We start from the raw sequence: 51,080 nt of genomic DNA on the forward strand, positions 1-51,080 counted from the left end.
GTACCGGGAGGGGAGGCTGAAGGCGTTCGACGAGGGAGGGCGCAAGGTGTACGATACGATAGCCGGCCGCAGGAGGCGGCTGGGGCTGGCCGCCTAGGCCGTCCGGAAAAACGTCCGCACCCCCCGATGACAAAAATATTCGAAAAAAATTACCATGCTCGGCATCGCGGCCGATGCGTGCCTCGCGGGGGCGCTCTAATTCTCTGCGCGCGCCTCTTCGATCTCCTGCGTGCCCTTGTTCAGCAGCGCAATGCCGCCCACCACGAGCGCGATGCCGCAGGCGGTGGCCCAGCCGAAGGGGTCGCCCCAGGCTACGATGCCGATGGCCGCCGTGCCCACCGTGCCCACGCCGCCCCAGATGCCGTAGGCCAGCCCCAGCGGGACCTTTTTCAGCACGATGGTGAACAGGCTGAACGCCAGCGCGTACGCACAGATGGTGAGGGCGGTGAACAAGGGATCGGAAAACCCGTGCGACACCTTCATCGACGTGGTGCCGCACAACTCGGCGGCGATCGAGATGCTCAGCAGCAAGAACGGGTTCGCGCGCTCCAGCAGGTCTTTCAGGTTTCCCATGCCTCACACCCCCAGTTTCAGAAGCACGACGCCCGCGATGATGGCGACGATGCCGAGCGCTTTCTTCGCGTTGAACCCTTCATGCCAAAACGCCGCGCCGATGAGGGCGGTGAGCGCCACGCCCGCGCCTGTCCACACGGCGTACACGAATCCGAGCGGCAGGTCGTTCAAGGTCTGCGCCATCAGGTAGAACGCCACCAAGTACCCGGCGATGATGCCGATGATGGGCTTTTTGTTCTCGAAGCCGTTCGACAGCTTCATCATGGCCTCGGCGAACACCTCCGACGCGATGGCGATGCCGAGCAGCACGTAGGGCGTCATGGGCCTCCTTCCGGCAAACGATGCGGGACGTCTCCGCGCCGTCCGGCCCGGAGGCGTCCCTGGAATGTCGCGAGCAGGTATCCTAAACTATGCCCCAAGGGTAGAGTCAATGGCAAGCTTCTGATGATCTGCGTTTCCCAATATGTCAAAAGTAGTACAAATACGCTATACTTTTGACATGGCAAAGATCGATGACATATACGATGCGGTGGATGATTTCGGGCTGATCACCTCCACCGAAGCAAGGGAGATCGGCGTATCGAATGCGGAATTGGTCCAGCTTGCTCGAAGGGGGAAGCTCCGGCGCGTCGCACGGGGCGTCTACCGGATGCCCGTTTGGCCCTATCAGGAAGCTGCCCCTTACGCGATCGCCGTGAAGTCCGTCGGCGCGGACGCGTATCTTTATGGGGAATCGGTCGTGGCCCTTCTAAGGCTTGCCCCTATCGACCCCGCGCGCATGTGGATTGCGTCCTCCGGCAGGGTGAGGAGGCGCCTCGGCGAGGGCACGCTTGTGATGGAGCGCCAACCGAAGACGCAGATCGCGCATTACGAAGGGGTGCCGTCCCAGCCTGTGGCGGATGCCATCAGAGCTGCTGCCGAGACGATGGGGGCGTCTCGGGCTCGACAGGCGGTCGAGGAGGCTTCGCGCTTAGGGTACTTGACGCCAAGCGAGCGGGATAGACTTGTGGAGGAGCTTGGGGCATGACGAAAAGGCCGAGCAGCATGCGGCATCTGGACAATGCCATCCGGAGGGCGAGCGACGGATCGCCCGAGGGGTATGTGAGGACGCGCACCCTCGTGGCGAACGCCGTCGTGGCGCAGATGCTTCCTGATGGCGTGGTGAAAGGGGGTAGCGCCCTCAAGATGCGCTTCGGCAACGCGGCGACCAGGTTCACCACCGATCTGGACACCGCTACGGCAACCGATCCGGAAATCTACGCCCAAAAGCTCGCGGAAGCGCTCGCGCAAGGCTGGGAAGGGTTCACCGGGCGCATCGTTGCGCGTGAGCCGGCGCAACCCCAAGGGGTTCCGCAGGAATACGTGATGCGGCCCTTTGACGTGAAGCTGTCGTACAACGGCAAGCCTTGGTGCACGGTGCCCTTGGAGGTCGGACACAACGAGATAGGCGATGCCGAGGCTATCGACTGGGTCGAGCTGGAGGATGCCGCCGAAACGCTTGCGGAGATGGGTTTTCCCGCACCCGGCAAGGTGCCGCTCATGCCCCTTTCCCATCAAATCGCCCAGAAGATCCATGCCGTCACAGGAGGCGGTGATCGCGCCCGCGACCTGGTGGATTTGCAGCTTATCGCGGCTAATGCGCACGTGGACTTGGCCGAAGTCCGAAGAACGTGCGTAAGGCTGTTCGCCTACCGCAAGGCGCAGACGTGGCCTCCAGCTGTTGCGAAGGGCGAAGGTTGGGAGGCGTTGTACGCGGCGCAGGCGGCGGGTCTTCCCGTCGAGCCGAGCGTAGACGACGCAGTGGTTTGGGCAAACGGCTTTGTTGGAAGAATAGAGAACGCAGGGCGCTAGACCTTTCGCTTCCGTTTTCGTGTCGGCATCTTCCAGCAAACGATGCGGGACGCCTCCGCGCCGTCCGGCCCGGAGGCGTCCCTGGAATGTCGCGAGCAGGTATCCTAAACTATGCCCCAAGGGTAGAGTCAACGGTGGATCGGGGGAGGGCCATGCGAAACGACCTGCTGTCCATCGGCGAAGTGGCGAATCTCAAAGGCGTGAGCGTGAAGGCGCTGCGTTATTACGAGCGCGTGGGCGTGCTGCGCCCCGCCTACGTGAACCCCGAGACGGGGTACCGCTATTACACGATGCGCCAGATGGGCGAGCTGGATGTTATCGTGTCGTGCGTGCAGCTGGGCGTTCCCTTGCGCGAACTGTCCGGTTACGTGTCGGATCAGGGCGTCATGGACGTGTCGGCGCTGCTCGATCGGGCGCGCGACTTGGCTGCGAAGAAGCTGCGCGAAACCGAGGCCATCCTCATGACGTTGGACGAGTACCGAGAAGGATCCGCAGCCCAAAACGCATGCAGGTTGCTCCCTGCGCCGTATGAGAGGATCCTTGGCGCGCGGACGTTCCTTTCGTCCCCGTGGTCGGAGGACGGCTTCGACGCGAGACGCTATGCGAAAGCTGCGACCGGGCTGTACGTTCGGGCGAGGGAAGTCGGGCTCGTGCCGTTGTTCCTGCAGGGGATGATGTGGCGCGCGGACGGCCAGACGGGGGAGCGCTCGTGGCAGGTGGTGCTCGAGGCGCGCCCGCTTCCCGGCGAGGCGAGCCGCGTTCCGCTTGTCGAACTGCCCGATGGCCGCGTGTATGCGGGGCATCGCATCGAAGGGGAGACGCTTGAGCAATGCTTCCGCGCCGCGTTCGACGAGGCGCGGAAGCCTGTTGGGGACGAAGTGCTGCTGGCGTTCGAGGTGTGGGATGCGGAACTGCGCTTCGGGCGCACGACCCTCGAAGTGCTGCGCGGATAGCCTCGCGGACGTCAGCGCAGGTCGAGGACCGTCGCGCCGACGCTTCCGGCCTCGTCGTCCTTGATGCCCGCAAGCGGCACGCGCGAGCGCAGAAGCGCGATCCAGCCGAGGATGCCGACGCCCATCGACGCCACGATGATGATGCCGATGCCCGTCACGAAGTTCGGCCACGGCAGCACCGCGACGAGCATGCCCACGCAGCCGATGGCCGTGTGGGCGAAGTTGATGAGTGACGAGGCCGCTCCCGTGTCGCCCTCTTGCTGGGACAGCAAGATGTTCGTGCTGTAGGGGCGCACGGCCGCTTCGGCGAGGGCGAACGCGAGAAACGTCAGGCAGAAGAGCACGGGCGACAGCTCGCCTACGGCCAGCATGGCCAGGCCGGACGCAAGCCCGACGCCGAGAAGGATGCCCGTGAAGCGCCGCGCCGACACGAATCGCGAGGCCGCAAGCCACGCGAACGGCCCGAGCACCGTCAGCAGCGCTGCGACGGCGAAGTACAGACTGTACTCCAGCTCGGAAAGCCCGAAAAACGTGATGTAGACATACGATCCCACGGCGATGTAGGCCATGAACGGCAGGTTGTACAACCCCACGATGCCGAGGAACGCCGAGAACCCCTTGTTGCGCGCGACCACGCCGAGCTGCTTCAGACTGCCCGTCACCGAACCTTCGTAGCGCTCGTCGGCGGGCAGCGTTTCGTCGAACAGCAGGGCCAGCGCGCTGCAGACCGCGCCGATGCCGGCGAGCACCCAAAACGTCATGCGCCAGTCGGCCACCTGCAAAACGAGCGCGCCCACCACCGGCGCCAGCACCGGCCCCACCACGAACATCACTTGCACGAGCGACAGCAGCGTCTCGCGCCGCTCGGGCACGACGGCGTCCTTCACCACCGCGGTGGACACCGCGCTCACCGCGCCCGCGCCCAGCGCTTGAAGCACGCGCATCGCGATGAGCATGCCGATGGAGGTCGAGAGCGCGCATGCGGCGCTGGCCAGCGCGTAGGCGAGGATGCCCGCCACGAGCACCGGTTTGCGCCCGTAGCGGTCGCTCACAGGACCGAAAATCAGCAGCCCCACGGCGAAGAACAGGAAGTATCCCACGAGCGTGAGGTTCACCATGGCCTCGGACGTGCCGAAGAACTCGGTCATGTGCGGGACGGCCGGCGTGTACATGTCGAGCGAGAGGGGCGTGACAAGCGCTCCTACGACGAGCAGCACGACAAGCCCGAACGGCCCCAGGCGTCGTTGCGGGCGCGCAAGCCAAGAATGCAGAGCCATATTCCAATCTCCTTGGGAACCAAGATGCCGCGTCATGCGCGGATGGCTGCATAGTGTAGTGGAGCCATTCTCAAAGTGGTGAAGATGCTGTGGTTTATCGCCGAGCGGGCGACGAGGTGTCGGAAGCCTTTCGCCTCTTTGCGCTCGCTTGCGAAGGGCTGATCGCAGCCTCGTTCTCGGCGCTTTTCGCCAGGTCGCGTTGCGAAGGGACGCTTCTTGGGGAAGCGCTCTCTTGGCGAGGCGTTTTCCGCACGAGGCCGAGACGGAGCGGGCGTACGCCCTCGGTTTTCGAGTGCGGAAAGGGCCTTTCGCCTCGCCGTCGCAAGGCTTGGGGCCTTGGCTCGGCGGTGATGATCGCGAAGGGAGCGCTGAGTGCAAGAGAGGCGGTGCGCTCCGGAGGTCGAAGAGCTTCGCTTGCGACGCGACTGCGATGGTGCGCCCCGCTGTATTTTGCGCTCAGCCGAGACGCGACGCAAAGCGAACGTCGAACGGCTGGGTTGTGCGTCGCGACCCCCTTTCCGCGCTCGCGCTCTGTCGTTTCGCGGATGCGGAAGGCGCTTCGGCCTCTCCTTTCTGTCGCTTTCGTCGAAAAAGCGACACTTCGCCGGAAACGCTCGTGCGCTTTAGCCTATTGGAGTACAATGAGCGAACGCGTCACATAGGAAACCGCACGTCAGGGGCCAGCGAGAAGGGACGGATCAATGGCAGACATCACGGAAGTCGACTACATCTGGAAAAACGGCGAACTCATCCCGTGGGCAGAGGCCACCACGCATGTGTTGTCCCACTCGCTGCATTACGGTTCCGGCGTCTTCGAGGGCATTCGCTGCTATCAGAACCCAACGACGAAGAAAAGCTACGTCTTCCGCTTGCGCGATCACATGGAGCGCCTTCATCGCAGCTGCAAGATCGCCTGCATCGATCTGCCTTACACGGTGGACGAGCTGTGCGACGCCACGGTGGAGGTCATCCGCGCGAACAAGCTGCCGTCGTGCTACATTCGTCCCATCGTGTACCGCGGTTACGGCGTGATGGGCGTCGACCCCACGGGCGCGCCGACGGACGTGGCCATCGCCGTGTGGCCGTGGGACTCGTATCTGGGGGCCGATGCGCTTGAGAGGGGCGTGTCCGTGGGCGTGTCATCGTGGCGCCAGCGCACGAACAACTCCATTCCTCCCGCGGTGAAGGCCACGGCGTCGTATATGAACTCCATCTTGGCGAAGCTCGAGGCCAAGGAGCACGGCTATGCCGAGGCCATCATGCTCAACGAGCAGGGCCTTGTGTGCGAGGGCACCGGGGAGAACCTGTTCGTCGTGCGCGACGGCGTGCTGTCCACGCCGCCTTTGTCCGACGGCCTTTTGGAGGGCATCACGCGCGACACGGTGCTGTGCCTGGCCGACGATCTGGAGATTCCCGCGATCGAGGAGAGCTTGACGCGCGCCGACCTCTACATCGCCGACGAGGTGTTCATGACCGGCTCGGCTGCCGAGCTCACGCCCATCGGCAGCGTGGACGGCCGCGAGATCGGCAAACCCGGCGAGGTCACCCGCGCGCTGCAAGAGCGCTTCTTCGACGTGGCGTACGGCAACATCGAAGAGTACGCGGAATGGCTGACTGAAGTTCCGACGGCGTAACAGCCGTCGGAACCCGCCGACGCTCGGAGATTCCGTCGTTCTGTCGAACGACGGAGCCCGCCGACGCTGCGGGGCGCCGAGGCACGCCGCCTTCGCGCGATCCCGCAGGCTCGCGTACCGAAGTACGCGTCGCCTGCGCGATCCCACGAATTCGACGCACCTCGGCGCCCCTCGCTGACACACTGCGCCAACCTGCGCGGTTGTTTTCGCGCTCCGCGCGAATCGGCGTCGGCCTGGGAGTTTGCGTTCGCGCCTTCGGCGCGAATCGTCTGCCCGGAGCGTTTCCGCTCGCGTCACGCCTCTTCCACCGAAGCAAAGGAGCATTCGTGGATCGCATCCTCACCTACGACAGCACGTTGCGCGACGGAGAGCAGTGCGAGGGCATCACGCTGTCGCTTGAGGACAAGCTGCGCATCGTCGAGCGACTCGATGCGTTCGGCATCGACTTCATCGAGGGCGGCTTTCCCGCGTCGAACCCGAAGGACATCGCGTTTTTCCAGCGCGTGCAGGCCATGCCGCTTCGGCATGCGCGCATCGCGGCGTTCGGCTCCACGTGCAAGAAGGGCGTGGCGGCCGAGGAGGACCAGGGCCTTGCGGATCTCGTCGCCAGCGGGGCGCCGGTGGCCACCATCGTGGGAAAGACGTGGGACGCGCAGGTCACGCGCGCGCTTCTCACCACGCTCGACGAGAACCTGCGCATGATCCGCGACTCGGTGTCCTTTCTCAAACGCCAAGGGCTGACGGTGGTGTTCGACGCCGAGCACTTCTTCGACGGCTACAAGGCCAACCCCGACTACGCGCTTTCCTGCGTGCGCGCGGCCAGCGAAGCCGGTGCCGACTCCATCGACTTGTGCGAGACGAACGGCGGCGCGCTGCCGTTCGAGGTGGGCGAGATCGCAGCCGCCGTGGCCGCCGCGCTGCCGGGTCAGCAGCTGGGCATCCACTGCCACAACGATTCGGGGTGCGCCGTGGCGAACACGCTGGCGGCCGTGCGCGCCGGGGTGACCCAGGTGCAGGGCACGGTGAACGGTTTCGGCGAGCGCGTGGGCAACACCGACCTGCTCACCGTCATCGCCGACCTCGAATTGAAGATGGGGCGCGTCACCGTCGGGCCTGAGAACCTGCGCGAGCTGACGAGCGTGTCCCAGTTCGTAGCAGAGGCGTGCAACGTGTCGGTGCCGGCGCACCATCCGTACACGGGCGCGTCGGCGTTCGCCCACAAGGGCGGCTTGCACGCTAGCGCCATCGCGCGCTTCCCCGAGGCGTACGAGCACACGCCCCCGGAAAGCGTGGGCAACACGCAGCGCATGCTGGTGAGCGAACTGGCCGGCAAGGCGTCGCTTGTGGCGAAGGCGCGCGGCCTCGGCGTCGATTTGAGCGCGCACGCCGAGAAGGTTCAGGCCATCCTCGATAACATCAAGGAGCGCGAAGCGGCCGGATACTCCTACGAGACGGCAGACGGCTCGCTCGCGCTGCTGCTCAAGCGCCACCTGGGCGCGTATCGGCCGCACTTCACGCTGGAGAGCTTCCGCGTCATCGTGGACGACCGCGAGGACACCGGCGCGCTTGCGAAGGACGCCATGAGCGAGGCCACCATCAAGATCCACGTGGGCGGCGAGCGCTTCGTGGCGACAGGGGAGGGCGCGGGCCCCGTCGGCGCGCTCGACACCGCGCTGCGCATGGCCATCGGCGCGTTCTATCCCCAGGTGGCCGACATGGAGTTGGTGGACTACAAGGTGCGCATCCTCGACGAGAACGTGGGCACCGACGCCATCACGCGCGTCGTCATCACCACGCGCGACGGCCGCGACAGCTGGGGCACCGTGGGCGTGTCCGAGAACATCATCGAGGCGTCGTGGAACGCGCTGGTGGATTCCATCGAGTACGGGCTTATGAGGATCGAGGAGGGGTGCCGATGAGCGAGTTGCGCACGTCCGAAGTGGAGGACCTTCTGCGGGTGCTGGCCGCGCTCGACGACGAGGATGTGATCTTCTCGCTGCTGGAGGACTTGTTCACCATCCGCGAGATCAAAGAGACGTCGCAGCGGTTGGCCGTGGCGCGCCAGCTGGATGCCGGCAAGTCCTACGCGGCCATCGAGGAGGCCACGGGCGCGTCGGCCACCACCATCGCCCGCGTGTCGAAGTGCCTCTCCTATGGCGCCGGCGGCTACAACGCCGCCCTCAACGTGCTCGACGATGCGGGCGCGCCGCGCTGCTGAACTGGTTGTTCCTCCAGAAAGGTCGCCGAGTTGGCCGTCCCTGCCGGGCCGGCCATTCGCCCCGGCCCCTCTACCGAGCCAACTGCTGCGATTCCGCTTCTTGCTCCCTCCTCGTTGTCGCTCGGATCGGTCGATTTTCACGGCTAAACCGCTCGCTCCGAGCGACAACGCCCTCCGTCGCTTCGCCCCGACGACGCAAAGGGAAGGGGCGTGTTTTGCAGGGCCGTTTTCATTCGTACTGATCCTGCAAAACACGGCGCGATCGGGCGAACTTGATCCAGAAACAAGCTATTCACCTGGTAATACGAACGAAGCATGAAGATGTGCCAGGGTTTTGGCGGGCTGTTGCGTGTTCGTGATATAGTCGTGGTGCGATTGCAACCGAACGGTCGCAAGAACGCAAGGAGGTATCGCACATGACACAATCTGCGCGCGGCGTGGATCGCCGCACGTTTCTTCTGGGGGCAGCCGCACTTGGCGCAGCAGCGGTGCTGCGGCCAGGGCTTGCCTTCGCCGATCCCACGTCTGCCGACAAGATGGCCGAGGCCGAGGCCGTTCGCGCACGCATCTTGGCGATGCAGGACGAGTTGGAAGTGGTGTCGGACTCCTATTACAAGGCGCTCGACGAGCACGAGGCCGCCGTCCAGGCGGTCGCCGACGCGCAGCTTCGCATCGACGAGGCCAATGCGAAGATCGCCGATCTGCAGGAGCGGTTGGGCGAGCGGGCGCGCGGCATGTACCGCACGGGCCAGTCCACGCTGCTCGATTTCGTGCTGGGCGCCACGTCGTTCGAGGAGTTCGTCACGAACTGGGACCTGCTCAAGAACATCAACGACAACGATGCCGCCATGGTGCAGGAAACCAAGGACCTGCGCGCCGAAGTGGAGGCTGCGAAAGTCGAGCTTGAGGAGCAGGAGCGCATCGCCGCCGAGAAGGCTGACGAGGCGGCGCGCGTCAAGCAGGAGGCCGAAGCCACCATTGCGTCGCTCGAAGAGCTGGTGGCGCAGCTTGACGCCGAGGCGCAGCAACTGCTCGAGCAGGAGCAGGAGGCTGAGCGCGCAGCCGCGGCGGCTGCAGCCGAAGCCGAGGCCCGCCGCACGTACGCGTACAGTTCGGGATCGGCGGTGTCGAGCATTCCGTCGCAAGGCTCCGTGGTGGATTACGCGCTCTCGCGCATTGGCTGCCCGTACGTGTGGGGTGCGGAGGGCCCCGACGCCTTCGACTGCTCGGGTTTGGTGACGTGGGCGTATCGGCAGGTGGGAATCTCGGTGCCGCACCAGACCGAGGCGCAGTACTATGCCGCCGCCGCACGGGTGCCCGTCTCGGAGGCGCGCCCGGGCGACGTGCTGTGGATCAGCTACGGCGACGGCTACAACGGGCACGTGGGCATCGCTTGCAACGAGGGCGGCACGCATTATGTCCACGCGCCGACGTTCGGCGCCTTCGTGCGCGACACCGACCCCCTCAGCTGGGCCGGCTTCACCCACGCGCTTCGCTTCGCCTAGCCGTGCGCCGCGTTCGCCGTATTCGCCGCGTCGGACGATCGTCCGACGCGGTATCATGCTGCGTGCATGTTTGAATCGAGTCTCGGGCGAAGGAGACGCTATGACCATCTTGTTCGTGAACGCCTGTCTGCGTGGCGAGGACTCGCGCACGCTCGTCCTGTGTCGGGAATACCTGGCCTCGCGCGGCGACGACGTTGCGGAGGTGAACCTGGCGAGCCTCGATCTGCGTCCCTTCGATGCCGAGATGGTGGCGCGCCGCATGGCTCAGCAGACCGCTGGCGCATGGGACGACCCCTTGTTCGCGTTGTCGCGCCAATTCGCGGAGGCCGAGGACATCGTCATCGGCGCGCCGTACTGGGATCTGTCGTTTCCGGCGGCGCTCAAGGTGTACTTCGAGCATGTGAGCGTGTGCGACCTCACGTTCCACTACACCGAGGACGCTCGGTGCGAGGGCATCTGCCGCGCGCGCCGCATCACGTACATCACGACGTGCGGCGGCTTCGTGGAAGGGGCGAACTTCGGCTACGAGTACGTGTGCGGCATCGCGAAGATGTTCGGTATCCCCGAGACGAGGTTCGTGGCGGCCGAGGGCCTCGACATCGTGGGGGTCGACGTCGAAGCACAGCTGGACAAGGCGCGCGCTCAGTTGGCGCGGCTCGACTAAGACGACAGGGGATGGCATGAAACGGCTGCTCGTGGTGGTGGACTTCCAGAACGATTTCGTGGACGGGGCGCTGGGCTTCTCGGGAGCGGAGCGCCTCGAAGGGCCCATCGCGGAGAAGATCCGCGCATATTACGATGCGTACGACGAGGTGGTGTTCACCTTCGACACTCACAGGCGCGATTACCTGAATACGCAGGAGGGGCGCAACCTGCCCGTTGAGCATTGCATCGACGGCACGCCCGGTCATGACCTGCACGGATCGGTTGCGGGGTTGCTCGACCGCGCGACGGCGGTGTTCGACAAGCCCACGTTCGGTTCGGAAGGGCTGTTCGACTGGCTGCGTACGGCCCAGAAGGCCGCCGAAGAGCTGGGCCGCGCGCCGTTTGAGAGCATCGAGCTCGTGGGGCTCGTGTCGAACATCTGCGTGATCGCGAACGCCGTCCTGGCGAAGACGGCGTGTCCCGAGGTGCCCGTCATCGTGGACGCCGCGTGCACGGCTTCGTTCGACCCCTCCCTCAACGAGAAGGCCCTCGATGTGATGGAGGGCCTGCAGATCCAGGTGATCAATCGACGTTAGGCGCATGCTCGACGGTCCTGTTGCGTCGCGAGATGCGACAGGACCGTCGTCGGGCGCATGCGATCCGGACGAAACGATGCAGGCCGCATGCGCCCGAAAAGGACCAACGCAGAGAGGTGCGTTTAGGAAATCGCTTCCACGTCGGCTTCAGTGACGGGGTGGGCAGACTCGAGGTTGCCGCCTGTTGCGGCTTGGATTCCGCAGATACGGCCCGTCATGATGCAATGACCGGCTGACATGCCTCCTTGATACATGGACCAGTCGGGGCTGCCGCACAACTGTCCGGCGCTGAACCCCGTCACCCAGAGGTTGGGGATGACCGTGCCGTCGGTGCGCAGCGCCTGATAATTCTCGTTGACGGTGACGCCGGCGCACAGAGCCGACACGCGCACATGCTTGTGGATGCCCCAAAACGGCGCCTTTTCGATCTTTTTCAGGTACTTGGCCTGCTTGCCGAAGTCCGCATCGAACCCGGCTTCACACAACTCGTTGTATCGTTCGACCGATTTTTTGAGTGCGTCGGCGGGGATGCCCAACTTGTCTGCCAGCTCGTCCAAAGTGTCGCAGCAGTGCGTGTCGATGAAGCCTTCGAGGACGTTCGCGCCGCTTTCAGCCGAGCGGTCCATTTCCACATCGGGCATGTACACGCGGATGGCCTCCTGGTCGGTGGGCTTGCCGCCCCACTCGGTGACCTGGGCGACGTAGTCGTCGTCGAAGATCTGCGAGTACCAACCGGGTTTTGGCTGGTTGCGCAGCACGCAGTTCACCTCTTCGAATACGCAGTCCTCGTTCATGAAGCGCTCGCCGTTCTCGTTGACTGCCAAAAACGGCTCGTTGTACATGGGGCCGGAGTCAAAGTCGTGCATCATGTGGGCGTGTCCGACGGGAACGAGGCCTGCGCCAATGGCCATGGACATGAGGATGCCGTCTCCGGTCTTGTTGCTCTGCTTGCGGTCGAACTCCTTCACGTCGGGGCAGTAGCGCTCCACGAGGCTTTGGTTGTTCTGGTAGTCGCCGGTGGAGAGGACGACGCCCTTCGTGGCGTTGAACTTGATGTACGAGGAGCCGTTCTTGCCGACGACCCCCGTCGCCGCTCCGTTTTCGTCGGTGATTAGCTGTACGCCCGGGGTGGAGTAAAAGAATTCGACGCCCTTGCTTGCGGCCAACTCGGCCAAATGCTCCACCATCGTGCCGTTGTTGTACGGCTTCGGCCCGAACATGATGCTGCGGCGGGCGCACTTCGAGCCGTCGTCGTATTCGGTCACGGCCGTGGGGCGCACCGTGTAGGGAGGGAAGCCCGCTTCGGCGGTGCGCACCTGCGTCCAGCGGATGGCCTCGCCTGAGTACTTGCAGTACGTTTCGGCGAGTTTGCGGTCGGCGCGCCAGCGGCAATCTTCCAGATAGCCTTGCAGATAGTTCATCACGCCTTGCTCGTCGCTTTGGTCGAGCAGCACGCCTGTGCACGTGCCTCCTTGCGCGATGGGCTTCGATTCCTTTTGGAGTACGGCGACGCTCGCTCCCTCCTCGAGCGCTGACAGTGCGGCCGGCACGCCGCCTGTGCCTGCGCCGACCACCACCACGTCGTAAGTCTTTTCTTCGGCGAACTCGGTGATGGGAGCCAGTTCGACAGGCGATTCTTCGAAATCGCTGGCCTGAAGTCCTGCGGGGTAGGCGGCTTCGTCGGTTTGCGCGGGGCTGTCGGGCGCAGATGGCGCGCACCCGGCCAATCCCGCTCCTGTGGCCACGATGCCGGTGGCAAACGCTCCCTTGAGGAAGTCTCGGCGGTTCAGTTCCATATCCCTCTCCTTTTCTGTCGGTGTGCCGTCTTGAGCAAAGGGCATCCGTTTTGCGCGGTTCTGCCCTGCCCGCCCTTCGAAAACCTATCAGGATCGGCTCGTCCGCTCTTCCTACAAACGGTATGAACTTGCTGATGGACGTGCGATTCATCCCGGTTTTCTGATATAAACGTGTCTTGGGGAAGGAGCGGAGATGCTGCGTTCTGTTCATCGGTTTTTTCGGGAAACTCCCGGTGTCGTTCTCGCCATCGTGGGGCTTGCGTGCGCGTTCATGGTGCTGGAGATCCAGCGCATGCCGGTGGCGCGTTACGTGAGCTTCTCCATGTTCGCCCCGCTGCCGTACATCGTGGAAGCGACGGTGATGCTGGCGATTGTCGCTTGGCAATGGGCGCGGCCCGCGTTGCGCCTGGGGGACAGCCGTGCGGTGCGGACGATCGTGGCGCTTTTGGTGCTGGCTTCCACGGGATTGCTTCTTTATGCGCCGCTGGAGGACGATGGCGTGACGCTCGGCGTGCTCATGACGTATCGAGCGAGCACCGGCATGCTCGTGGTGCTCTGGGGCGAACGGCTCGTTTCGCTGGGCGCCCGTCGCGCTGGGTTTGCGGTCGCGCTTTCCTGCATGCTGTCGGGCGCAGCGACTTCGGGTTTGGCGTTTTTCTCAAGTGGGGTGGCTCGTGCGTTGCTGGGCATGTTGCCCTTGCTTGCCGGAGGGCTTTTTGTTGCGTATCGGCCTCGGGTTGTCGAAGAGGGGGCGAAAAGCGGTGCGGACGCGGATGGGTTGCGGCGATCGCTTCCGCGGTTTGCATGTTCGTCAACGAAAGACCGCGCAGTCGCTGTCGGCCTGGTGACTCTGCCTTTGGTGTGCCGCGGGCCCATGGTGATGTCCCAGTCGTCGTGGATGGGGTTGCAAGGGGATGCCGCCATGTCCTCTCTCATCCAGGCTTCCATAGGGTGCGGGATCGTTTTGGCGGGGTTGATCGCGTTGTTGGTGGTCAGACACGTGTGGAGCCAGAGCTTTGTTTTGGTGTACGAGCTGTTCGTGCTTCCGGTGACGTTCGTGTCGTTCTACACAGCGCAAACTTCGGACGACCTGTGGTTTCTGCACATGCTCATCGTGGATTCCACGTACAAGGTCACCCTGTTCTACATCATGATGACTCCGTTTCTGTTTCCCGAAAGGCCTCGCGGGAGCAGCGCCTCGGTGTATCTCCTCGCCTCCTTTGCGTTCATGATTGCGATGCGGGCTTTGTTCGTTGGCCTTGAGGGGGCTCTTCAGAAATCTGCGTATGCGGCCCTGACTGCTGTTGTGGTACTTGCGTCGTTTGTTGGCGGGGGTCTTTTGTCCTTCATGATTCTGCAGCGGCAGTCGGGACGACGCGAGGCCGTGCGCGCTGCGGCGGCCGAGGCGATGCGGGCCAGCCTCGAAAAGCGCTGCAAAACAGTGGCCGACCGATTCGACTGCACGCCTCGCGAGCGGGAGATTCTCGTTCTGCTCGCGCAAAACTATCGTGCGCCCTACATAGCCGAAAAGCTGGTCGTGAGCCAATCGACGGTGAAGACGCACATGCGCAACCTCTACGGCAAGCTCGGCGTGCACTCGCAAGCCGAGCTGCTTTTGCGGTTGGAAGAAGAGGCCGAGAACATCACGGCAGATTAAGGATTCACATGCGCTTGACGGCTCCTCCTTGCGCTGCGCGAGCGTCGTGCGTCGGAGCGGCTAGCGGCGGCGGGCGAAGGTTTCGAGCACGAGCTGGGCGCGGGTGCCGATGGGGGTTCGGTTCTCGGCGAGGAAGCGGGGGACGTCCTCGATGGCCAGAAGGAACGGCTCGATGAACTCGTTGGGTTCGGGCTGCGCGGTGGACACCCGTTCCACCTGGGCGAATACGACATGCACCGTTTCGTCGGTGAGGCCGGTGGACGAGTAGCCCGCCTGCGGCAGCGGTTCAAGCGCTGGTGCGTTCGCGCAGTCGGCTTCCGCGCGCAGGGCGTAGCCCGTCTCCTCGCGCAGCTCGCGATCGACGCAAGCGGCCAAGCTTTCGCCCGGTTCTTTGAGCCCGGCGGGAAACGCGATGCACCAGCTGTTGAGAGGGTACCGAAACTCGCGAATGAGCAGCAGGTTTCCGTCAGGCGTCTGCGGCACGATGCAGACGGCGTCCGCGATGGGCCGCTCTCCGCGCGCGTTTCCTTCGAGTTCGGCACGGTAGGCGTCGATGCTCTTGCGCGAGGCGCTTTCGTACTCGTATGTCGAACCGTCGGGCATGGCGTAGGCGAGGACGTACTTCTTGATCCATCCGTCGGACACCTGGCGAATGCCGACGAGCCGGGGAATGGCGGTTTCTGACGTGTTGGATGTGCGAGGCATGTTGGCTCCTGTTCTCAAGCGGGGGGCGGTGCGGCGTTGAGGGCGGGCGGGGACGGATGCCGTCCTATCGGAAATCGAGCACGTCGCCGACGTTCGCGGCGATGCAGAGATCGGCGTGGCGGTCGCGCGGCGTGGGCGTGCGGTTGACGATGACGAGGCGGCTTCCTTGGAAGACATCGATGAGCCCGGCGGCCGGGTAGACCGAAAGCGACGTCCCCGCGATCACGAGCAGATCGGCCTGCGCGATTGCGGTTATCGCCTCGTGAAGCGTGCGCTCGTCGAGGGGTTCTTCGTACAGCACGACTGCGGGCTTCACGATGCGCCCGCATGCGGGGCAACGCGGCACGCCGTCGGGGTTCGCGGCGCGCAGGTCGAGCAGCCGTTCGACCGAGTAGGGAGCGCCGCAGCCCATGCAGGCGTTGCGCAGCACGCTGCCGTGCAGTTCAAGCACGTTTCGACTGCCGGCTTTTTGGTGGAGCCCGTCGATGTTCTGGGTGATCACGGCGCGCAGCGTGCCGTCGTGTTCGAGTTCGGCGAGTGCGCGGTGCGCGCGGTTCGGCTCGGCATCGAGCGCGAGCATGCGTTCGCAGTAGAAGTCGAAGAACTCGCTAGGGTGCGCGTCGAAGAAGCTGCGGCTGACCATCTGTTCGGGCGGGTACCGATGCTTTTGCGCGTAGAGGCCGTCCGGGCTGCGGAAGTCGGGGATGCCGCTTTCGGTGGACACGCCCGCGCCGCCGAAGAACACCATGCCGCCGGGAGGGGTGTCGGCTATCCATGCGCGAAGCGTTTCCGCTGCGCGTCTCGTCGCATCGTCCATGCTCCTCCTTTCGCGTTCGGCTCGTCTGCGCCATCATACAGCAGGAACAGATGTTTCACGTGAAACATCCGACGAGGGGCGTGCGCGCACATGCGAGCGATTGGTGGGACGGGCATTCGCGCCGCAGGGCGCATGCGCGAAGGCGCGCGATGGCGGTGGGCGTGGCAACGACGGTGAGTGCGGCACGCTCAGGCGGGGATGGCAAGCGGCACGCTGGGCGCGCCGCGCGCGGGCGGGTGACGAAAGGCGCGGGTGCGACGTGCCCGCACGGGCGACGGGCGTGCGAACCCTCTTGAGTGGGCTGCTTGAGGTGTGACGTGCTTGGACGGCAGAGTGGAAGGGGCCCCATGGCGCACCGGGATGTTTGCACCGGACGAAGAGGAAAGGAATGCGGCGCGCAGCCTTGCAGGTGTGCGATGGCAGGCGGCCACGCGGTTCGTCTTGCGCGGCGCTTGGCAGCCGCATTTCGGAAGCGCGGCCGGTGCGCGATAGGCGTGCGATCGACGTGCGACCAGCGTGCGACGACGTGTTGCCAGCGCGACGGCGGCGTGCGGATGGACACGGGTGCGAGGAGGACCCGAAAGGCCACGCCGCAGCGCGGGGGAGGGGATGCGCTGCGGCGTGCAGAGGAGGGGTGGTTAACAGGGAAGGCGCATCGCGCCTCTGAGGGCTAGCCCTCGATGGCGATGGTCTTCTTCTCTTCGAGCTTGGGCTGCTCCTGCTTCTTCGGAACGGCGATCTTCAGCACGCCGTCCTCGAACTTCGCGCGGATGTCGTCCTCTTCGATGTCGTCGCCCACGTAGAACGTGCGGCTGCACTTGCCGCTGAAACGCTCCTTGCGGACGTACGTGCCCTTCTCGTCCTTGTCCTCGCTTTCGCTTTGCGTCTGCGCGGCGATGGTGAGGTAGCCGTCCTTGAGTTCGGCTTGGACGTCGTCTTTCTTGAAGCCCGGCAGGTCGATAGTCAGCTCGAATCCGGCATCGGTTTCCTTGATGTCGGTGCGCATGAGCGAGGGCGACATCTTCTGCATCGCCTGCACGGGCGCGGTGGCGGCATCGAAGAACGCGTCGAACGGGTCGGACATAAGCTCGCTCAGCAGGTTGCGGTTCCTCCGCATGGGCATCAACATGGCCATACCAATCATCTCCTCAACGTGTGCGGGACATATAAAATCTAAGTCCCAATCTGTGCGGTTTTCTGTACGCTTTCATTATAAATCGTTTGATTAGCACTGTCAAGCTGAGAGTGCCAACGTTACGGTTTCGTCAACTTCGGCGTACGTTTTGCGTGCGGCCGATGATACGCTGGCGACGCGGCGATCCGCCTCCAGCTCGTCGTCGGCTGCGAAAGCGAAACATTCCCGGCACGCGCGCGTCATGCGGGCTGCGCGCGTCGAGGAGGGCTCGGAGGGGTCGGGTTGCGTTTCGGAATCGATTTCCACGACGGGCCGCGCATTCGTTTTCGCGCGAGCGTCGATGTTGCGAAGACGGTCTTTGCCCAAGGCGTGTCACAGTGCGTGGCGTGGGTATTCGATGCAAGGCTGGCTTTTGCGCAGGTGGAACACGGGAGAGACGGGGGCGGCAAGCGACGCTTGGCGGTGCCGACGCCAGAGGCAGGACGGCAGCGCGGCGAACGGCAAGGCGGCACGGAAGCGGGTGGCGAACTACGGGCTTTCAGGGTGCGGGACGGCTTGCGATGGGCGCCTGGATGGTGGCGCGGCTTGCGGAAGTCGGCATTCGGCAAGGTGGTCGCGGCTTTGCGTCTTGCGACGGCGTGGCAGGTAGGATGCGACAGGCGCGTCATGCGCTCTGCGCGGCCCCTTCGCATCGTGGGGCGTCTCAACTGCGGCCTCTTTCCTTGCGTGATGCCCTATACTGAACGCGAGGAAAAGCGAACGCGGGCGAAAGGGCGCACCATGACCACCATCGGCCTTATCTCGGACACGCATGGACGGCTGCCGGACGAGGCGCTTGCGGCTATGGCCGACGTCGATCACATTATTCACGCGGGCGACATCGGTGGCCCCGAGATCCTTCACGAGCTTGAGGCGTTGGCACCGACGACGGCGGTGCTGGGCAACAACGACTTCGACGAGTACGGCGCGCGGGTGGGGCGGTTCGCGCATCCCGTCATCGACGGCGTGCGCTTCCTCGTGGCGCACTATCCGCGCGACGTGCGGATCGGTTTCAACGGTTGCGCGGGGCTTGCGGCGGGCGATCCCATTCCGCAGGTGTGCGTCCACGGGCACACGCACGTTCCCGAGTTGCTGACCGGCGCGGAGGCGCGTCCGGCATCGTTCTTCCTCTGCCCCGGCGCGCCATTTCGCCCGCGCGGTGGGTTTCCGAAGTGCACGGGCCGCATGGAGGTGGAGGGCGGGCGCGTGCTGGGCGTGCGCATCGCGTCGTTCGACGGCCAAACGGTGTTCGCGGTGGGCTGCTTCGACGAATCTGCGCCCGCACGCTAGGCACAGAGAGAGGGAGGGCGCTCGCGAAGGCCGCAAAAGCAAATAGCAGTCAAATGAAAATCAAGTGAGACGGCGTGGGCGACTGCCATTGTTTTCCCAGTTCATCTGGGTGTCGGATGCGCAGCCTTCCCAAGGAGCCCCCGAAAAGGCGCCCGCAAAGGCCCCGAAAAGCAAATAGCGGTCAAATGAAACACGCGAGCCCTCTGCCATCCCGCTGCGTCGACAACGGGGTGGCGACGAGGGCGCTCGCTTTCCCTTCGGCTAAGCCCAATCGGGCAAGTACTCCCTGTATCGGGGGGAGGTGTCGGGATTGACCGGTTTGATGAGGTGCGCTTCGATTGCTTCTTTGATGAGGCGGGATATCTGGGCTGCGTTGGAGCTTTTCACATCGAAGCGCTCGCGAAGGCTTTGGTTCGTGACGTGCGACCCTTGCGCATAGCAGATGCAAGCGTGCCAATAGCATGCGTCGAGTCGTTCTTGGGGGGTGAGGTGCTTGAACGGCGTGGTCTGGCGCAGTGTCACCCGCATGCTTCGCTCCTGCTGGATCTCTATGGCGGGCGCGGGCATGTGAAAATGCTCGCATGCGGCTATGATCTTGTCCCAGCCGCTGCCGGCCTCTTCGCAAAAACCAAGGCGTCGAAGGAGGGAGGCCGTCCTTTCGTTTCGCGAGCGCGGTGGATCGTTGACGATGCGGTCCACGTCGACAAGCGGGCTGCCGGGGTTGGTGATCTCGATGCGGTTGTCGAACAGCTCGACGATCGGCCCGGTTCCGGTCATGTTGAAGTCCTGGTGCGTGAGCGCGTTTGCCACGAGCTCGCGGATGGCGATGCTTGGATACGCCCCTCTGGTCACCCTCGTTGCGCCTTGGATCACATCGCGCGACGGGATGATCGCGTCGATGTAATCGATTGCCGAGTCCAGGGTGAGGGCGTATCCTTGCGAGAACTCTCGCTCGCGCAGGGCTCCGATGCGTCCGTTTCCATCGTATTGGAGCACGCGCAGTTTCTTGCGACGGACGGTGGGAATCTTCGAGAGGTCGCGGGCGAACAGGAGGGCTCCAAGGTTCGTGATGGAGATCAGCCCGTTGTCTTGGGCTGCGGCCATGCCCTCTTCAAGGAAGAAATGGGCTACGGTCTCAGGCGATTGGGGCCGGGGCGCGTCGAGCAGGTCGAAGTAGGCATTGCAGTCGAGGATGTCTGCAAGCTCGGTGGGCGCCACATCTTCAAGGGCCACTTGGTCTTCGAAAACTTCCTTTTGGATTTTCTTCCAGAGCTCCGTTTCCCGGCTTGAGCCAGTCTCGAGTTTTTGGGTGCTGCTTCCTGTGCGGATGTAAACGATATTGTCGTACTTGACGGGCTGGTTGAAAGCTGGCCATATCTTGAGGACGACAAGAGGTAAGCCGTTGCGAACGATTTCGTGAAATTCGAAATAGCAGTTGCTGCTTACATGCTGTCGAAGCCACAATTCGAGTTCTTGATTGCCTTTCTTTTTCGTTTTGGGATTGAAGTTCGTGCCGACTATCTTGTGAGAGGAGTCTTCGATTCCCCATATCTTGTAAGCGGCAGGCGCATCGTGAAACGCTGCGGAGTTGGCGAGTGCGCAGATGTCCTTCGCCTCTTCTTCTGCTTGGGAGAAGTTGTGCTTGAATTCGACGTATTCGGTTTCGGCGGGAAGGGAAACAAGGTTGTCTATCAGCAGATCGAGGTTTTGCACGACCTTCTCCTTCGCTTTGTCCTGCATCAGAGCGGCATTGTAGCGAAAAAGCAAGTGAAAAGCAAATAACAGTCAAATGAAAATCAAGTGAAAGGGCGTGGGCGGTTGCCGTTGTTTTCCCAGTTCATCTGGGTGTCGGATGCGCAGCCTTCCCAAGGAGCCCCCGAAAAGGCGCCCGCAGAGGCCCCGAAAAGCAAATAGCGGTCAAATGAAACGCGCGAGCCCTCTGCCATCCCGCTGCGTTGACAATGGGATGGCGGCGAGGGCTTGATTGGCGGATGGCGCATCGGCGACGTGATCGGAGCGCTCAATGTGGGCTGCGGTCGCTACTGCATTCGCGCCGTTCGAATCGTCGGTTGTGCTGCGGGCATAGCGTCGATATCGCGGCGCGCCTTGTTTTTGCCAGGGCGAACACCGTGCTTGTTGAGGCGCTCGCCGTGGTTCCTGCCGCATTTCCATTCTTGTCGCCAAAGGGGGGTCCAGGAGGGTTTTATCTGGGGTGATGCGCAACATACTCCAAGATGGGTGACGGTTTTCCTGCCGAAAACGGGGGTTTCCGCACTATTGGGGGATGGATGAAAAGCCTGCGGGGCTTAGCATCGGGGGCGTTGCCGCCCTTGCCGGAGCGAGCGTCGTCTTCTGCTCCCTCCCTCCTTGAAGGCTTTTCCTCTCCAGGAGTTCGCTTCGGCAGGGGCGGCAATGGGAAGACGGCTGGCCGTGAGGCCTCGAAAGGAAGGGGACGAATATGGGATCCTTTGAGATGAATCGACGCGCGTTTCTTGGGCTTGGGGCCACGGCGGCGGTGGCCGCGGGCATGGGGCTGGCAGGCTGCTCGCCCAGAGCCGCGAGCGAAGAGGCGGCGTCGGGCGCTGCGGTCGAAGCGGTCGAGCTTCCCGTGGGCGCGCCGAAGGGGACGCCTACAACAGCCGCCTGGTGCGCTGTGCCTGAAGCCATAGCCGATATCTCCGAGGAGAAGTCGTTCGATGTGGTGGTGGTCGGTGCCGGCATCGCGGGTTTGTCCGCTGCGGCGACGGCTGCTGAGCTGGGCGCATCGGTGGCCGTGATCGAAACGCTCAGCACGTACCAGACGCGCGGCCAGGATATCGGCACGGTCAACTCGTCGTTCCAGAAAGCGAACGGCTTGGAGGCCAGCGAAGAGGATATCAACCAGATGTGCCTTGCATTGCAGCGCTACGCAGGCAACCGCACCGATCAGCGAATCTACCGCGTGTGGGGTCAGCGCTCCGGTGCCGATTTCGACTGGTGGTACAACACCATGCTCGAGCCGAAGGGCTACGGCATCGAAATCCCGCGCTGGCCGATGGAAGTGGAGTACGATCCGGTGGACGGCGAGTGGTTCCCGCAGTTCTGCAACCAACAGGAGTTCACCGCGCCCGAAGGCGAAGAGGCGGGGATGAACGGCGGCTTCCCCGGCGCTATCGGCGAGCTTGAAGCGTATGCGAAAGATCATGGAGCGGAGTTCTTCTACGAGCATCGCGGTCGGCAGCTTGTGCGCGGTGGGCAACCGAACGGAACCGAAGGGCGCGTGACGGGCGTGATCGCAGAGACGTCGGATGGGTCGCATATCCAATTCAACGCGACGAAGGGCGTGATTTTGGCCACGGGCGATTACGGCCACAACGTTGATATGATGCAGGCATGGTGCCCGTCGCAGTTGGAGCTGTCGCAAGAGAACAACGTCTATCCGAGCACGGGCAACGTGGGCGATGGCCATCTCATGGGCTTGTGGGTGGGCGGTATGATGCAGGCCATTCCGCACGCCTACATGGCGCACGGCACTCCTGGCATGCTTGGCTCCGATCCGTTCCTCATCGTCGACATGAACGGTCGGCGCTTCACGAACGAGGACATTCCCGGCCAGTCGTTTTCCGATTTGGCCGAGGAGCAGCCTGGCGTTGTGTTTTGGCAGATAGCCGATGCGAAGTACCCTGAGCAGATGAAATGGTCCTCGCCGACGCATGGCGCGCAAATGAGCTTCACCGGCGACATCGATGCTTGGAATGCCGCTATGGAGACGGGCGATAAGGACGCTATCGAATCCATGCTGACCGAGCAAGGGGTGAACCTCCAGCACGCTTGGACGGTCGAGGAGTTGGCCGAGGGCATCCACGTGGACGCGGCCACGCTGCAGGAGACGCTTGACCGCTACAACGGATTCTGCCACGACGGCTACGATGCCGATTTCGGCAAGCAGGCCAAACGTCTGTGGCCGGTGGAGAACCCGCCGTACTTCTACAGCACGAGCGGTCAATGGGCGTTCATGCTCACGATGGGCGGCCTCAAGGGCACCGAGAAGGCCGAGGCCATCGACCAATGGGGAAACCCCATTCCCGGTTTGTGGATGGCGGGCAACGTGCAGGGCATGCGTTTCGCCATCGACTACCCCACCATCGTGTGCGGCCTTTCGCATTCGCTGTGCCTGACGTTTGGACGCGTGGCGGCCGAGCAAGCGGTTGCGGCCGATCCGGACGTTACGGAGCACGAATCGGTGTACCGGGAGTGGAAGGAAGCGAACCCGGATGCCGACGCCGCTGGTGGTGCGGCGGGTGCAGGTGGAGCGCCGGCGGGTGGCGGCGCTCCTGCAGGAGGGGAAGCTGCAGGTGGCACCCCGGCAGATGGTGAGGCTCCCGTTGCGGGCGGCTCGACGGAATAGAAACTTCGGCGTTATTTGCCTGATGGGACGCAGGGCCTGGCCGCATGGCTGGGCCCTGCGCTGCGATGGGGGAGGGATGGGCATGTGGGTTGTCACGCGCATGATGCTCTTCTGCTATACTCTCGGCCAAGAAGGCCGAAAGAGGTTCGGGCGGGTTTACGCCCGATCGGGCTTTATGCGGAGGGGCTTGATGGACGCGGTGAAGATGATAGGGGATCAGCGGTTTCTGCGTGCGGCGGCGGGGTTGGCTGCGTGCCTTGTGTTGTTCGGCGAGGGGTCAAGCATCAGCAGTCGGGCGGGCATTGAGACATTCGCAGTGATGACCGGAACGAATCCGCTTTCCGGCGGCATCACCATCATGGCGGCTTTCTTTGCGGTGGCTGTGTTCTCCCAAGCGGCGGGGAGGCTGCTGGCCACGAAGTCGTTCCTCGTAGGGGACGGTGTTGCGAATGCAGCGGGGGCGGTTCTGGTGCTTTCGGGGGCGATCGGGATTCCCGGTTCGGAGGTGCTTGCTCCTGCGGGCGGTCTGGCAATCGGGTTCAGCTCGACGCTTTTGCTCGTGCGTTGGGCCGATGTGCTCGTGCCGCGAGGCGCACGGGAGTCCTCTTTGTGCTTGGCATGCGCCATGCTCATGGTGGTGGCGTACGACGTGCTGGCAAAGGCGCTTGTTGACATCGCGTTCGCGGTGTCGGTGGTGGTGCTGTGCGCGTTTTCTCCCTGGCTGCTGGCACTGGCGGCGAGCGAGGGGCGCGGCGAGGAGGAGGCGCGCGCGATCGCGGAGTATCGCGGCGTCGTGCCCGTGTGGTTGTCGTTCGCGACGGTGGCGCTGTACGCCGTGGCTATGGGCGGCGTTCAAGTGGGCGGCGCGGGGCAGAACACGCTGTTCGAGGGCATCGCCGAGCTGTTGGCGTCTGCGGGCATCGCCATCGATGCGGGTATCGTGATAGCGGCGGTCGCTATCCTGCTTGGCGCGCGGTTCTTGCACGGGAATAATATGAGTTTCTTTCGCTTGACCATCCTTGCCTTGCTCTCCGTCGCGCTGTATCTGTCGGCGGCGCTTGCGGCGAATTGGGGTGTGGTCAACCTTGTCATCATGACCGTTGCCCGCATGCTTATTTTCGCTTACGTCTGGGCTTTGTTCTCGACGCCGGCGCGAACGATGTCGCCGATGCGGCTGTTCTCGGTCGGCTGGCTGCTGTTTTTGGTGCCTAATATGCTCATCACGCGCTTGGGGCTTGTCGTATCCGGTGGACAAGGCTCTTCGGCGGCTTTCGAGCTGGCGCTTGCGGTGGCGTTGCTGCTGTTGTTCGTGTTTGAGTTCACGCCGTTGCTCACTAGCCGTTACGCCAATGAGGATGGCGCGGAGAGTCCGGGTGCGGCCGCCGAGCCGAAAGACGCGTTCGCTGCGCGTATTGCGGCGCTCGTCGATCATGGAAGGCTTACGCCGCGCGAGCAGGATGTTCTTGTGGCTTTGGCGCGCGGTCGATCAGCCCAGTACATAGCCGACACGTTCGTGGTGAGCAAAGAGACGGCGCGCGCCCATATCCGTCATATTTATCAAAAGCTCGCCGTCCATTCCCGTGAGGAGCTCATGGATTTGGTCGAAGAGGGGATGCCGCGCCCCGATCAGCGCACGGCGGTCAACTCTCCGGTGTCGGAATCCATCACGTAGCCGCCGACGCGCACGTGCGGGGGCATGACGGGATGGTTGCGCACCATGTCGACGCTTCTGCGCACGGCCTCTTCGGTGTCGCCGAACCCGGCGAGCCAGCGGTCGAAGTCGATGCCGCAGTGGCGCGCGAACTCGATGCGCTCCTGCGACACGCCAAGACGCTCCATGTCGGTCACCATCGCCGCTCCGCTCATGTGCTGTGCGCCGCAGTTCGTGTGGGCAACGATCATGATGTCCTCCACGCCCAGCTCGCATATGGCGATCAAAAGCGAGCGCATCACGCTGCCGAACGGGTGTGCCACTTCGGCACCGGCCACTTTGATGATCTTCGCATCGCCGTTCTTCAGCCCGAGCGCCGCGGAGAGGAGTTCGGTGAGCCGGGTGTCCATGCACGACACGATGGCCAGTTTCTTGTCGGGATACTTGTCGGTTGCATAGCGCTCGTAGGCACGGCGCTCCACGAACGCGCGGTTGTGCGCGAGGATGCCGTCGATGGTGGGCGAGGCGCTTGCTTCGTCGATGGCGCCGCTGTTCGGATTCTGATCCATGGGGTACCTTCTTTCGCGTGAGGCATCATGATAGCGCACTTTGTTCGCGCCCGTTCATATGGTGCGCGGGGTACTTGCGTTTGCGCGATGATCGGAGAGGGGCGAGAGCTCTTCTGCGAGGCGGGAGTATGCTTTGCGCGCAGTTGATCAAGGTTGGGATGCATGAGAGGTCGGGGGCTCCAAGAGAGAGACGAGGAATTCCGGGGCGAATGATCGGAACAGGCTCGCCATTTGCTGCGGAGGCTCCACCATGCCTCCTTGCACCCATGTGCGCGTCATGTACTGCGCGCCGGCTACGAAGAAGTCGATTTCCAAAAGCTCTTGCTCGGTGAAAGATCGACCGGCATTCGCTGTTGCGTTCTCAAGAATGTGCTCCTTCACTGCGCGGCCGCCATGCTCGCATACGGAGTTGTATCCGACGCACCTGAAAGCGTGCACGAAGAAATCCTTGTTCTCCACCAGCAGATTGAACTTTTTGAGGTGCGCTTCGAACAGCCCCTGATCGATGCCCATCCGGTAGAGCGACTTGTTCATGAGGTGATCCCAATACCAGGTGGGAACGTCGAAGATGTCTTGGAAATACAGGTAGAACGTAGCACGTGAAACACCCAACCGCTCGCAAAGATGCGACACCTTCACCTTCTCGAGCGGGCATTCGTGCATGACTTCGGATAGTGCGCCGACAAACCGCAAGCGCGTTTCGATCTGCTTGTGCATGAGAGCCCCTTCCCTCTGGCCACATTGTAGGGCATTGAGCGCATCGTGGGGAGGGGGATGCGCTCGGCTCTCATCCGTGTCGATCGTGTCGAGCCTGGTCGAACTCGGACGAGCAGGTTTGACAAAATGCGGAGAGTGTCAATTGACATCCTTGCTTTCTCGACAGAGCGGATCGAGTGTCGATTGCGCAGCGATGTGCGCCGATCGTAGACTCGCGGATGGGGCAACATCGGTCCCGCAGTTTCGATCGAGGAGGTTTGAGATGAAGGGAACGGATCGGATTTCGAGGCGCGGCTTTTTAACGGGTGCGGCGGCCACTGGCGCGCTTGCGGCTATGGGTGCGCTTGCAGGATGCAGCCCGAAAGCGGCAGACGAGATGGCGCAAGAGGGCGGTGCGGAATCGACATCGTCAAGCGAGGGGACGAAAACCCCGTCGGTATTCGATAAGCCAGAGTCGGTAGCGGATCAGGTGAAGGAGACGAAGGACTACGATGTCGTGGTGGTGGGCGGCGGCAACTCAGGCGTGGTAGGCGCGTTGGAGTTGGCGCAGCTTGGTGCCAAGGTTCTGCTGATCGAGCAGTCCACGGCATGTACGAAATACGCGGGCGACATTGACGCGCTCGACAGCCAGATCCAGAAAGATTTGGGTATCGAGATCGACAAAGAGTGGGTCATCAAGGATCTCGTGCGGTACGGCCAGGGCAAAGTTGACGAGAACCTCATTCGCCAGTGGGCGTACAACGCCGGTGCCTTCATCGATTGGTATCAGGCGAACATGCAGAAGAAGGGCCTCGACGTCATGGTGGACACCGTGTGCAAGAAGTTCGAGCCCGAAGGCATCTGGTATTCGCCCGCGTCGGTTCACACGGCCTACCAACCTCCGCTCAAGGAGACGGCGAACTCCATGGGGTCGGAGATCGCGATTCCCGCCATGCTCGAACTGTTCGAGGAGGCGGGCGGCGAAGTGATGTACGAGACGACCGCGGTCGAGCTCGTTCAAGATGATTCGGGCAAGGTGACGGGCGTGATTGCGGAGCGCGATGGCGAATACGTGCAATTCAACACCGCGAAAGCTGTCATGCTGGCAACAGGAGGTTTCGGCGGGAACAAGGATATGATGGACGAACTGGGAGTCATGTCCCATAAATTCTGCTCGTGCCACATCGGCACAGAGAACGCCCACGGTGATGGGATCCGCATGGCGGTATGGGCGGGCGCCGACCTCGATTATGCATGTGAGGGAACGTGCAACATCTTCGACAGAGGGTGCATCACGGGAAACGACGAGAACGGGGACATCGGCCTCCAAGGGCAGGGCGGGGCTGACGCTCGGCTTTGGTGGCCGGGATCTCAGCCGTTTTTGCGTGTGAACGCGTTCGGCAAGCGCTTCTGCAACGAGGATGGGCCTTACGATATCGTGTTCAACCAGGCGTGCATGCAGCCGGGTCACTACTGGTGGCAGGTGTTCGACGCAAGCAGCTGGGAAGACGTCGTGGCGTTCGGCACCACCATCTGCTCTCGCGTGGTGGCGGAGGAGGGCGCGAAGAACTGCCTTCTGCTCGGCCAGTACTACCCGTGCACGAGTGCCGAGGAGTGGCAGAGCGTGTTCATCGATCCGAACGTCGAAAGCGGCATTCTGCTCAAAGCCGACACGATTGAGGAGCTTGTGGATATGATGGGCCTTCCGAAAGAGCAGACGCTGGCGACCATCGAACGTTACAACGAGCTTGCGGCGAAAGGGGTCGACGAGGACTTCCACAAGGCGTCATTCCGTTTGACCGCCATCGACGAAGGACCGTTCTACGCTTGCAAGCTGGCCGGTTGGCTGCTGTCCACCATGAGCGGCGTGCGCGTCGACTACACTTACACGCCGTTGACTTCCGAGGGCGATCGCATCGAGGGCTTGAAATGCGTGGGGCTGGACCACGGCGGTTTCTTCAATGGCATGTATGCGCAGTACTATGGCGGTTTGAACATGAGCCACAACGTGGTGTCGTCGTGGCTGGCGGCAATGGATATCATGGGGCAGGAATATCCGGTGCCCGTGACGAGCGCCGCCAACGCGTACAAAGCGTAGCGACTGGCAGAAGGCGCCGGCCTCGGGCAATGCCGAAGCCGTGGCCGATGCGGTCGCCGACATGACAGGCAGTGCGGTCGGCGCGGGCGCGATCGCGCGATGCGTTGCCGCCTAACGCCTTGCGTTCCGCACATCCTGATTGTCCGCGAATAAAGCGAGGCCGCCCCCATGCGGGAGCGGCCTCGTCGGTCGTTTTTCGACGTGTACGCTTAGAACTGCTTGAAGGAAGCCTTCGGGCAGAAGCAGATGGGGCACTTCTCGAAGTCGTCGCCCTTGTGGATGTAGCCGCAGACGGGGCACAGGTAGAACGCGTCGTCATCGGCGGCGTCGATGTCGTTGTAGGCGGCCAGGTAGCGCTCGGCGTGCACGGACTCGGCCAGCTTGGCGCGGGTGAACACCTGCACGGCCTTCACGTTGCCCTCCTCCTGAGCCTTCTTGATGAACGCCGGGTACATGTCGGACGTCTCGAAGATCTCGCCCTGGGCGCCCATGATGAGGTTGAGGTCGGTCTGCACGGCCTCGGCTTCCGGCGCGGCCGGCTTCTCGTAACCGGGCTCCATCTCGGACACGAGCTTGTACTCGAGGCCGATGTGGATCTGCTCGGCGGCCGAGGTGGCCTCGAACAGGCGGGCGATCTGGTCGTAGCCCTGCTCCTTGGCGGCCTTGGCGAACGCGGCGTACTTCGCGGACGCGCCCGTCTCGCCGGCGATGGCGGCCTTCAGGTTCTCAAGCGTCGTGCCGACTTCGCAGGTGCCGAAGCCGTTCATGTTGGTGCTGTTCTCGGCGGTGGGGATCTGGTCGCGAACCTTCATGGGTCTTGCTCCTTCTCGTCTGAATTCGATCTCCTCTTATTGAGAATGAATCTCAATAAGTATGATACGCGTCTCCGCATCGCCATGCAAGGGGGTAACCGATCCCCTCCCCGCGATTCGCACAATGTCCACACTCCGTCTTTCTCCCCGCTCGCCTATCGCGTGCCTACACGAGATTGCGCAAGGGGGCAAGAGCGAGGATAAAAGCTGTCCCTTTCGTCCATTCTCCTCGATAGCGTGTGCGCATGCGCATCGGAACGAGGCAAAATGATCTTGAAAAGACGTTCGTCAGTTCATTTTGCGATCGTCTTCCAAACATTGGGCGACGGCGTTGAACACCTCGAGGCGAGAGTGGGCATCTAGTTTCGTGTAGATATGCTGCGTGTGGGTCTTCACGGTTTCGGTTGACACGCATAGACTGTGCGCGATGAATGCGCGATTGTATCCTTTCACAAGGTAGATCAAGATTTCCGATTCCCGGGGCGTGAGGCCGAAACGGGAAGCGGCTTGCTTGCAGGCTCGCGTTATGGAGGCCTCGTTCGCCATGCTCTCTCTCGCTTTGGGGATGGAGCTCAAGCGGGCTAGCAGGACGATGGTCGCAAAAAGAAGCAGGTAGATCATCGCATTCGACGCTGGCGACACGGTGAATTCCTGTCCGAGGGTCAAACGCAGCCAGCCCCCTGCAAGCACTCCTACGATTTGTCCAATCTGGTTCGCCAGAAAGCCGCCGACGAACACGCGTGTGGAGTCGGCATGGTGGTGGGTGTAGACAACGCAGAACACCCATAACAGCCCATAGAAGTACATGAACCCGACAGTATGAAGCGCAAGAGCCGGCGAGGCGAACTCCCCCGTTTGCGGAACGGCGAGAGCCAGCACGATGAAAGCCACGGCGATGAACGCGATAGCTCGATAGAACAGAGCGAATGACTCTCCGTCATCGGGGATTTTCGAGAGGACGAGCATGGCTGATGCGCAGAGCGTGGCCGCTACGAACACCCAAGCGCTCTGGCTTGCTTGGCCGTCTACTTCGGTGAGATTGCGCAGAAGGCCGGCCGACATACCCAAGATGACCACCAACCCCATGAACACCGTCAAATGAGATGATCGGAATTTCGAGGAGGGTTTTCCCGCATTAAAGGGGCGTGCGCCTCTCTCGTCAACTCCGCTTGAGAGTCCGATCGCTCGCCAAAACGCATATGCCGCAGCGCACGGGATGGCCATCATGCAGACGAACGCGATCTGCGGAGGGACTAGGGAGATGAAGAGCGTGATGAAGGCGCTCATGACGAGGGAGAACGTGGTGAATTGCAGAACCACGCCCGAGTCGTAGCGGGAAATGAGCGTTCCCCAGTATGCCGTCATGATTCCGCTGCCAATGCCCGATGCGACTCCTCCAGCCCAAAAGAAACTCGCTTCGAACGTTGGCAGCGCATGGGTGAGCCCAATAAACGCTGCGCTTGCGGCCATCGAGCACGCGCTTATCGTCAAACCTGCCAAGGAAGCCTTGCGACGAAGGACCGGGATCAGGAAAAACAGGCTCAGCACAAGCGTGCATACCGCAAGAGAGACGAGCCAGAACGTGTGCTCGGCGAAATCAGCGCTTCTCGTCGTGAAGGGAACGTTGAACACGCCGCTCCAGCTCATGGCGAATACCCATCCGTTGAACAGGGAGAGCGAAGCTGCAAGGAAGCGATGGCTTGACAGCATGGATACGAATTGGGTAAAAGCCGTTTTTGCAGGTGGTGAGCTTGTGTTTTGATATCCCATATCCCCTCCTGGTTTGTAGCCAGTATAGTGAAGTCGAGGGCTTTTTCCATCTTGGACGGCGAGGTTGGTCGTTGCGGCATCGAGCCATTGATCCCTTGTCGCCGCTTGCTCTTTCGACGCACGTGCGCGCCGAGAGCGTCGATTATCTGGAGGGGTGTGACGCTCTCGGCATTGGGCGGTCAGGACGGCGCGGCGCGCTTGTTGCGCTCCTATTCGTTCTCGACGATGAACTTGCCTGCTAGGTAGCTGAGGGTGAGGTTGCTGCCGTAGGTGAATCCGGGCACCATATAGGTGTACTGCGCATAGAACATATCGCCTATCATGCTCCCGACGTTATACAACCCTTCAATGGGATTATCGTCTTTGTCGCATACCCGCATGTTCTCATCGGTGCGGAGGCCTCCAAGGATGGTGAGGAAAAAGCTCGTGTCGCTCACCTCTCCGTAGAAAGGTCCTTTGGACAGCGGAATCATAAAGCCGGGATGCTTGTGGAACAGGGAGTCTTCTCCTGATTCGCAGTCGGCGTTATACCGTTCGATGTTGTCGAGCGTGCTTTCGGGTAGTCCCATTTGGCTTACCAACTCGTCGAGCGTGTCGGCCTTGAAGTACAGGCCAGACTCCACGCTTTTCTCCCACGATGCGATAACGTCGTCTGCCGACAAGGGTTCGGCAATGCCGTAGGGTTTGCTGCCGTCGATCCATTCGAGCGGGTACTGTTCGGCGTAGTTGACATCCCATAAGGCGTAACTCACTCCACCGGGGCAGCCCATTTGGATAGTGAAGGGCAACGTGCCCAGCATCCCGTACTCATTACAGAAGCGTTTGCCTTCGCGGTTGACGGTGAACCCGGTGAAGGGCAAGACGCCGTTCATAGGGCCGGCTTTCACGCCGCCGCCGTTCGGGCAAGCGGGCCATGCCTTCTGCCATGCCGCGCCGATCCAAAGCCCCATCTTTTGTCCGTCTCCGGGGAACAACCCTCCGTACACGAGTTCCTTGTCGTAATTGGGCTCCTCGTCGAAGAAACTTTCGGTGATGTACTCCATTGCCTGAGGAGCGTATTTTGCCATCATGTCACGATTCGTGGAGAAATCGCCGGTGGCCAGCACCACGGCCTTGCTTCCCACATACTGGACATAGGTGCCGTCTTCCTTTTCGGCTATGACGGCGTTCACACGACCGCTTGTTCCGTTCGGCGTATCGCCGCGGACGAGCTGGCACGCTTTGGTGTGGTAGTGAATGGAGGTGCCGGACAACTCTTCGAAACGCGCCGCCAGCTCATTGACGACGAGAGGTTGGTTGAATCCCATGCCGGGGTTTTCGTCGTTGTACCAACCGTGCGCGCCGGGGACGTAGTAGATGGAGCCGCTCTCGTTGTTGATGGTGGGAACGAAGTTCTCGATGCCGGTTGTGTAGCCGCGTTCCTCCATGATATCGATGAGCCAGTTCATAACCTCTTCGGAGTGGTTGTAGTACTGGTACCATTTACGGGTGTCCACGCGGGCGCCGTTTGCCTGCAGCTCCTTTTCATACCATTCGGCGCTGTTGCGCGGAATGCCAAGGGCCTCCATGGTTTTGCTATACGTGGCGTGATTCGACCCGCCGCGGCTGATGGGTTTGCTGCTGGCGCTGATGAGCACCACGTTCGCTCCTTCTTCGGCGATCGAATTGGCCACGGTCAGGCCACCCGTGCCGGCTCCTACCACGACGACCTCCGCCTCGATGGTTTCTGCGATATCGGTGATGGGCTCGTCAGGAGTTTCAAAGGACCACGTTCCAAAGTACGAGTCGGCGGTCATGGCGCCGTCGTGCGCCGAGGACGGGGCGGTTGCGTTCGAGGCCGAGTCTGTCTGGGGCTTCGATGGCGAGCAGCCGGCCATTCCGGCAGCCACTCCGGCTCCGGCAAGGGCTGCTCCTGTGAGAAAACTCCGGCGCGTGAGGCCGTTTCGATGGGCGTTTCCCCGCGTTGCGTTTGCGTGCATGCGATCCTCCTCCTTGTTCTTCGCTGCCTTGAAGCCGGGATGCGCTTCCGTTGTCGATGCTGAAGGCTTCCCGACATGGCTCCCCTATACGCGCAAACTCGGTGAAGGGGTATCACCCAGAGGGGTGAAGTTGAAAATGGCTCCTTTGGGGGACGGCGATTTCGATGCAAGCGAGCGAATCTTTTTGAAGGGCGAAGGCGTTCTTTGCAAGAAAGGCCCGCAGTCTGCCGCTTTTTGCAGTTTGTGCGGGCCTTTCGGTTCTTCGAGGCGGCGCGACGCGACCGGCGCACGCCAAGCCGCGTCGCCGCCCCGCTGCGTCACTCGCTCCTCAGTGCCTCCACGGGGTCCTTCCTGCTGGCGGCGCTCGAGGGGATGAGGCCGGCCAAGAAGGTGAGGAATACGCTGATGCCCACGAGCACGAGGGCCGCCTGCCACGGCAGCGCCGCCACGTTCGCCACGTTGAACAGCGCGTAGACGATGGCGTTGGCAGGGATGCAGGCGAGCGCGGTCAGGCCGATGCCGATGACGCCGGCGGTGAAGCCCACGATGATCGTCTCGGCGTTGAACACGCGGCTGATGTCGCCCTTGCTGGCGCCGATGGAGCGCAGGATGCCGATCTCCTTCTTACGCTCGAGCACCGAGATGTAGGTGATGACGCCGATCATGATGGACGACACCACAAGCGAGATGGCTACGAACGCCACCAGCACGTAGCTGATCATGTTCACGATATCGGTGACCGAGGACATGAGCGCGCCCACGAAGTCGGTGTAGGTGATCACCTTGTCGTCCTGGCCCTCGTCGGCCATGCGGTCGTTGTACGCGTCGAGGATGTCGATGACGTGCTCTTTGCTCTCGAAGTCGATGGGGTAGATGTCGATGCCGGAGGGTTTGGCAACGTCGGCGTAGCCGAGTTTCTTGAGATTGCCGTCGTACGAGGCATCCTCGGTGCTCATGAGCGACATGATGAGCTCGCCAAGATCCTCTTCGGTCATGTTCATCTGGAACGCGTCCGCGAACGCGGCCTCGTCGATGCTCATGGCGTTGGCCATGTTGGTGGACAGCTGGCTCATAGATTGCTGCATGGCGGCCGACACCTGTGTCTGGAGCGCCGCGGACATCTGCTGCATGTACGCGGTCATGACGGTTTTCAGGTAGGTGCTCATGGCCGTTTGGATGGACGACTGCAGCTGGCCTTGCAGCGCTTGGGCCATGGCGGGCACAGCTTGCTGCATCTTCGCGGAAAGCTGCTGCTGCAGCTGGGATTGCAGGGCGGCGGTGGCTTGATCCATGTCGATGGACCCCTCGATAGCGGCGGCCATCTTCTCCTGCACCTCGGGCGTGGACAAGTACGCTTCGAGGGCCGCTTCCATGTCGGGCTCGTTGCCTTGGGCGACCCATTCATCGTACCACGCGTCGAACCCGCCCATGACCTCGGCCATCGCGGCTTGGATCTTCTCCGAATCCAGGTCGGGCTGCACCTCTCCCATGTCCAGCGTGATGTCGCTGAAGTCGATCATGCTGCCGAGGTCGATGCTGCCGGGGTCGACGGCGATGCCCGACGCGTCGAACGCCGGCAGCGCGTTCGCGTCGAGCGACAGGCCCGACAGATCGAGCGACAGGCCGGACATGCCCGCGGTCAGCGCGCTCTCGTCGATGGTGAACGCCGCCTGCAGCTTGCTGCCGTCGATGGTGAACATCGACTCCATGTTGAGGCCGCCCTCTTCGCTCTCGGCACCAAACTCTTTGCCGGTGAACACGTCCACGGCGGGGTCGGCCAGCTGATCCTGCACGATCGCGCTGCTTTCGGCCTGCTCGATCACGTGGCTTGCAAGCGAGGCGGGGTAGTTGAGGCCGGGGCTCAGCATGGTGGCGCTCGCGTCGTCGCGCGGCTGCACGATGCCGACGATCTTGATCTCCTCGCCGTTCTCCACGAGGTCGCGCATGTAGGCGTCGTCGTCGGTCTTGTCTTTCCATACGTGGTACTCGTCGTCGTAGACGTAGTAGTCGGCGGCGTTCACCAGTTTGAACGTGGTGTTCAGAATCTCGTCGTAGGAGGGATCCTCGATGTCGTCGGGGGTGGTCACGTCCTCTTCGGCAGCGAATTGGCTGACCATCTCGTCAAGTTCGGCCGAATCGCGCAGCCCCAGCGTGTACAGCATGAGGTCGCTCATGCCGCCGCTGCCGGTGAGCACGAGCACGCATTCGTCGTAGCGCTCGGGCCAGCGTCCGGCCTTCACGTCGTACTGACCCTCGTACAGATCGGGGTCGTTCGGCATTTCGTAGAACATGTCGGTGCTCATCATGGTGGACATCATGCCGTTCGAGCTGGTGGACGATCCCAGGCCCAGCATCGAGAACGACGTGTCCGGGTTCACCTGGTGCAGCGCCTCCGCGTCCGAGCTGAATATCTGCGGGGTCACGTCGTAGGAGTACTCGATGGCGCTCGTGTACTCCTCGATGCCGCTCTCGCCGCTGTCGAGGTATTCCTTGAGCGAGGCCAAGTCATTGCTGCCGATGCTCGAGAACATGTTGGTGACCATCTCGATGACGTGCACCGAATCGTCGCCCCCTTCGGCGCTCGCGGCCGTCTCGCCCATTTCGGCGCTTGTGCCCACGAGCATCGAGGTGAGATCGACGCCGCTGCTTTGGATCTGCAGCGGGTACTCGGACAGCGTTTCCTCCTCCACCGACTTGATGTAGTTGTTCACGCCGTTCGCGAGCGCCAGGATGGACGCGATGCCGATGATGCCGATGGAACCCGCGAACGCCGTCATGAGCGTGCGGCCCTTCTTCGTCATGAGGTTCTTGAACGACAGCGCGAGCGCTGTGGGAAACGACATCTTCGTGCGGCGCGCGGGCTTGTCGCTTTCGCGCAAGTCCTCGGCGGTGGGGTGGAAGGGGTCGGTGTCGCTTCTGATGACACCGTCGGCCAGGTTCACGATGCGGGTGGCGTACTGCTCGGCCAACTCGGGGTTGTGCGTGACCATGATGACGAGGCGGTCGTTGGCGATCTCGGTGAGCAGATCTATGATTTGGACGCTCGTTTTTGAGTCGAGGGCGCCGGTGGGCTCGTCGGCCAGAAGGATCTCCGGGTCGTTGATGAGGGCGCGGGCGATGGCCACGCGCTGCATCTGGCCGCCGGAGAGCTGGCTGGGCTTTTTGTTCACGTGCTCGCCGAGGCCCACGCGCTCGAGCGCCCGCATGGCGCGCTCGCGCCGCTCGGTGCGCGACACGCCGGATAGCGTGAGCGCCAACTCCACGTTGGCCAGCACCGTTTGGTGGGGGATGAGGTTGTAGCTTTGGAACACGAAGCCGATGCGGTTGTTGCGGTAGGCGTCCCAGTCCTTGTCTTTGTACTGCTCGGTGGAGATGCCGTCGATGACAAGGTTGCCCGAGTCGTAGTGGTCGAGGCCGCCGATGATGTTGAGCATGGTGGTCTTGCCCGACCCCGAGGGACCGAGCACCGCCACGAACTCGTTGTCGCGGAAGGCCACCGACACGTTGTCGAGGGCCGTCTGCGTGAAGCTGGCCGTGGTGTAGGACTTGCAGATGTTGAGCAGTTGGAGCATGGTGAGCCTTTCAGGGCGCGCGTTGCCGGCAGGCGTCGCGCGCGTGTCATGCGAAGGTTGCCGTTTTGTTGAACATGGTAGATTTTCCCGCCTTCCGAACGGTGGGAATGCTCAATCTCCACCGAGTTTACCGAACGGTTACCTTTCGCACGCTGCGGTGGGGACGAAGTTCCGCTTTCGGGTTCGAGCGCGCTGCGAAGATGGGGAGGGGGTGGGGTGCTGAAGATGGCGCTTGCGATAGGGTGTCGCGAAAGGGGCGTCTGCCTTGCATCGCGCGCGGCGGGGCGTCGGAGTGTCGGGCTGTCGTCGAAGCCAAGGCGCGCCGTCCGGGGTTTCGGCTGACTTCCGGCGCGTTGCCTTTCGGCGGGCGGGTGCCCCCGTCGGGCGAAAAATGCGGCATAATAGGCGCGAACGAACCGAAGGGCGCCGCGCGGCGCGGACATGCGATGCGCGAAGCGGCGCCGCTTGCGAGCGAAAGGACCGCGCATGGAACACGAAGTGGCATGGAAGCGCTACGATACGTCTGACCTCGAGGCGCTTGAGCGGCTTGCCGCCGACTACATCGATTTCATCAGCGAGAACAAAACCGAGCGCGAGTGCGCCGCCGCGGCGGTCGCACAGGCCGAGGCGTGCGGCTACCGCAATCTCGCCGAGGCGGTGCGCGAGGGGCGCGCGCTCAAAGCGGGCGACAAGGTGTGGGCGCTCTCGCATGGCAAGGCGCTCGTCTTGGCGCATCTCGGCGCGCGGCCGCTTGCCGAGGGCATGAACATCCTCGGCGCGCACATCGACTCGCCGCGCCTTGATCTCAAGCAGAATCCCTTGTACGAGGCGAATGACTTCGCGTTTTTGGACACGCACTATTACGGCGGCATCAAAAGCTACCAGTGGGTGACGCTGCCGCTGGCGCTGCACGGCGTCATCGCGAAGAAAGACGGCACGGTGGTGGACGTGCGGGTGGGCGAGGACGCGGGCGACCCCGTGTTCTGCGTGACCGACTTGCTCATCCACCTGGCCGGAAAGCAGATGGCGAAGAAGGCCAACGAGGTGGTGGAGGGCGAGGATCTGGACATCCTCATGGGCAACCGTCCCCTCGTCGTCGAGGGCGACGATGCGAAGGACGCCGAGAAGGAGCCGGTGAAGGCCTTCGCCCTCAAGCTGCTGGTCGAGAAGTACGGCATCGACGAAGAGGACTTCCTGTCGGCCGAGATCGAGGTGGTGCCGGCGGGCCGCGCGCGCGAGTTGGGCTTCGACCGCAGCATGGTGATCGGCTACGGGCAGGACGACCGCGTGTGCGCCTACACGTCGCTCGCAGCGCAGCTGGCGCTGGGCGACGAGGTGCCCGACAAGACGGCGGTGTGCGTGCTCGTTGACAAGGAGGAGATCGGCAGCGTGGGCGCCACCGGCATGGCGTCGCAGTTCTTCGAGAACGCCGTGGCCGAGATCATGGAGCTGGCTGGCGAGGGCGGCCCGTTGCCCCTGCGTCGTGCGCTTGCGGCGTCGAGCATGCTGTCCTCCGACGTGTCCGCAGGGTTCGATCCCGCCTACGCGAGCGTGTTCGAGGCGAAGAACAGCGCGTATCTGGGTCGCGGCCTCGTGTTCAACAAGTACACGGGCTCGCGCGGCAAAAGCGGTTCCAACGATGCGAGTGCCGAGTACGTGGCGCGCATACGCCGCATCATGGACGATGCGGGCGTGGCCTTCCAGACCGCCGAACTGGGGCGGGTCGATGCGGGCGGTGGCGGGACGATCGCCTATATCCCCGCGAAGTACGGCATGGACGTCATCGACTCCGGTGTGGCCGTGCTGTCGATGCACTCGCCGTGGGAGGTGTCCAGCAAGGCCGACATCTACGAGGCGCGCAAGGGCTACGAGGCGTTTTTGAGGAACGCGTAGGTGCGCTTTTCCGGGCTGCGTTCTGTTGCGTCCGGGCGCACGCTTGGGTTTGCGTCCGGACGCGCGCTTGCGTTCGCGCTTGGGCTCGCTCGGGTTCGCGTTTGGGCGCAAGTCCGGATGCGCGCTCGGGTTCGCGTTTGGGTCTACGCCTGGGTGTGCGCTTGGATCGCCTGACGCCGTGCGTCGTTGAAGTACGCGGGAGTTTGGGTTCACGCTTGGGTGCGCGCTTGGATCCGCGTTCGGACGCGCGTTTGCGTTCGCGCTTGGGCTCGCGCCCGGACTTGCGCTCGCGTCTGGGCGCGAGCCTGCTCCTGAACCGCGCTCGCGTCCGCGCCGAGGCCCCCGAACCTCCCTCTTGCGTCCCGGAAAAGGCTTCGCGTCTTCTTCGCATTGCCTCGCATGTTCGTTTGGCGGCCGATTTTGGCCACGAAACCGAGTTCTGGCACGGGGCCGTTCCGAAAAGGGCGGCTCCGTTTGTCGTGACCAGGCATTATGTTGGCAGATATCGGAGGCGGGCGGGCAAAAGGCGCGCAATGGCGCGTATTTCGTGCCAGAACGCGGTTTCGTGGCCATTTTCGGGCCGTTTCGCTGCACGAGCGCTTTATCGGGCGCGCGGACATGCGGGCGCGCGCCCACGCATGGCCGCGGAGATAGAAAGCGCATGGATGGAGAAGGGTTTCGATCCGCTGTGGGCAATCCTTCGCTACACTGCTTGCGCGGTTTATCCGCGTTTGGTTTTGTCGGTTGGACGCCTTGGTTGTGAGCGAGGTTTCGTTGGATCGGGAGAAATTCGGATCTCGTCTGGGGTTCATCCTGATCAGCGCCGGATGCGCTATCGGGTTGGGCAACGTGTGGAGGTTCCCCTACATTGTGGGGCAGTACGGCGGTGCGGCGTTCGTGCTGCTCATCGTGTTCTTTTTGCTGGTGTTCGCGCTTCCCATCCTCGTGATGGAGTTCTCCGCAGGGCGCGCCAGCCGCAAGGGCATTGCGCGCAGCTACAACGCGCTCGAGCCTCCCGGTACGCGGTGGCACCGGTTCAAATGGGTCGCTTTGGCCGGAAACTATCTGCTCATGATGTTCTACACGGTGGTGACGGGCTGGATGCTCGCGTTCATGGTGCGCAGCATGGCGGGCGCGTTCGAGGGTCTGGATGCGACGGGTGTGCAGGAAGTCTACGACGCATTGTTGGCGAACCCCGTGGAGTCGGCGGCGTACATGCTGGTCACTGTTGCCGTTGGCGTGCTCGTGACGCGCGCGGGTCTGCAGAAGGGCATCGAACGCGTCACGAAGGTGATGATGGCGGCGCTGTTCGTGGTGCTGGCGGTGCTGTGCGTGCGTGCGGTCACGTTGCCGGGGGCGGGGGAGGGCCTTGCGTTCTATCTCATGCCCGATTTCGGAAAGCTGTTCGCAGGGGCGACGCCTGCCGAGCAGTGGTCGACGTTTTTCGAAGCCGTGTTCGCGGCCATGGGACAGGCGTTCTTCATGGTGTCGGTGGGCATGGGGTCTATGTCCATCTTCGGAAGCTATCTGGGGAAAGAACGTCGGCTGACGGGCGAGGCTCTTGGCATAGCCGGACTTGACGTGCTGGTGGCCGTGATGGCGGGCCTCGTCATCTTTCCGGCGTGCTTCGCCTTCGGGGTCGAGCCGGGCGCAGGGCCGGGGCTTGTGTTCGTCACGTTGCCCGCGGTGTTCTCGCAGATGCCGCTGGGTCAGTTGTGGGGCGCGCTGTTCTTCCTGTTCATGAGCTTCGCCGCGCTTTCCACTGTCATCGCGGTGTTCGAGAACATCATCGGATTCAGCATGGACGAATGGGGCGTGCCGCGCGGGAGGGCGTGCGTTGTGAGCGGTGTCCTGATCGCGGTGTTGTCGCTGCCATGCGTGCTGGGTTTCAACGTGTGGGCGGGTTTCGAGGTGCCCGGCATCGGCAACATCCAGGCCGTGGAGGATTTTCTCATCTCGAACACGATCCTGCCCATCGGCAGCCTCGTCTTGCTGCTGTTCTGTACGATGAGGCGCGGGTGGGGCTGGGACGCGTTCGTGCGCGAGGCCGACACCGGCGAAGGGCTGCGCTTTCCGCGTTGGGCGCGCGGCTACGTGCGCTTCGTTCTGCCGGTGCTGATCGCGGCGGTGCTTGCGGCTGGCTACCTTCCCATCGTGCGAACATGGCTGGGGATGGCGTAGCGCACCTGGCCATGGTGCAGCGTGCGAGTCCGGTTTCCGCGGCTCGGAGAGCGGGCGTGGAAACCGGACGTTGGGCGGTGGTTCTCTTCGTGGCTGCTTCCACCGGTGCCGCCGGTGGAAGCAGCCACCTTTCACCTTCTAGATCTCGGCCTTCACGGTTTCGGCCATGAGGTAGCCGTAGTTCAAGGCGGCGTCGAAGCCCATGGCGTAGGGGCGGCCGTCCTTCTCTTCGATGGAGCCGCACACGTCGCCTGCCGCGTACAGGCCGGGGATGGCCTCGCCGGCGTCGTTTTGCACGCGTCCGGCGGTGTCGATGACAAGCCCGCCCGTGGTCAGGTAGAACGTGGGAATGCAGGATATCACCCAGATGCCGTCGTGCGTGTCGAGGTAGGGCAGCTTCGAGCGTCCGAACTCGTCTTCCTCGCCGGCGAGCGCGTGGGCGTTGTGCGTCTCGAGCGTGGCTGCCAGCTCGGGAAGCCCCAATTCCTCGGCTGCGGCTTCCACGGAATCGTAGTGCACCATGTCGCCGCGATGTTCGAGGCACTTGTAGGTGTCCATGGCGTACAGCTCGTTCTTGTTCGTGGTGATGCGGCCCGCTTCGTCGGTGATGTAGTAGAACGCGCCGCCGTTGGCCTCGTCGAGGAGCGCGCGTCCGAGCACGCCGTGGTTGTCCGACATGATGTTGCCGAACTGCTTGCCCGAGGCGTTCACGAGGATGCCCGGCGTGGTTTGGTACAGGAAGGCGATCTCGAAGTTCGAGCCGGCCTGGTTCGTGGTGGACAAAAACGCGCCCAGCTCGCGTCCCATGCACTCGATGGCGCCGCCCGCTTTCTGTCCCAGCTCGATGCCGTCGCCGGTGGAGCCGGGCGCACAGTTGAACTTGAACTCGGCGTAATCGGGGTAGTGCTCTTTGAGCATCTCCTCGTTCGCCGCGAAGCCGCCCGACGTGAGGCACACTGCCTTCGCCGTGACGATCCAGGTGGAGCCGTCGCACCCTTCTGCTTTAAGCCCGGTGACGCGTCCGTCGGCGTCCTGCACAAGCTCGGTCACCTTCGTGGCGTACACGATCTGCCCGCCGAGCGCGCCCACGCGGTCCACGAGGAAGTCCTTCGCGTAGCCGCAGCCGCCCATGTAGCAGCCCGGAGCCAGGTAGGGCGTCACGCCGTAGGCTTTGTTCACGCCCAGGCTGTAGAAGCCGATACCCATGTCATGCATCCAGTCGACGAGCTGACCCGAATTCGAGTACATGGCCGTCTGGTACGGCATCGCGCCGTCGAAGCGGTCGTTCTCGGCGACGAGGTACTTCTGCATGACGCCCAGCATGAGCTCCTTTTTGTACATGGGGTTCTCGTCGGCGCGGCCGAGGGCGTAATTCGTTTGCAGCTGCGATTCCGCGGCGGCCACACCCGAGTACGTCATGGGCATGGAACCGCCGGCGATGTCCTGCTTCTCGAACAGGATGACGGACTTCCCGGCTTCCAGCAACCGCGTCGCCGCGACAAGGCCCGCGGTCCCGGCGCCCATGAGCACTACGTCCACCTCGGCGGTTTGCGCGGTGCCGCCGCTGGGGGTGGTGGTGCCCAGGCGGTAATCCTTCGGATCGCCGCCGGCGTTCGTGATGGCGTCGGCCACGGCGGTTTGGACGGCCATCGAAGTGGTGGTGGCTCCGGTGACGGTGTCCACATCGAGGTTCTTGGATTCCAGGATGCGCGCGGCCATCATCGGCGCGGCAGTCGAACCGATGCCGATCGTGTCGTCGCAGCGCAGCACGCTCACACCGGCGATGTCGCCGCCAGCCACGGTCACCTGCACGTACAGCGTGTCGTCGTGGCCCATGGCCGTGCCGATCCACTTGCCGTCGGTGAAGCTTTCGGGGACGCTCTTTTGCGGCTCGGCTCCATCCTTCTGGTCGTCCGCTGCCTGTTGCGGCGCGGCGCATCCGGCCAGGGCGCCGAGCGCGGCGACGCTGCCGATCGCGAGCGACCCCTTGAGAAAGTTCCTGCGATCAAGTTCCATGGTTGCTCCCTCCTTACTCTGGGTCCGAACGGCTTCGGCGCTGCTGGGGGCGCGCCGTCGGCGGCGGCCCCGTTGGTGCTCGGGCGCATCCGGCGAGCGCATCCGGGTTGCGGCCTGGTGCTGCCCGAGGGGCGCATCCGAGCTCTCGTGCCGCCGTTGCCGTGCGGGGTGGACGGGTTCCAGTATGGGGCGCGCGAAGGGGAGGGTCGACACCGACCGTGGGTGCTTTTCGGGCAAAGGGATGCGCACCCCTCCCCGATTTTCGGTTATTTTTGCATTTCACCTGCTCACGCGATGTCCACCAGCCGACTAACCCCGTCGTTTTCCGCGCGATCACGCCTCATCAGGTGGGAAGAGCGGCTACAATAGCGAAGGGAGGAGGTGGCGTGGCGAACGGGTTTTCTGACAGAGTGCTGGGGGCGGCGGGGTTCGGCTTGTGCAAGGCCGCGATTTCGGTTGCCTATATCACGGCGATGGGGTCGGTGTCCTCGAGCGTTGGGTTCGTGTCCGAACTCGATTTCATGTTCACGATGAATATGGCATCGTTCGTCACGGCTTTCGTTGTTTTGCTGCTGGTGGGGACGGGGCGTTTGCGTCCGGGAAGGCTATCCCAGGTGCCTGCCGTCATCGCATTACTTGTTGGGTTCTTTCTGAGCGCGACGGGTGTGATGACGGGGCTGCCCGTGGGCGCTACCGCTGCGCTGTACGGCCTTCTGTGCGGCTTCGCGCTGACGGTGCTCAATGCCGCATGGCTTGAGGTGTTCGCTGCGGAGTCTGACGCGACGACCGGCGTATGCCAGGTTCTCGGCGGGCTTGTCGTGCAGTGCGCGCTTGTGTCGGTGGCGCCGCTTTTGGCTTCGTTCGCAGCCAGCGTGCTCTCCATCGTGGCGGTTGCGACGTCGGCACTGCTGCTTTCGCGCCTCAAGCGCAAGGTCGCGTTTCCCGGGAGGGTGCCATTGCTGCCGGAGCGGTCGGACGAGCGGTTTCGGTTGCTGCAAGCGTGCTTGTGCCTGTTCGTCCTCGTGGGCGTGGTGGGTATTCTGCACACCACGGTGCTCGGGTCGCAGTCGGAGCATATCGTGGGCGATGTGAACATGTGGATGCCCCTCGTGGCGGCCACGATGCTCACGGCGGTTGTGGCGGGTCTGACCATGCGCCATCCCGATCCCACGGCGGTGTACAAGGGCTGCCTGCCGGTCATGCTGGTGCTTTTGTCGCTGCTGCCGTTTTTCGGCGAGGTACTCGGCGGGCTGGCCGGATTGGTGATGATCACGTGTTATGACGTGTGCGGCATGGTGTTTCTGCTGTTCATCGTCGACCGAACGCGCGCGCTGGGCGTATCGGTCTACGCGTTGTCGAGCGTGTACTCGGGAGGATCGGGGCTGTTTTTGGCTGTTGGGCTGGGCATCGGCAACGCCCTCGGCGCGCTGAGCGCCGACTACGGGCTGTCGCTTTTGACGCTGCTGGCGTTCGCGGCCATCTATCCGCTGGCCCTCGTGCTGTTGGTGGTGCTGCGGCGCGTGTATCCTGCAGGAGCAGCGGGCTCGCGTGCGGAGGGAGGGGAGCCGGCTGGCGTCGCGCAGGTCGAGGGCGCGGGAAGGGCGAGCGCTGTCGCTCGGGGCGCTGGTGCGGGGGAAGTGCGTGCTGCTGCGGGCGCAGATGGGGAGAGGCGTGCGTCGGCGTGGGCGTCGGCGGGCGATTGCGCGGGGGAGGGCCGCTTGAGGAGCGCTGACGCGGGCGCGGATGCCCAAGCGGCGGTAGGCGCGGCCGCTTCGACGGGAGAGGCTTCGAGCGACTTGCTGCGTGCGAAGATCGAGCCCGGGGTTGCTCCTGTTGTCGAGGACGTGCTTGCTGCGGGGGCCGATGCGGTGGCGGCTCGCTTCGACCTCACGCGTCGCGAGCGTGAGATCCTTGGCTACCTGGCGCGCGGCCGTTCGGCTCGGTTCATCGCCGAGACGTTGGTCATCTCCGAGAACACCGCATGGGCGCACATCAAGCGCATCTATGCGAAGACGGGCGTCCATTCCAAGCAAGAGCTCATGAGCATGGTGGAGCGACGCGCGGGCGAGGGCGCTGGGCGATGATTGCGCGGGACGCGCTGGTCAGCGCTCACCTCCCTCCCTCTCCGCTTCCCGCGCCCCTTCTGCCTTTCTGCCCCTTCCGTCTTCCGCCCTTCTCCTTGATGCTGATGCGTGTACGGTAAGGGATTGAAAAGTTTTTCTTGATAGTTTACCGAAGGTTCGTGGCAGAGGTCACATACGGTAAAGTTATTGGCAGTTTTTCGTGATATTGTACCGAAATCGCTTGTTCGCACGCTGAAAAGCGTGCCGGAAGGGCTTTCTAGGGTTGCTTCGCCTTCCTTGCGGTAAGATATCGCTGAAAATTTCTGAATCTATTACCATAATGAGCATCTTGCTGCACGGCTTTCTTCGTTGTGCGTTTGGGATGGTCTCTTCTTGCCGCGTTTGCGCCGTCCTCTCGTGCGGCCCCGCCATGCCGCCCTCTCCGTCGCGCGCTGCTGCACCGTCGTCCCCGCGCGCCCCTGAGCGTCGCCTTCGCCGCTCGGGTCGCGAATATTTCTCCATATTCGGAGTTTTCCCACAACAAGCCTCGCGCGGGTGGCGATCGCGTGGCTATAATAGCAAACAACACCCGAGCAACGGATGCTTGACGGGATGCTTTCGCCCGCCGCGTTGAGACACCCGCGCCGCACCCATGCGCAGACCGCGCCGACCGCAGATGGAGGAGTCATGGCCTACTACTTCGACGAGCCGTCCCGTACCTTCAACGAGTACCTGCTGGTTCCGGGACATACCCCGGCATCGTGCGTGCCTACGGCTGTGAGCTTGAAGACTCCGCTTGTGAAGTACCGCAAAGGCGAGGAGGAGTGCCCGCTTTCGCTTAACATCCCTATGGTGTCGGCCATCATGACCGCCGTGTCCGACGACCGCATGGCGGTAGCGCTGGCCACCGAGGGCGGCCTGTCGTTCATCTACGGCAACCAGTCCATCGAGGATGAGGCGGCCATGGTCGCACGCGTCAAAGACTACAAGGCCGGCTTCGTCACTTCCGACGCTAACCTCTCGCCCGACATGACGCTGGCCGACGTGGTGGCCCTCAAGGAGGAGCATGGACACTCCACTATGCCCGTCACCGATGACGGCACGGCGCATGGCAAGCTGTTGGGCATTGTGACCGGCCGCGACTACCGGTTGTCGCGCATGGGGTTGGACGAGAAGGTGGCCGACTTCATGACGCCGCGCGAGAAGCTTATCGTGGCGCCTGCGGACACCACGCTCAAGGTTGCCAACGACATCATCTGGGATAACAAGCTGAACTCCCTGCCCATCGTGGATGCGGACGACCGTTTGGTGGCGCTCGTGTTCCGCAAGGACTACGATTCGCACAAGTCCAACCCCAACGAGATGTTGGACGCGCACAAGCGCTACATGGTGGGTGCGGGCATCAACTCCCGCGACTACGCCGAGCGCGTGCCGGCGCTCGTGGAGGCTGGCGCGGACGTGGTGTGCATCGACAGCTCCGAGGGCTTCTCCGACTGGCAGAAGATAACCATCGAATGGGTGCGCGAGCACTACGGCGACACGGTGAAGATCGGCGCGGGCAACGTCGTGGATGCCGACGGCTTCCGGTTCCTGGCCGAAGCGGGCGCCGACTTCGTGAAGATCGGCATCGGCGGCGGCTCCATCTGCATCACGCGCGAGACGAAGGGCATCGGTCGCGGTCAGGCCACGGCCACCATCGAGGTGGCGAAGGCGCGCGACGAGTACTTCCGCGAGACGGGCGTCTACATCCCGCTGTGCTCCGACGGCGGCATCGTCTACGATCACCATATCTCGCTCGCGCTGGCCATGGGCGCCGACTTCGTCATGCTGGGCCGCTACTTCGCCCGCTTCGACGAGAGCCCGTCGAACAAGGTGATGGTGAACGGCACCTACATGAAGGAGTACTGGGGCGAGGGTTCGGCCCGCGCGCGCAACTGGCAGCGCTACGACCTGGGCGGCAAGAAGAAGAACCTCACGTTCGAGGAAGGCGTGGACAGCTACGTGCCCTACGCCGGCAGCTTGAAGGACAACGTGGACGTGACACTGCTCAAGCTGAAGTCCACCATGTGCAACTGCGGCGCGCTCACCATCCCCGAGTTCCAGGACAAGGCGAAGCTCACGTTGGTGTCTGCCACGTCCATCGTGGAGGGCGGCGCGCACGACGTGCTGCTGAAGGACAAGACTCCCTATGTGAGCAACACCATGCGCTGATCCTTTTCAGGCGCGTGCCCTGCATGACGACCCGGCCCCGCCCCCTCCCTCCCTGCGGGGCCACTTTTCAGGAAAGGCCGACGTCCCCTTCATCAGGGGGCGCCGGCCTTTCGCGTGGCTGGGGGCGAGGCGTTTTCAAGAAGCGGCGTGCCGAGGCATCGGAGCGCGTTGTCTGTCTGGGATGGGCGTCTGGTGCGAATGGATGTTTCACGTGAACCATCGGGAAGAATCGTTCGTCTGTTGTTGGAGGGGGCTGCGCGTCGTTCGGTTTCAGCGTGTTTTGCGTTTCGCGCGTGGCTTCGTTGCGCGTTCAGCCCTCTTGGTGTAGTGCTTGCGGCTTTGGCGCGCGTCTGACTGCCGGCGTCGTCAGATGCCGGCACAGCGTTCACGTCGCGTCGAATGCTCGGACGTCGCGTCTTCCTCGCCCGGCTTTTTGCCTTTCTTGCGCTCGCGTTTCGCGTCTTGCGCTCCTCGCGCCTCGTTTCCCGTTTGCCCGTACCGTTCGCGCGGAGACGGGCGGGAGCGTTGTGCTGCAGTCGCACGATGCGACGCCGCTCTAGCTTTCCCGCGCCGTTCGTGCGGCGCGGACGTTAGGAACGGTGCGCCACGACGGTGGGGTTGGCTTTGATGACGGCGTGCAGTTCGTCGATGTAGCGCAAAAGCAGGGGGCTCGGGCGGCGCTCGTTGTGCATGAGGTAGCCCACCTGCATCGTCTCGTCCACGTCGAGCGGAATGCTCGCGATGCCCGAGTGCATTTCGGCTGACAGCACGCCGGTTGACAGCGTGTAGCCGTTGTAGCTGGTCAGCAGGTTGGTGAGCGTGCCGCGGTCCGAGATGCGGATGTTGCGCTTGTGCGGCAGGTGGGCAAGCGGCTCCTCGGAGTAGTAGAACGAGTTCGTGGTGCCCTGCTCGAAGGAATAGCGCGGATACGGCTCCAAGTCCTCGGGTCTAAGCAGCGTGCGCGCGGCCAGCGGATGGTGCTCGCCCACGAACACATGAACGCGCGCGTCGAATAGGGGGAAGTACGTCACGTCGGCGTCGTCGAACGCCTTGCGCAGCACGCGGCGGTTGAAGTCGTCGGTGTAGAGGATGCCCACTTCGCTGCGGAACGTGCGCACGTCGTCGACGATCTCGGCCGTGGTGGCCTCGCGCAGGACGAATTCGTACTCTTCGCTCTCGCATGCTTCCACCACGTTCACGAACGCCTGCACGCTGAACGCGTAATGCTGCGTGGACACGGCGAGGCGCAGATGGACGGACCCTTTGTCGGCGTAGCGCGCTTCCAGCATGTCGGCCTGCTCGATGACCTGGCGCGCGTAGCCCAAAAGCTCGGTGCCGTCGTTGGTGAGCGTCACGCCGCGGTTGCTGCGCGTGAAGACGGTGATGCCCAGCTCGCGTTCGAGCTCTTTGATGGCGGTGGACAGGTTCGACTGCGAAGCGTACAGGTTTTGCGCGGCGGCGTTGATGGAGCCGTACTCCGCGATGGCGATGAGGTAGCGCAGCTGCTGCAGGGTCATGGTGCCTCCCCGGCCGAATCGAGGCGAGCGGCGAGCCCGCCCGCTTGTTCTGTCAAACGTGATCGTTCCTATATTTTACTAAGTTATTGATTTTGTAGATAGCGAACCATCAAAACATCGAATGGCCTGAGAGGTTGTGCTCAGGGGCCGTTCGTGGTTTCATGCTTTACGCCGCTTTTCGCAGGAAAACCCCTGTTGACGAACGAATGTTTCACGTGAAACATTCGGGCCGGATCGCGGATGCCGCGACGCGGGGCGCGAAGGCGGTAACGGAACCGTATACGAACAAGGAGCATCTTCATGCGCAAGGACATCTCTCCCGATCAGAAGTATTACGACCCGGAGATCGAATGCATGCCGCGTCCGGAGCTCGAGGCGTTGCAGCTTGAGCGCCTGAAGGACATGGTGGCCTACGCGTACGACAACACGGTGTACTACAAGCGCGCGTTCGACGAGGCCGGCGTGGCGCCGAGCGACCTGCAGACGCTGGCCGACATCGCGAAGTTTCCCTTCTGCGACAAGAAGACGGAGCGCGAAACCCAGCATGTGGGCAGTTTCTTCGGCGAGATGTGCTCCGTGCCCGAGGAAGAGGTCATCTTCATGGCCACGTCGTCGGGTTCGACCGGCGTTCCCACGGTGAGCCCCTTCACGCAGGAGGACTTCGACCTGTGGCAGGACACCGAGGCGCGCCTGTTCTGGCAGGCGGGCATGCGTCCGAACGACCGCTACGTGCACGGTCTGAACTTCGCGCTGTACGTGGGCGGCCCCGACGTCATCGGCGCGCAGCGTTTGGGCGCGCTCGCCATCTGGGTGGGCGCCGTGCCGTCCGACCGTCTGCTGTTCGTGCTCAAGCAGTACCAGCCCACCGTCATCTGGACGTCGCCGTCCTACGCGTGGCATCTCGGCGAGATCGCCAAGGAGAAGGGCTTCAACCCGCGCGAAGACTTCAGCATCCACACCATCATTGTGGCCGGCGAGGCGGGCGGCTCCATCGCGTCCACGCGCGAGGCCATCGAGAACCTATGGGGCGCGAAGGTGGTGGACTTCTACGGGCTGTCCGACATCTACGGTGCCTGCGCGGCCGCCTGCGAGGCGCACGACGGTCTGCACATCGTGGAGGATCAGATCCTCGTGGAGACGGTGGATCCGGCGACGGGCGAGGTGCTGGCTCCCGGCGAGACGGGCGAGCTGGTGTTCACCACGCTCATGAAGAAAGCGCGCCCGATGATCCGCTTCCGCACGGGCGACATCGGCTATGTGAGCACCGGCACGTGCGAATGCGGTCGCACGCTCGCGCGCATCCATGTGACGGGTCGCAAGGACGAGATGTTCATCGTGGGCGCCGTCAACGTGTTCCCGAGCGATGTGGAGTTCGTCGTGCGCGGGTTGGAAGGCCTGACCGGCGAGTACTCCATCCGCGTGTACGAAAAGGACTTCACCTGCAAATACGAGGTGTCGGTGGAGCGCGCCCAGGGCAGCGACGAGCCCTACGACGAAGTGGCCGCCCGCACTGAGGCCGCGCTCAAGGCGCACACCGGCGTGCGTCCCGCCAAGGTCATCGTGTATGATGCAGGCAAGCTGGGCACGTCGTCCGAGCACAAGGCATCGCGCTTCATCGATGAGCGTTGCCAGTAGATTCTGGCGGCTTGACGGCCGCCGGAACGGCTCGACGCTGCGGCCGGCTGTGGCACCGAATCTTCGCGCGCTGGCGAAGGCTCACGTACCAAAGCGCGTGGAGCGCGCCGTACCCGCCAACGCGAGGCGCCAATCTTGCGCGACGAGCGCGCAAGATGCGCCCGCTCGGGCGCATGGCGAGGAACCGAACAAGCCAAAGGGCTTGTTCGCCACTGACTGATTTGGGCACGCGAGAAGGAAATCTTGCTGAAAGGAACCACCTATGACCACTGAAACCACCTTCGCCGTCTCTGGGCAGCACTACCTGTTCAACGTGCAGACGTTCGCGCACGTGGTGTTGGCGCTCGGCGGCGATGCGTACCGCTACGCGCTGCGCGACCGCACCACCCGTGGCGTCATCGATGACGTCGCCAGCGGCAAGAGCGAGCTGGGCGTGCTGTTCGAGACCTCGGCCACGGCCGACGATGTGAACGCGGCGCTCGACGCGGCGGGCCTCGAGTTCGTCGAGCTCATCCAGTCGGCTCCGCGCGTAGCGCTGCCGAAGAGCCATCCCATGGTGAACGCCGAGAGCCTGACGCTCGAGGACATGGAGGACTTCCCGTACCTCTACTTCGAGCAGGACGCTGATTCGCCCGTGGCCTTCGCCGAGGAGGCGCTTGCCGATGCGCCGCGTGCCAAGAGCATCGCGTGCACCGACCGCGCATCGCTGTCCGAACTCATCGTGGCGCTCAACGGCTACACGGTGACGAGCGGCATCCTCGTGGGCATCTCCGACGGCGCCGGCCTCAATACCGTGCCGCTCGACACCGACGTGCAGCTGCGCCTCGGCTACGTTGTGCGCAAGGGCGAAGAGCTTGGCGAAATCGGCCAGCGCTTCGTGGACACCCTCAAGAAGAACCTCGTGAAGTACGCACGCTTCTAGCCGCGAGCGCGGGCGATGCAAAACGAGCCGAGGGGCGGGCGCCTGTTCCGTACGCGTGCATGCGGAGGTTTCGGGAAGGCGCACGCCCCAAACCGCAGCGGGAACAGCTCGTCTCGCATGCGTGCACGCGGAGGCTCCGGCGACGTGTAATCGCGCGCCTTGGCCAAAGCGTTTGCAGTGCGCGCCTTGGCCGGGGAAGGTGCTGATGGCTTTGCGTCTGACGCCGGAATCGCGCAGCAAGCGCCAGACGTTGCCAAATGGCTCGATTAGTGCTTTTGTGCGTCTAGAAGGGGGGTGCGGACAAAAAGTTGGACACTCCGGTGTCCGGATTGGAGTCCGCATGTACCCGTTGGAGACCAGGGAGCTCGCCGTGGAGGCCGTCGCGGCGGGGTTCAGCCTGACCGAGGCGGCCGAGCT

Annotated in this window: 37 protein-coding genes; 21 read left to right on the forward strand and 16 right to left on the reverse strand. The window is 63.2% G+C overall.

Annotated features, from left to right (window positions below; all coding sequences use genetic code 11):
• Nucleotides 1-195: 195 nt before the first annotated feature.
• Entirely contained in the window at nt 196-573 is a 378-nt protein-coding gene (locus tag C2L80_RS03600) for a DMT family transporter (protein WP_092200146.1), read from the reverse strand.
• Nucleotides 574-576: 3 nt separating this feature from the next.
• A complete protein-coding gene (locus C2L80_RS03605) occupies nt 577-894 on the reverse strand; it encodes a DMT family transporter (RefSeq protein ID WP_103262668.1) in 318 nt (105 codons plus the stop codon).
• A 178-nt stretch (nt 895-1,072) separates the two neighbouring features.
• Here C2L80_RS03605 and C2L80_RS03610 point away from each other — a divergent pair, with 178 nt between their 5' ends.
• The 3 genes from C2L80_RS03610 to C2L80_RS03620 all read left to right on the forward strand — a co-directional run bounded on the left by C2L80_RS03610 (nt 1,073) and on the right by C2L80_RS03620 (nt 3,377).
• On the forward strand, nt 1,073-1,600 hold the full coding sequence (locus tag C2L80_RS03610) for a type IV toxin-antitoxin system AbiEi family antitoxin domain-containing protein (protein WP_103262669.1): 528 nt from the start codon (nt 1,073-1,075) through the stop codon (nt 1,598-1,600).
• Entirely contained in the window at nt 1,597-2,424 is an 828-nt protein-coding gene (locus C2L80_RS03615) for a nucleotidyl transferase AbiEii/AbiGii toxin family protein (protein WP_103262670.1), read from the forward strand. The genes C2L80_RS03610 and C2L80_RS03615 overlap by 4 nt, the downstream gene beginning before the upstream one ends.
• A 152-nt stretch (nt 2,425-2,576) precedes the next feature.
• Entirely contained in the window at nt 2,577-3,377 is an 801-nt protein-coding gene (locus C2L80_RS03620; RefSeq protein ID WP_157941007.1) for a MerR family transcriptional regulator, read from the forward strand.
• Between the two features lie 11 nt (nt 3,378-3,388).
• Here C2L80_RS03620 and C2L80_RS03625 read toward each other — a convergent pair whose 3' ends face one another.
• Complete coding sequence (locus C2L80_RS03625) at nt 3,389-4,654, reverse strand: Bcr/CflA family efflux MFS transporter (protein WP_103262672.1); 1,266 nt, start codon at nt 4,652-4,654, stop codon at nt 3,389-3,391.
• 701 nt (nt 4,655-5,355) lie between these two features.
• Here C2L80_RS03625 and C2L80_RS03630 point away from each other — a divergent pair.
• The 6 genes from C2L80_RS03630 to C2L80_RS03655 all read left to right on the forward strand — a co-directional run bounded on the left by C2L80_RS03630 (nt 5,356) and on the right by C2L80_RS03655 (nt 11,252).
• Nucleotides 5,356-6,288: a branched-chain amino acid transaminase gene (locus C2L80_RS03630; protein ID WP_103262673.1), complete on the forward strand. Its 933-nt coding sequence runs from the start codon at nt 5,356-5,358 to the stop codon at nt 6,286-6,288.
• A gap of 326 nt (nt 6,289-6,614) precedes the next feature.
• Nucleotides 6,615-8,207 (forward strand): citramalate synthase, encoded by a 1,593-nt coding sequence (gene cimA / locus C2L80_RS03635; RefSeq protein ID WP_087193791.1) that lies wholly within the window; start codon nt 6,615-6,617, stop codon nt 8,205-8,207.
• Entirely contained in the window at nt 8,204-8,506 is a 303-nt protein-coding gene (locus C2L80_RS03640) for a YerC/YecD family TrpR-related protein (protein WP_087193792.1), read from the forward strand. Before cimA ends, C2L80_RS03640 begins: the two co-directional genes overlap by 4 nt.
• Nucleotides 8,507-8,922: 416 nt before the next feature.
• Entirely contained in the window at nt 8,923-10,011 is a 1,089-nt protein-coding gene (locus C2L80_RS03645; protein WP_087193793.1) for a C40 family peptidase, read from the forward strand.
• Between the two features lie 100 nt (nt 10,012-10,111).
• The gene (locus tag C2L80_RS03650) at nt 10,112-10,675 is read left to right on the forward strand and encodes an NAD(P)H-dependent oxidoreductase (protein WP_103262674.1); all 564 of its coding nucleotides are present in this window, start codon (nt 10,112-10,114) and stop codon (nt 10,673-10,675) included.
• Nucleotides 10,676-10,691: 16 nt separating this feature from the next.
• On the forward strand, nt 10,692-11,252 hold the full coding sequence (locus C2L80_RS03655; RefSeq protein ID WP_087193795.1) for a cysteine hydrolase family protein: 561 nt from the start codon (nt 10,692-10,694) through the stop codon (nt 11,250-11,252).
• Nucleotides 11,253-11,374: 122 nt separating this feature from the next.
• On the opposite strand, the gene C2L80_RS03660 is transcribed toward C2L80_RS03655, so the two are convergent.
• The gene (locus C2L80_RS03660) at nt 11,375-13,048 is read right to left on the reverse strand and encodes an FAD-dependent oxidoreductase (RefSeq protein ID WP_087193796.1); all 1,674 of its coding nucleotides are present in this window, start codon (nt 13,046-13,048) and stop codon (nt 11,375-11,377) included.
• 193 nt (nt 13,049-13,241) lie between these two features.
• On the opposite strand from C2L80_RS03660, the gene C2L80_RS03665 reads away from it, so the two are divergent.
• Nucleotides 13,242-14,705: a LuxR C-terminal-related transcriptional regulator gene (locus tag C2L80_RS03665; protein WP_103262675.1), complete on the forward strand. Its 1,464-nt coding sequence runs from the start codon at nt 13,242-13,244 to the stop codon at nt 14,703-14,705.
• A 60-nt stretch (nt 14,706-14,765) separates the two neighbouring features.
• Here the strand turns inward: C2L80_RS03665 and C2L80_RS03670 are convergent, their stop codons facing one another.
• From C2L80_RS03670 to C2L80_RS03680, 3 genes are all read right to left on the reverse strand, one after another.
• On the reverse strand, nt 14,766-15,410 hold the full coding sequence (locus tag C2L80_RS03670) for an NUDIX hydrolase (RefSeq protein WP_087193798.1): 645 nt from the start codon (nt 15,408-15,410) through the stop codon (nt 14,766-14,768).
• A gap of 64 nt (nt 15,411-15,474) precedes the next feature.
• On the reverse strand, nt 15,475-16,227 hold the full coding sequence (locus C2L80_RS03675; RefSeq protein ID WP_087193799.1) for an NAD-dependent protein deacylase: 753 nt from the start codon (nt 16,225-16,227) through the stop codon (nt 15,475-15,477).
• A gap of 670 nt (nt 16,228-16,897) precedes the next feature.
• Nucleotides 16,898-17,362: an Hsp20/alpha crystallin family protein gene (locus C2L80_RS03680; protein ID WP_087193800.1), complete on the reverse strand. Its 465-nt coding sequence runs from the start codon at nt 17,360-17,362 to the stop codon at nt 16,898-16,900.
• 780 nt (nt 17,363-18,142) lie between these two features.
• On the opposite strand from C2L80_RS03680, the gene C2L80_RS03690 reads away from it, so the two are divergent.
• Nucleotides 18,143-18,691: a metallophosphoesterase family protein gene (locus C2L80_RS03690; protein WP_087193857.1), complete on the forward strand. Its 549-nt coding sequence runs from the start codon at nt 18,143-18,145 to the stop codon at nt 18,689-18,691.
• A 261-nt stretch (nt 18,692-18,952) separates the two neighbouring features.
• Here C2L80_RS03690 and C2L80_RS03695 read toward each other — a convergent pair whose 3' ends face one another.
• The gene (locus tag C2L80_RS03695; protein ID WP_162610926.1) at nt 18,953-20,404 is read right to left on the reverse strand and encodes an ATP-binding protein; all 1,452 of its coding nucleotides are present in this window, start codon (nt 20,402-20,404) and stop codon (nt 18,953-18,955) included.
• Nucleotides 20,405-21,149: 745 nt separating this feature from the next.
• Between C2L80_RS03695 and C2L80_RS03700 the strand changes: the two genes are divergently transcribed.
• Nucleotides 21,150-23,078, forward strand: coding sequence for an FAD-dependent oxidoreductase (locus C2L80_RS03700; RefSeq protein WP_087193803.1), 1,929 nt, complete (start codon nt 21,150-21,152; stop codon nt 23,076-23,078).
• 190 nt (nt 23,079-23,268) lie between these two features.
• On the forward strand, nt 23,269-24,750 hold the full coding sequence (locus tag C2L80_RS03705; protein ID WP_103262677.1) for a response regulator transcription factor: 1,482 nt from the start codon (nt 23,269-23,271) through the stop codon (nt 24,748-24,750).
• Here C2L80_RS03705 and C2L80_RS03710 read toward each other — a convergent pair.
• Together C2L80_RS03710 and C2L80_RS03715 are read right to left on the reverse strand one after the other, a co-directional pair.
• A complete protein-coding gene (locus C2L80_RS03710; RefSeq protein ID WP_087193805.1) occupies nt 24,705-25,298 on the reverse strand; it encodes a beta-class carbonic anhydrase in 594 nt (197 codons plus the stop codon). The two genes, C2L80_RS03705 and C2L80_RS03710, sit on opposite strands and share 46 nt — an antisense overlap.
• A 147-nt stretch (nt 25,299-25,445) precedes the next feature.
• Entirely contained in the window at nt 25,446-26,015 is a 570-nt protein-coding gene (locus tag C2L80_RS03715; RefSeq protein ID WP_129589884.1) for a TetR/AcrR family transcriptional regulator, read from the reverse strand.
• Between the two features lie 262 nt (nt 26,016-26,277).
• Between C2L80_RS03715 and C2L80_RS03720 the strand changes: the two genes are divergently transcribed.
• On the forward strand, nt 26,278-28,092 hold the full coding sequence (locus C2L80_RS03720) for an FAD-dependent oxidoreductase (RefSeq protein ID WP_162610933.1): 1,815 nt from the start codon (nt 26,278-26,280) through the stop codon (nt 28,090-28,092).
• Nucleotides 28,093-28,301: 209 nt separating this feature from the next.
• Here the strand turns inward: C2L80_RS03720 and ngr are convergent, their stop codons facing one another.
• From ngr to C2L80_RS03740, 4 genes are all read right to left on the reverse strand, one after another.
• Nucleotides 28,302-28,904, reverse strand: coding sequence for a nigerythrin (gene ngr, locus C2L80_RS03725; RefSeq protein WP_087193808.1), 603 nt, complete (start codon nt 28,902-28,904; stop codon nt 28,302-28,304).
• A gap of 288 nt (nt 28,905-29,192) precedes the next feature.
• Nucleotides 29,193-30,674 carry a helix-turn-helix transcriptional regulator gene (locus C2L80_RS03730; protein WP_087193809.1) on the reverse strand — a complete coding sequence of 494 codons (1,482 nt, stop codon included), beginning with the start codon at nt 30,672-30,674 and terminating at the stop codon, nt 29,193-29,195.
• A gap of 209 nt (nt 30,675-30,883) precedes the next feature.
• Nucleotides 30,884-32,653 (reverse strand): FAD-dependent oxidoreductase, encoded by a 1,770-nt coding sequence (locus tag C2L80_RS03735; protein WP_087193810.1) that lies wholly within the window; start codon nt 32,651-32,653, stop codon nt 30,884-30,886.
• 317 nt (nt 32,654-32,970) lie between these two features.
• Entirely contained in the window at nt 32,971-36,225 is a 3,255-nt protein-coding gene (locus C2L80_RS03740; RefSeq protein ID WP_103262678.1) for an ABC transporter ATP-binding protein/permease, read from the reverse strand.
• 486 nt (nt 36,226-36,711) lie between these two features.
• Between C2L80_RS03740 and C2L80_RS03745 the strand changes: the two genes are divergently transcribed.
• Complete coding sequence (locus C2L80_RS03745) at nt 36,712-38,118, forward strand: aminopeptidase (protein WP_103262679.1); 1,407 nt, start codon at nt 36,712-36,714, stop codon at nt 38,116-38,118.
• Nucleotides 38,119-38,892: 774 nt separating this feature from the next.
• Nucleotides 38,893-40,299: a sodium-dependent transporter gene (locus C2L80_RS03750; protein ID WP_103262683.1), complete on the forward strand. Its 1,407-nt coding sequence runs from the start codon at nt 38,893-38,895 to the stop codon at nt 40,297-40,299.
• A gap of 138 nt (nt 40,300-40,437) precedes the next feature.
• Here the strand turns inward: C2L80_RS03750 and C2L80_RS03755 are convergent, their stop codons facing one another.
• On the reverse strand, nt 40,438-42,315 hold the full coding sequence (locus tag C2L80_RS03755) for an FAD-binding protein (RefSeq protein ID WP_103262680.1): 1,878 nt from the start codon (nt 42,313-42,315) through the stop codon (nt 40,438-40,440).
• Between the two features lie 386 nt (nt 42,316-42,701).
• Between C2L80_RS03755 and C2L80_RS03760 the strand changes: the two genes are divergently transcribed.
• Both C2L80_RS03760 and C2L80_RS03770 read left to right on the forward strand, forming a co-directional pair.
• Entirely contained in the window at nt 42,702-44,399 is a 1,698-nt protein-coding gene (locus tag C2L80_RS03760) for a helix-turn-helix transcriptional regulator (RefSeq protein ID WP_224759075.1), read from the forward strand.
• 666 nt (nt 44,400-45,065) lie between these two features.
• Nucleotides 45,066-46,589, forward strand: coding sequence for an IMP dehydrogenase (locus tag C2L80_RS03770; RefSeq protein ID WP_092200199.1), 1,524 nt, complete (start codon nt 45,066-45,068; stop codon nt 46,587-46,589).
• Nucleotides 46,590-47,179: 590 nt separating this feature from the next.
• Here C2L80_RS03770 and C2L80_RS03775 read toward each other — a convergent pair.
• Nucleotides 47,180-48,106: a LysR family transcriptional regulator gene (locus tag C2L80_RS03775; RefSeq protein ID WP_087195480.1), complete on the reverse strand. Its 927-nt coding sequence runs from the start codon at nt 48,104-48,106 to the stop codon at nt 47,180-47,182.
• 300 nt (nt 48,107-48,406) lie between these two features.
• Here C2L80_RS03775 and C2L80_RS03780 point away from each other — a divergent pair, with 300 nt between their 5' ends.
• The 3 genes from C2L80_RS03780 to C2L80_RS14125 form a co-directional block, all read left to right on the forward strand.
• Nucleotides 48,407-49,741, forward strand: coding sequence for a phenylacetate--CoA ligase family protein (locus tag C2L80_RS03780; protein WP_103262681.1), 1,335 nt, complete (start codon nt 48,407-48,409; stop codon nt 49,739-49,741).
• A 262-nt stretch (nt 49,742-50,003) separates the two neighbouring features.
• Nucleotides 50,004-50,663 carry a LysR family transcriptional regulator substrate-binding protein gene (locus C2L80_RS03785; protein ID WP_103262682.1) on the forward strand — a complete coding sequence of 220 codons (660 nt, stop codon included), beginning with the start codon at nt 50,004-50,006 and terminating at the stop codon, nt 50,661-50,663.
• A gap of 205 nt (nt 50,664-50,868) precedes the next feature.
• A partial coding sequence (locus C2L80_RS14125) for a hypothetical protein (protein ID WP_204600531.1) occupies nt 50,869-51,080 on the forward strand: 212 nt, incomplete at its 3' end.

Origin of the sequence: Rubneribacter badeniensis (assembly GCF_002899695.1) — a bacterium.
Classification (GTDB): domain Bacteria; phylum Actinomycetota; class Coriobacteriia; order Coriobacteriales; family Eggerthellaceae; genus Rubneribacter; species Rubneribacter badeniensis.

What these genes read in the sequence shown, in the direction of transcription:
- C2L80_RS03600 (WP_092200146.1), bottom strand. Translation starts at nt 573, where the DNA reads ATGGGAAACCTGAAAGACCTGCTGGAGCGCGCGAACCCGTTCTTGCTG.
- C2L80_RS03605 (WP_103262668.1), bottom strand. Translation starts at nt 894, where the DNA reads ATGACGCCCTACGTGCTGCTCGGCATCGCCATCGCGTCGGAGGTGTTC.
- C2L80_RS03610 (WP_103262669.1), top strand. Translation starts at nt 1,073, where the DNA reads ATGGCAAAGATCGATGACATATACGATGCGGTGGATGATTTCGGGCTG.
- C2L80_RS03615 (WP_103262670.1), top strand. Translation starts at nt 1,597, where the DNA reads ATGACGAAAAGGCCGAGCAGCATGCGGCATCTGGACAATGCCATCCGG.
- C2L80_RS03620 (WP_157941007.1), top strand. Translation starts at nt 2,577, where the DNA reads ATGCGAAACGACCTGCTGTCCATCGGCGAAGTGGCGAATCTCAAAGGC.
- C2L80_RS03625 (WP_103262672.1), bottom strand. Translation starts at nt 4,654, where the DNA reads ATGGCTCTGCATTCTTGGCTTGCGCGCCCGCAACGACGCCTGGGGCCG.
- C2L80_RS03630 (WP_103262673.1), top strand. Translation starts at nt 5,356, where the DNA reads ATGGCAGACATCACGGAAGTCGACTACATCTGGAAAAACGGCGAACTC.
- C2L80_RS03640 (WP_087193792.1), top strand. Translation starts at nt 8,204, where the DNA reads ATGAGCGAGTTGCGCACGTCCGAAGTGGAGGACCTTCTGCGGGTGCTG.
- C2L80_RS03645 (WP_087193793.1), top strand. Translation starts at nt 8,923, where the DNA reads ATGACACAATCTGCGCGCGGCGTGGATCGCCGCACGTTTCTTCTGGGG.
- C2L80_RS03650 (WP_103262674.1), top strand. Translation starts at nt 10,112, where the DNA reads ATGACCATCTTGTTCGTGAACGCCTGTCTGCGTGGCGAGGACTCGCGC.
- C2L80_RS03655 (WP_087193795.1), top strand. Translation starts at nt 10,692, where the DNA reads ATGAAACGGCTGCTCGTGGTGGTGGACTTCCAGAACGATTTCGTGGAC.
- C2L80_RS03660 (WP_087193796.1), bottom strand. Translation starts at nt 13,048, where the DNA reads ATGGAACTGAACCGCCGAGACTTCCTCAAGGGAGCGTTTGCCACCGGC.
- C2L80_RS03665 (WP_103262675.1), top strand. Translation starts at nt 13,242, where the DNA reads ATGCTGCGTTCTGTTCATCGGTTTTTTCGGGAAACTCCCGGTGTCGTT.
- C2L80_RS03670 (WP_087193798.1), bottom strand. Translation starts at nt 15,410, where the DNA reads ATGCCTCGCACATCCAACACGTCAGAAACCGCCATTCCCCGGCTCGTC.
- C2L80_RS03675 (WP_087193799.1), bottom strand. Translation starts at nt 16,227, where the DNA reads ATGGACGATGCGACGAGACGCGCAGCGGAAACGCTTCGCGCATGGATA.
- C2L80_RS03680 (WP_087193800.1), bottom strand. Translation starts at nt 17,362, where the DNA reads ATGGCCATGTTGATGCCCATGCGGAGGAACCGCAACCTGCTGAGCGAG.
- C2L80_RS03690 (WP_087193857.1), top strand. Translation starts at nt 18,143, where the DNA reads ATGACCACCATCGGCCTTATCTCGGACACGCATGGACGGCTGCCGGAC.
- C2L80_RS03700 (WP_087193803.1), top strand. Translation starts at nt 21,150, where the DNA reads ATGGGATCCTTTGAGATGAATCGACGCGCGTTTCTTGGGCTTGGGGCC.
- C2L80_RS03705 (WP_103262677.1), top strand. Translation starts at nt 23,269, where the DNA reads ATGGACGCGGTGAAGATGATAGGGGATCAGCGGTTTCTGCGTGCGGCG.
- C2L80_RS03710 (WP_087193805.1), bottom strand. Translation starts at nt 25,298, where the DNA reads ATGGATCAGAATCCGAACAGCGGCGCCATCGACGAAGCAAGCGCCTCG.
- C2L80_RS03715 (WP_129589884.1), bottom strand. Translation starts at nt 26,015, where the DNA reads ATGCACAAGCAGATCGAAACGCGCTTGCGGTTTGTCGGCGCACTATCC.
- C2L80_RS03720 (WP_162610933.1), top strand. Translation starts at nt 26,278, where the DNA reads ATGAAGGGAACGGATCGGATTTCGAGGCGCGGCTTTTTAACGGGTGCG.
- ngr (WP_087193808.1), bottom strand. Translation starts at nt 28,904, where the DNA reads ATGAAGGTTCGCGACCAGATCCCCACCGCCGAGAACAGCACCAACATG.
- C2L80_RS03730 (WP_087193809.1), bottom strand. Translation starts at nt 30,674, where the DNA reads ATGGGATATCAAAACACAAGCTCACCACCTGCAAAAACGGCTTTTACC.
- C2L80_RS03735 (WP_087193810.1), bottom strand. Translation starts at nt 32,653, where the DNA reads ATGCACGCAAACGCAACGCGGGGAAACGCCCATCGAAACGGCCTCACG.
- C2L80_RS03740 (WP_103262678.1), bottom strand. Translation starts at nt 36,225, where the DNA reads ATGCTCCAACTGCTCAACATCTGCAAGTCCTACACCACGGCCAGCTTC.
- C2L80_RS03745 (WP_103262679.1), top strand. Translation starts at nt 36,712, where the DNA reads ATGGAACACGAAGTGGCATGGAAGCGCTACGATACGTCTGACCTCGAG.
- C2L80_RS03755 (WP_103262680.1), bottom strand. Translation starts at nt 42,315, where the DNA reads ATGGAACTTGATCGCAGGAACTTTCTCAAGGGGTCGCTCGCGATCGGC.
- C2L80_RS03770 (WP_092200199.1), top strand. Translation starts at nt 45,066, where the DNA reads ATGGCCTACTACTTCGACGAGCCGTCCCGTACCTTCAACGAGTACCTG.
- C2L80_RS03775 (WP_087195480.1), bottom strand. Translation starts at nt 48,106, where the DNA reads ATGACCCTGCAGCAGCTGCGCTACCTCATCGCCATCGCGGAGTACGGC.
- C2L80_RS03780 (WP_103262681.1), top strand. Translation starts at nt 48,407, where the DNA reads ATGCGCAAGGACATCTCTCCCGATCAGAAGTATTACGACCCGGAGATC.
- C2L80_RS03785 (WP_103262682.1), top strand. Translation starts at nt 50,004, where the DNA reads ATGACCACTGAAACCACCTTCGCCGTCTCTGGGCAGCACTACCTGTTC.